This is a genomic window from Herbaspirillum seropedicae, from assembly GCF_001040945.1.
Classification (GTDB): domain Bacteria; phylum Pseudomonadota; class Gammaproteobacteria; order Burkholderiales; family Burkholderiaceae_D; genus Herbaspirillum; species Herbaspirillum seropedicae.
Map to the genome: position 1 here is coordinate 5305462 of NZ_CP011930.1, position 56257 is coordinate 5361718.

53 protein-coding genes (1 of these 53 cut by a window edge) are annotated in these 56257 nt (G+C 64.8%); 36 read left to right on the plus strand and 17 right to left on the minus strand.

Annotated features, from left to right (window positions below; all coding sequences use genetic code 11):
* The 3 genes from ACP92_RS23080 to ACP92_RS23090 form a co-directional block, all read right to left on the minus strand.
* Positions 1-1118 carry the 5' portion of an MFS transporter gene (locus ACP92_RS23080; RefSeq protein ID WP_013236545.1) on the minus strand. It extends 115 nt beyond the left edge of the window, so the window shows 1118 of its 1233 coding nt (coding positions 1-1118); it begins with the start codon at positions 1116-1118; the stop codon falls past the left edge of the window.
* Complete coding sequence (locus ACP92_RS23085; protein WP_006461163.1) at positions 1115-1462, minus strand: DMT family protein; 348 nt, start codon at positions 1460-1462, stop codon at positions 1115-1117. The genes ACP92_RS23080 and ACP92_RS23085 overlap by 4 nt, the downstream gene beginning before the upstream one ends.
* 96 nt (positions 1463-1558) lie before the next feature.
* The gene (locus tag ACP92_RS23090; RefSeq protein WP_013236546.1) at positions 1559-2281 is read right to left on the minus strand and encodes a hypothetical protein; all 723 of its coding nucleotides are present in this window, start codon (positions 2279-2281) and stop codon (positions 1559-1561) included.
* A 256-nt stretch (positions 2282-2537) separates the two neighbouring features.
* Here ACP92_RS23090 and ACP92_RS23095 point away from each other — a divergent pair, with 256 nt between their 5' ends.
* Positions 2538-2870, plus strand: coding sequence for a DMT family transporter (locus ACP92_RS23095; protein WP_013236547.1), 333 nt, complete (start codon positions 2538-2540; stop codon positions 2868-2870).
* Positions 2871-2889: 19 nt separating this feature from the next.
* On the opposite strand, the gene ACP92_RS23100 is transcribed toward ACP92_RS23095, so the two are convergent.
* Positions 2890-3831 carry a GlxA family transcriptional regulator gene (locus ACP92_RS23100; RefSeq protein ID WP_013236548.1) on the minus strand — a complete coding sequence of 314 codons (942 nt, stop codon included), beginning with the start codon at positions 3829-3831 and terminating at the stop codon, positions 2890-2892.
* A gap of 117 nt (positions 3832-3948) precedes the next feature.
* On the opposite strand from ACP92_RS23100, the gene ACP92_RS23105 reads away from it, so the two are divergent.
* The 3 genes from ACP92_RS23105 (at position 3949) to ACP92_RS23115 (ending at position 6859) form a co-directional block, all read left to right on the plus strand.
* On the plus strand, positions 3949-4761 hold the full coding sequence (locus ACP92_RS23105; protein ID WP_013236549.1) for an SDR family NAD(P)-dependent oxidoreductase: 813 nt from the start codon (positions 3949-3951) through the stop codon (positions 4759-4761).
* A 61-nt stretch (positions 4762-4822) separates the two neighbouring features.
* Positions 4823-5581, plus strand: coding sequence for an SDR family oxidoreductase (locus ACP92_RS23110; RefSeq protein ID WP_013236550.1), 759 nt, complete (start codon positions 4823-4825; stop codon positions 5579-5581).
* Between the two features lie 66 nt (positions 5582-5647).
* Positions 5648-6859 (plus strand): MFS transporter, encoded by a 1212-nt coding sequence (locus ACP92_RS23115; RefSeq protein ID WP_048348639.1) that lies wholly within the window; start codon positions 5648-5650, stop codon positions 6857-6859.
* On the opposite strand, the gene ACP92_RS23120 is transcribed toward ACP92_RS23115, so the two are convergent.
* Entirely contained in the window at positions 6856-8202 is a 1347-nt protein-coding gene (locus ACP92_RS23120; RefSeq protein WP_013236552.1) for a sigma-54-dependent transcriptional regulator, read from the minus strand. The two genes, ACP92_RS23115 and ACP92_RS23120, sit on opposite strands and share 4 nt — an antisense overlap.
* A complete protein-coding gene (locus ACP92_RS23125; RefSeq protein ID WP_041312447.1) occupies positions 8187-9545 on the minus strand; it encodes a sensor histidine kinase in 1359 nt (452 codons plus the stop codon). The genes ACP92_RS23120 and ACP92_RS23125 overlap by 16 nt, the downstream gene beginning before the upstream one ends.
* Before the next feature lie 192 nt (positions 9546-9737).
* On the opposite strand from ACP92_RS23125, the gene ACP92_RS23130 reads away from it, so the two are divergent.
* Entirely contained in the window at positions 9738-11285 is a 1548-nt protein-coding gene (locus ACP92_RS23130) for a sensor domain-containing diguanylate cyclase (protein WP_013236554.1), read from the plus strand.
* Positions 11286-11350: 65 nt separating this feature from the next.
* On the opposite strand, the gene ACP92_RS23135 is transcribed toward ACP92_RS23130, so the two are convergent.
* Together ACP92_RS23135 and ACP92_RS23140 are read right to left on the minus strand one after the other, a co-directional pair.
* On the minus strand, positions 11351-12001 hold the full coding sequence (locus tag ACP92_RS23135; RefSeq protein ID WP_013236555.1) for a 3-oxoacid CoA-transferase subunit B: 651 nt from the start codon (positions 11999-12001) through the stop codon (positions 11351-11353).
* Positions 12002-12014: 13 nt separating this feature from the next.
* Complete coding sequence (locus ACP92_RS23140) at positions 12015-12710, minus strand: CoA transferase subunit A (RefSeq protein ID WP_013236556.1); 696 nt, start codon at positions 12708-12710, stop codon at positions 12015-12017.
* 271 nt (positions 12711-12981) lie between these two features.
* Between ACP92_RS23140 and ACP92_RS23145 the strand changes: the two genes are divergently transcribed.
* The gene (locus ACP92_RS23145) at positions 12982-13542 is read left to right on the plus strand and encodes a PAS and helix-turn-helix domain-containing protein (protein WP_041311357.1); all 561 of its coding nucleotides are present in this window, start codon (positions 12982-12984) and stop codon (positions 13540-13542) included.
* 3 nt (positions 13543-13545) lie between these two features.
* Here ACP92_RS23145 and ACP92_RS23150 read toward each other — a convergent pair whose 3' ends face one another.
* The gene (locus ACP92_RS23150) at positions 13546-14472 is read right to left on the minus strand and encodes a LysR family transcriptional regulator (RefSeq protein WP_013236558.1); all 927 of its coding nucleotides are present in this window, start codon (positions 14470-14472) and stop codon (positions 13546-13548) included.
* A 116-nt stretch (positions 14473-14588) separates the two neighbouring features.
* On the opposite strand from ACP92_RS23150, the gene ACP92_RS23155 reads away from it, so the two are divergent.
* The 5 genes from ACP92_RS23155 (at position 14589) to ACP92_RS23175 (ending at position 20472) form a co-directional block, all read left to right on the plus strand.
* Positions 14589-15200, plus strand: a complete 612-nt coding sequence (locus ACP92_RS23155; protein ID WP_013236559.1) for an NAD(P)-dependent oxidoreductase — start codon at positions 14589-14591, stop codon at positions 15198-15200.
* 101 nt (positions 15201-15301) lie between these two features.
* A complete protein-coding gene (locus tag ACP92_RS23160; RefSeq protein WP_013236560.1) occupies positions 15302-16027 on the plus strand; it encodes a DsbA family protein in 726 nt (241 codons plus the stop codon).
* Positions 16028-16668: 641 nt separating this feature from the next.
* On the plus strand, positions 16669-18051 hold the full coding sequence (locus tag ACP92_RS25280) for a methyl-accepting chemotaxis protein (RefSeq protein WP_276323098.1): 1383 nt from the start codon (positions 16669-16671) through the stop codon (positions 18049-18051).
* A gap of 353 nt (positions 18052-18404) precedes the next feature.
* Positions 18405-18602, plus strand: a complete 198-nt coding sequence (locus tag ACP92_RS23170; RefSeq protein WP_049788080.1) for a hypothetical protein — start codon at positions 18405-18407, stop codon at positions 18600-18602.
* Positions 18603-18723: 121 nt separating this feature from the next.
* Positions 18724-20472, plus strand: coding sequence for a methyl-accepting chemotaxis protein (locus ACP92_RS23175; protein WP_013236562.1), 1749 nt, complete (start codon positions 18724-18726; stop codon positions 20470-20472).
* 25 nt (positions 20473-20497) lie between these two features.
* Here ACP92_RS23175 and ACP92_RS23180 read toward each other — a convergent pair whose 3' ends face one another.
* Complete coding sequence (locus ACP92_RS23180; RefSeq protein WP_013236563.1) at positions 20498-21139, minus strand: HAD family hydrolase; 642 nt, start codon at positions 21137-21139, stop codon at positions 20498-20500.
* Positions 21140-21237: 98 nt separating this feature from the next.
* Entirely contained in the window at positions 21238-22656 is a 1419-nt protein-coding gene (locus ACP92_RS23185) for an aminotransferase-like domain-containing protein (protein WP_013236564.1), read from the minus strand.
* A 339-nt stretch (positions 22657-22995) separates the two neighbouring features.
* On the opposite strand from ACP92_RS23185, the gene aptA reads away from it, so the two are divergent.
* The 11 genes from aptA to ACP92_RS23235 all read left to right on the plus strand — a co-directional run bounded on the left by aptA (position 22996) and on the right by ACP92_RS23235 (position 35973).
* Positions 22996-24324 carry an omega-aminotransferase AptA gene (aptA, locus tag ACP92_RS23190; RefSeq protein ID WP_013236565.1) on the plus strand — a complete coding sequence of 443 codons (1329 nt, stop codon included), beginning with the start codon at positions 22996-22998 and terminating at the stop codon, positions 24322-24324.
* Between the two features lie 27 nt (positions 24325-24351).
* Positions 24352-25845 carry a CoA-acylating methylmalonate-semialdehyde dehydrogenase gene (locus ACP92_RS23195; protein WP_013236566.1) on the plus strand — a complete coding sequence of 498 codons (1494 nt, stop codon included), beginning with the start codon at positions 24352-24354 and terminating at the stop codon, positions 25843-25845.
* Positions 25846-25859: 14 nt separating this feature from the next.
* Positions 25860-26312 (plus strand): hypothetical protein, encoded by a 453-nt coding sequence (locus tag ACP92_RS25155; RefSeq protein ID WP_232284884.1) that lies wholly within the window; start codon positions 25860-25862, stop codon positions 26310-26312.
* A 109-nt stretch (positions 26313-26421) separates the two neighbouring features.
* Positions 26422-27615, plus strand: coding sequence for an ABC transporter substrate-binding protein (locus ACP92_RS23200; protein WP_013236567.1), 1194 nt, complete (start codon positions 26422-26424; stop codon positions 27613-27615).
* A gap of 217 nt (positions 27616-27832) precedes the next feature.
* Positions 27833-28699: a branched-chain amino acid ABC transporter permease gene (locus ACP92_RS23205; protein ID WP_013236568.1), complete on the plus strand. Its 867-nt coding sequence runs from the start codon at positions 27833-27835 to the stop codon at positions 28697-28699.
* A gap of 32 nt (positions 28700-28731) precedes the next feature.
* Positions 28732-29736, plus strand: coding sequence for a branched-chain amino acid ABC transporter permease (locus ACP92_RS23210; protein WP_013236569.1), 1005 nt, complete (start codon positions 28732-28734; stop codon positions 29734-29736).
* The gene (locus tag ACP92_RS23215) at positions 29733-30500 is read left to right on the plus strand and encodes an ABC transporter ATP-binding protein (RefSeq protein WP_013236570.1); all 768 of its coding nucleotides are present in this window, start codon (positions 29733-29735) and stop codon (positions 30498-30500) included. Before ACP92_RS23210 ends, ACP92_RS23215 begins: the two co-directional genes overlap by 4 nt.
* The gene (locus ACP92_RS23220; RefSeq protein WP_013236571.1) at positions 30497-31201 is read left to right on the plus strand and encodes an ABC transporter ATP-binding protein; all 705 of its coding nucleotides are present in this window, start codon (positions 30497-30499) and stop codon (positions 31199-31201) included. The genes ACP92_RS23215 and ACP92_RS23220 overlap by 4 nt, the downstream gene beginning before the upstream one ends.
* Positions 31202-31369: 168 nt before the next feature.
* Positions 31370-32629, plus strand: coding sequence for a Zn-dependent hydrolase (locus ACP92_RS23225; RefSeq protein WP_013236572.1), 1260 nt, complete (start codon positions 31370-31372; stop codon positions 32627-32629).
* Between the two features lie 26 nt (positions 32630-32655).
* A complete protein-coding gene (locus ACP92_RS23230) occupies positions 32656-34167 on the plus strand; it encodes a M81 family metallopeptidase (protein WP_013236573.1) in 1512 nt (503 codons plus the stop codon).
* Positions 34168-34371: 204 nt separating this feature from the next.
* Positions 34372-35973, plus strand: a complete 1602-nt coding sequence (locus tag ACP92_RS23235) for a methyl-accepting chemotaxis protein (RefSeq protein ID WP_013236574.1) — start codon at positions 34372-34374, stop codon at positions 35971-35973.
* On the opposite strand, the gene ACP92_RS23240 is transcribed toward ACP92_RS23235, so the two are convergent.
* Positions 35937-36827, minus strand: coding sequence for a TauD/TfdA dioxygenase family protein (locus tag ACP92_RS23240; RefSeq protein ID WP_041311360.1), 891 nt, complete (start codon positions 36825-36827; stop codon positions 35937-35939). The genes ACP92_RS23235 and ACP92_RS23240 overlap by 37 nt on opposite strands.
* 130 nt (positions 36828-36957) lie before the next feature.
* Here ACP92_RS23240 and ACP92_RS23245 point away from each other — a divergent pair, with 130 nt between their 5' ends.
* Entirely contained in the window at positions 36958-37848 is an 891-nt protein-coding gene (locus ACP92_RS23245) for a cupin-like domain-containing protein (protein WP_013236576.1), read from the plus strand.
* 72 nt (positions 37849-37920) lie between these two features.
* On the opposite strand, the gene gatB is transcribed toward ACP92_RS23245, so the two are convergent.
* The 3 genes from gatB to gatC all read right to left on the minus strand — a co-directional run bounded on the left by gatB (position 37921) and on the right by gatC (position 41277).
* Complete coding sequence (gene gatB / locus ACP92_RS23250) at positions 37921-39381, minus strand: Asp-tRNA(Asn)/Glu-tRNA(Gln) amidotransferase subunit GatB (RefSeq protein WP_013236577.1); 1461 nt, start codon at positions 39379-39381, stop codon at positions 37921-37923.
* A gap of 51 nt (positions 39382-39432) precedes the next feature.
* Entirely contained in the window at positions 39433-40899 is a 1467-nt protein-coding gene (gene gatA / locus ACP92_RS23255) for an Asp-tRNA(Asn)/Glu-tRNA(Gln) amidotransferase subunit GatA (RefSeq protein WP_013236578.1), read from the minus strand.
* A gap of 75 nt (positions 40900-40974) precedes the next feature.
* Positions 40975-41277, minus strand: a complete 303-nt coding sequence (gene gatC / locus ACP92_RS23260) for an Asp-tRNA(Asn)/Glu-tRNA(Gln) amidotransferase subunit GatC (RefSeq protein ID WP_013236579.1) — start codon at positions 41275-41277, stop codon at positions 40975-40977.
* 358 nt (positions 41278-41635) lie between these two features.
* Here gatC and ACP92_RS23265 point away from each other — a divergent pair, with 358 nt between their 5' ends.
* From ACP92_RS23265 to ACP92_RS23290, 6 genes are all read left to right on the plus strand, one after another.
* Positions 41636-42679 (plus strand): rod shape-determining protein, encoded by a 1044-nt coding sequence (locus ACP92_RS23265; protein WP_006465688.1) that lies wholly within the window; start codon positions 41636-41638, stop codon positions 42677-42679.
* A 319-nt stretch (positions 42680-42998) separates the two neighbouring features.
* Entirely contained in the window at positions 42999-44066 is a 1068-nt protein-coding gene (mreC, locus tag ACP92_RS23270) for a rod shape-determining protein MreC (RefSeq protein ID WP_171941754.1), read from the plus strand.
* On the plus strand, positions 44063-44572 hold the full coding sequence (mreD, locus tag ACP92_RS23275; RefSeq protein WP_013236581.1) for a rod shape-determining protein MreD: 510 nt from the start codon (positions 44063-44065) through the stop codon (positions 44570-44572). The genes mreC and mreD overlap by 4 nt, the downstream gene beginning before the upstream one ends.
* A gap of 19 nt (positions 44573-44591) precedes the next feature.
* Positions 44592-46562: a penicillin-binding protein 2 gene (gene mrdA / locus ACP92_RS23280; RefSeq protein ID WP_013236582.1), complete on the plus strand. Its 1971-nt coding sequence runs from the start codon at positions 44592-44594 to the stop codon at positions 46560-46562.
* Positions 46563-46652: 90 nt separating this feature from the next.
* The gene (rodA, locus tag ACP92_RS23285; RefSeq protein WP_013236583.1) at positions 46653-47762 is read left to right on the plus strand and encodes a rod shape-determining protein RodA; all 1110 of its coding nucleotides are present in this window, start codon (positions 46653-46655) and stop codon (positions 47760-47762) included.
* A 154-nt stretch (positions 47763-47916) separates the two neighbouring features.
* The gene (locus tag ACP92_RS23290) at positions 47917-49113 is read left to right on the plus strand and encodes a septal ring lytic transglycosylase RlpA family protein (protein WP_013236584.1); all 1197 of its coding nucleotides are present in this window, start codon (positions 47917-47919) and stop codon (positions 49111-49113) included.
* Between the two features lie 24 nt (positions 49114-49137).
* Here ACP92_RS23290 and rsmI read toward each other — a convergent pair whose 3' ends face one another.
* The gene (rsmI, locus tag ACP92_RS23295; RefSeq protein ID WP_013236585.1) at positions 49138-50073 is read right to left on the minus strand and encodes a 16S rRNA (cytidine(1402)-2'-O)-methyltransferase; all 936 of its coding nucleotides are present in this window, start codon (positions 50071-50073) and stop codon (positions 49138-49140) included.
* Between the two features lie 13 nt (positions 50074-50086).
* On the opposite strand from rsmI, the gene ACP92_RS23300 reads away from it, so the two are divergent.
* The 6 genes from ACP92_RS23300 to ACP92_RS23325 all read left to right on the plus strand — a co-directional run bounded on the left by ACP92_RS23300 (position 50087) and on the right by ACP92_RS23325 (position 54499).
* Entirely contained in the window at positions 50087-51370 is a 1284-nt protein-coding gene (locus ACP92_RS23300; protein ID WP_013236586.1) for a penicillin-binding protein activator, read from the plus strand.
* Between the two features lie 15 nt (positions 51371-51385).
* A complete protein-coding gene (locus ACP92_RS23305; RefSeq protein WP_013236587.1) occupies positions 51386-51754 on the plus strand; it encodes a YraN family protein in 369 nt (122 codons plus the stop codon).
* 122 nt (positions 51755-51876) lie between these two features.
* Positions 51877-52473: a phosphoheptose isomerase gene (locus ACP92_RS23310; RefSeq protein WP_013236588.1), complete on the plus strand. Its 597-nt coding sequence runs from the start codon at positions 51877-51879 to the stop codon at positions 52471-52473.
* Positions 52466-53125 (plus strand): BON domain-containing protein, encoded by a 660-nt coding sequence (locus tag ACP92_RS23315; RefSeq protein WP_013236589.1) that lies wholly within the window; start codon positions 52466-52468, stop codon positions 53123-53125. Before ACP92_RS23310 ends, ACP92_RS23315 begins: the two co-directional genes overlap by 8 nt.
* Before the next feature lie 150 nt (positions 53126-53275).
* Entirely contained in the window at positions 53276-53803 is a 528-nt protein-coding gene (locus ACP92_RS23320) for a peroxiredoxin family protein (protein WP_013236590.1), read from the plus strand.
* Positions 53804-54001: 198 nt separating this feature from the next.
* The gene (locus ACP92_RS23325) at positions 54002-54499 is read left to right on the plus strand and encodes a hypothetical protein (protein WP_013236591.1); all 498 of its coding nucleotides are present in this window, start codon (positions 54002-54004) and stop codon (positions 54497-54499) included.
* Between the two features lie 102 nt (positions 54500-54601).
* Here ACP92_RS23325 and pyrE read toward each other — a convergent pair whose 3' ends face one another.
* Positions 54602-55261 carry an orotate phosphoribosyltransferase gene (pyrE, locus tag ACP92_RS23330; protein ID WP_013236592.1) on the minus strand — a complete coding sequence of 220 codons (660 nt, stop codon included), beginning with the start codon at positions 55259-55261 and terminating at the stop codon, positions 54602-54604.
* A 174-nt stretch (positions 55262-55435) separates the two neighbouring features.
* On the opposite strand from pyrE, the gene ACP92_RS23335 reads away from it, so the two are divergent.
* On the plus strand, positions 55436-56212 hold the full coding sequence (locus ACP92_RS23335; RefSeq protein WP_013236593.1) for an exodeoxyribonuclease III: 777 nt from the start codon (positions 55436-55438) through the stop codon (positions 56210-56212).
* Positions 56213-56257: the final 45 nt, after the last annotated feature.

The window sequence follows — 56257 nt, forward strand, 5'->3', positions numbered from 1 at the left end:
GCGCCGTAGCCATAATGCCGCGCCACCACACCGGCCAGCGCCGGGCTCATGGCCGCGCCGATGGACTGGATGGTGGTCACCGCGCCCAGGCCGATGTTGATGTGGCCGCTGCCATGCAGGATGCGCGCCACCGAACCCGGCAAGGCCACGCCCAGCAGGCCTGCGCCCACGCCATCGAGCATCTGCACCGGCAGCAGCGCCCAGGGGGAATCCCATACGCCAGCCACCATGCCGCGCAAGGGCAGCGCCAGCAGCGCAATGGTGATCAGCAGCCAGTAGCCCTTGCGGTCGGCGAAGCGGCCGGCAAACAGCGCCGTGGGAATCATCACCAGCTGCGCCACGATGACGGTAAGCGCAGTGTAGAGCGCCGGATCGGCGCCGCCGCGCGAGACCGCCGATTGGCCCAGCAGCGGCAACATCGCTGCATTGCCGAGGTGGAACAGCATCATCGCCAGCGCCAGCAGCATCAGTGGGCGCGAACTGGCCAGCACGCGCCAGGTGGAGGCCTCGGGCTTGCCGCCGGTGCGCTGCGGATCGAGGCCACGGGCGACATCATGATCGATATCCTCAGGCCGGATGCGCGCCAGGCACAGCAGCGACGCCACCGCCATCACGGCCATGAGCACGAACACTGCCGGCAAGCCCCAGAAATAACCGAGCGCACCGGCCAGCGTGGCCGAGAAGACATTGCCGGCGTGGTTCCAGGCCTCGTTGCGGCCCAACTGCGAAGGCAGGCCCTGCTGGCCGACGATGCCCAGGGTCAGGCCGGCGATGGCCGGGCCGATGATGGCGCCGACAATGCCGGTGCCGACCTGCGAGATCGCGGTGACGGTAAAACTGGGCGAGATCAGCAGCAGCAGCGAACCCGCCACCACCAGCACCGATCCCAATCCGACCACCAGCCGCTTGGCGCGCACGGCGTCGGTCAGCGCGCCCGCCGGGGTGGTGGCCAGCATGCCGGCGATGCCGCCCAGCGTCATCACATAGCCGATGTCGTCAGCGGCCCAGCCATGGCCCATCAGGAACACGCCCAGGAAGGGGCCGAGCCCGTCGCGCACGTCGGCCAGGCAGAAATTGAGCCGCGACAGCCAGGCCAGGGAAGCCGCTTTGGCGTTCATCCTATCGGCCCCTTGAAGATGAAGAAGGCGCCCAGGCAGATGCAGCCGAAGCCGACCAGGTGGTTGATGGTGAATTGCTCGCCCAGGTAGAGCACCGAGAAGATCGAGAACACCACCAGGGTGATCACTTCCTGCATGGTCTTGAGCTCGGCGGCGTTATAGACGCTGTGGCCGATGCGGTTGGCGGGCACGGCGAAGCAGTATTCGGCCAGAGCGATCATCCAGCTGACCAGGATCACCAGATACAGCGGCCGGTTCTCGAACTTGAGGTGGCCGTACCAGGCGAAGGTCATGAAGACGTTGGAGATGATCAGGAAAACGATGGGAAGGACTTTAGGCGACATGGTTCTTATTCTTTATAAAAATATAACAAGGAAGGAAAGATGCGCCCGCTCGACGGTCCGTACGCATCGGCCGGACCGCCGGGCGGATGGGATTTATCAGCGCACCCGGCTGTACAAGGGCTGCAAGTCCTGCGTGCTGGCGCCGACATCGATGGCCTCGATGGCGGTGCCCAGGTTGTTGCGGGTCCCCAGGCCATTGGCAGCAAACGGCGCGCCAGGTTCCAGCGGCGTGCGGATGCTGTCCGGGGCGAAGCGCACGATGCTGCCGTCATCGAGGATGACGCCATTGGCTTCGCCACGCGGACCGGTCAGGACCAGGGCGATCTTGCCGCGCACCGACATCTGGCGCAACTGGGCCGCGCGCAGGTGCGGCGGCAGCGGCGGGTTGGCATCGAAGGCGGGCGGGCGATCAATGACGGTCTGGCCATTGGCCAGGTTGACGATGGCGTCGGCCTTGATCACGCCGGCTGCTTCACCCTGGCCGAACACGCGCACCGACTGGCCGGGCTTGACGGTGTTCTGCAAGGTCTGCGACAGGTGCGGCGGGAACTTGATGATGGTGCGCTCGCCCACCAGCAGGCCATCGGCCTCGCCGTAGGGATTGATCAAGAGGCGCGTGACGCGGCCTTCGATGACCGGGGGCTGGGCCGTCAGTGCAGCCTCATAGGTGGCCGGCGGCGCGGGCGGGGCCAGGCCGGGGCCAGCGGCAGGACCAGGACCGGGGCCGGGGGGCACAGGCTGGGCGTGGGCCGACAGCAGGGTCGCCAGCAACAGGGCGGCCAGGGCCAGGGGGCGGGCGGACAAGGTGGATCGGGTCATGACAACTCCTTTGAGGTGAGGGGGGCTCCCCTTCTTTTGCAAACCCCGTGCCTGCCATGAAATCCTTTAAAATCAACGACTTGAGATTTTCGGCGAGGCCAGTGTGTCCGCTTTCGTGACACACTGGCGTCCGTGGGCGGACAGGGTACGCGGCCGGTACGCGCTCGTTACCCACCTCACCAGCCTGGCGTGCGCCCCTCAGCCACTGACCCTGACACTGACACTGACAATTGACTTATCCACAGGAGTATCCCGCATGTCCGCTTACCTGAGCCTGGCCATCGCCATCGTCGCCGAGGTCATCGCCACCACCGCCCTGAAATCCTCGCAGGGGTTCACGCGCCTGCTACCGGGCCTCATCGTGGTGGCGGGATATGGCGTGTCCTTCTATTGCCTGGCGCTGACCCTGCGCACCATGCCCACCAGCGTGGCCTATGCGATCTGGTCGGGCGTGGGCCTGGTGCTCATCACCCTGGCGGCCTGGCTGATCCACCATCAGCGCCTGGACTGGCCGGCCGTGGCGGGCATCGCGCTGATCGTGGCGGGGGTGATGGTGATCAACCTGTTTTCCAGCAGCGCGGCGCACTAGCCATGCGCCAACGCGCCGCTCAAGCGCGCCCCTCGCGGCGCATCGATTGCGGCGCCACCCCAAAGCCGCGCAGGAACACCTCGCGCATATGGCGGCGATCCCGGAATCCCGTCTCGCGCGCCACCACTTCCAGCGGATGGCGGCTCTGCTCGATCATCAGGCGCGCCGCTTCCAGCCGCAGGCCTTCGATGGCCTTGGCCGGGGATTGCCCCGTCTCCGAGGTGAACACGCGGGTGAACTGGCGCGCGCTCAGGTTGGCCTGCTCCGCCAGTTCTTCCACCGTCAGGGCGCGCTTGAGATTGCGCCGCGCATAGTTCAGCGCATCCTGGATGCGGTCGGTCTTGGGCGCCAGCTCCAGCATCTCGGAATGCTGCGACTGTCCACCGGCGCGGTGCTGGTGCATCACCAGCTTGCGCGCCACGCTGCGTGCGGCTTCCTCGCCCAGGTCCTTGCCCACCATGGCCAGGGCCAGGTCCAGTCCGGCCGTCATCCCGGCCGAGGTCCACAGCGGACCGTCGACGATGTAGATGCGGTCGTCTTCCACCTGGATATCGGGAAAACGCTCCTGCATCGCGCGCGCAAACGCCCAGTGCGTGGTGGCGCGGCGGCGCGCCAGCAAACCCGCCTCGGCCAGCACGAAGCCGCCGGTGCAGATGCCGGCGATGCGCCTGGCCTTCTTGGCGGCGCGCTGCAGGAAAGCGCACTCCTCGGCGCTGGCGGGCGACTCCAGCGGATTGCCGACGCCGCAGACGACCCAGGTATCGATGCTGGCCGTGGCAGCGGCCTTGGCCGTGGTCACCCGCATGCCCAGCGACGAGGCCAGCTCGCCGCCCCCGACCGAATAGTTGTGCAGCCGGTAGAACTCGTGACCGGCCACCTTGTTGGCATATTCAAAGACCGCCTGGGTGGCCAGGCCCATGACCTGGAATCCTTCAGTGAGCAGATAGCCGACGTGGTGCATGTGCTGACTCCATCAGAAATGTGAATGTCTTAAAACACTACCATATACGTCATTCAGGAAGTCCGCAAGCCGCCTAAGATGCACTCCATCGACACCCCAACACCGAAGGAGAACCGCATGAACCAGCCGCACACCCCCGCCCACCGTGGCACTGCCCTCGTCACCGGCGCCTCGTCGGGCATCGGCGCGATCTACGCCGATCGCCTGGCCCGCCTGGGCTATGACCTGATCCTGGTGGCCCGCAACCGGAGCCGCCTCAACACCCTGGCCGAGCGCATCACCAACCAGACCGGCCGCAGCGTCGAAGTGCTGGAAGCCGACCTCGGCCAGGCTGCCTCGCTGGCGCAAGTGGAAGAGAAGCTACGCAGCGACGCCAGCATCACCCTGCTGGTCAACAACGCCGGCATCGGCACCCACACGCCGCTGCTGCAAAGCGATGTGGAGCACATGACCGGCATGATCGCCCTCAACGTCACCGCGCCGACCCGCCTCACCTACGCGGCCGTGCCCGGCTTCGTGGCGCGCGGCCAGGGCGCAGTCATCAATATCTCGTCCATCGTGGGCGTGGCCCCGGAAGTGCTCAACGGCGTCTATGGCGGCAGCAAGGCCTTCGTGCTGGCCTTCTCGCAATCGCTGCACCATGAGCTGGCCGCCCAGGGCGTGCAGGTGCAGGCGGTGCTGCCGGGAGCGACCGCGACCGACTTCTGGGCCATCGGCGGACTGCCGGTGGAACACCTGGACCCGGCCATCGTGATGTCGGCCGAACAGATGGTCGATGCCGCCCTGGTGGGTTTCCAGCGCCGCGAGCTGGTCACCATTCCCTCGCTGCATGAGGAAGACGCCTGGACCGGCTATGAAGCGGCCCGCCAGGCCCTTATCGCCCGGCTCTCGGCCAATACGCCGGCGCCGCGCTACCGCGCCGCGCACTGAAGAACGGCATGCGCCCCGGACATACCCCCCTGCTCTCTCCCTCTTTCACCAAGGAACCATCATGCAACTGACCGACAACACGATCTTCATCACCGGCGGCGCTTCCGGCATCGGACGCGGCCTGGCCGAGGCCTTCCACAAGCTGGGCAACACCGTCATCATCGGCGGTCGCCGCCAGGCGCTGCTCGATGAAGTGGTGGCCGCCAATCCCGGCATGCAGGCCATCGCCTTCGACGTCGCCGATCCGGCCAGCATCGACGCCGCTGCCGCCACCCTGAAGGCGCGCTATCCTGGCCTGAACGTGCTGGTCAACAATGCCGGCATCATGCCCTTCGATGACGCCAGCGGCCACATCGACGACGAGGTCGCCCGGCGCATCCTCGACACCAACCTGCTGGGACCGATCCGCCTCACCTCGGCGCTGATCGACCTGCTCAAGCAGCAGCCGCGCGCCACCATCCTCCACAACACCTCGGTGCTGGCCTATGTGCCGCTGGCGGTGACGGCGGTGTACTCGGCCTCCAAGGCGGCCCTGCACTCCTACGCCATGTCGCAGCGCTTCATGCTGCGCGAGACCTCGGTGCGGGTGCAAGAGATCGCCCCGCCCTGGGTCGATACCGACCTGGTCAAGAAGAGCGGCGACCCGCGCGCCATGCCGCTGGACGCGTTCATCACCGAGACCATGGCCAGGCTGGCCAGCGAAGACGAAGAGATCATCGTCGATGCCGTCAAACCCTTGCGCGACAACCCTGGCGCCAAGGAACACGCGCTGGTCAATGGCTTCAATGCAGCGCTCATGGCCCATCCCATTCCAGTCTGATCACCACGCGGCGAACGCCCCTTGTTGCGAGGGGCGGCGCGCCGCCCTGCCGTTGAGGAATCCTCCATGAATCCCCCTCCCCTCGGGCCTTCCGCGCCCTCTGCTTGCGCCTCTCCCACCCAGGCCGGCTCGCTGCTGACCGCCGGCTTCCTGGCCCTGGGCACCTTCGCCATCGGCACCGAAGGTTTCATGATCGCGCCGCTGCTGCCGCGCATGGCCGCCGACTTCGGCATGAGTGTGCCGATGGTGGCCAGCCTGGTCGTCATCTTCACGCTGGTGCTGGCGCTGAGCTCGCCCATCAGCACGGTGCTCTCGGCGGCCATGAATCGGCGCCGCGTACTGATCGCCGCCATGACCGCCTTCACGGCCGCCAACCTGCTGGCGGCATGCTCCAGCAGTTTTACCGGACTGCTGGTGGCGCGTCTGCTCATGGCGGTGGCGGCGGGCCTCTACACGCCCAACGCCAGCGCGCTGGCCGGAGCCATGGTCGCGCCAGGACAGCGCGGGCGCGCCCTGGCCATCGTCAGCGGCGGCATGACCATCGCCATCGCCCTGGGCCTGCCGCTGGGCGCGGTGGTGGGGCACGCCTTCGGCTGGCGCGCGACCTTCCTGGCCGTGGCCGCCATGGGCGCGGTGGCGGTGGCGGGGATCTGGCTGGGCGTGCCGCGTCAGGCCGGTGCGCATCTGCACGTGGCCGGGCTGCGCGAGCGCATGGCGGTGATCGGACAGCCCCAGGTGCAGCGCCTGCTGGCCGTCACGCTGCTCTGGTCGGTGGGGGCGTATGCCGCCTATCCCTATATCGCGCCCTATCTCAGTCATGTGCTGAGCTTTGGCGAGAGTCGCATCAGCCTGACCGTCAGCCTCTGGGGCGCGGCTGCGGCGGTGGGCGTGAGCGTGGGCGGCACGCTCAACGACCGCTACGGATCGGCGCGGGTGGTGCGGGTATCGCTGCTGTTGCTGATGCTGTCGTTCTGGACGCTGGCCGCCGCCACGGCGCTGCCGCCGCCGCTGGCGCTGGGTCCGGTGCTGCTGGCGGTGGTGGTGTGGGGATTTTCGGTGTGGGCTTTCTTCCCGGCGCAGATGGCGCGCCTGATCGGCGCGGGCGCACCGGCCCAGGCGCCGGTGGCGCTGTCGCTCAACACCTCGACCCTGTATCTCGGTTTTTCGCTGGGCAGTGCGGCTGGTGCAGGCATCCTGGGTAGCGGCGCGATCTGGGGGATTGGCCTGTTCGCCGGTGCTTGCGCCTTGGTAGCTTGGCTGCTGGAACGCCGTCTCTAGTCGTGGGACTTGCCGGCTTCCTCCAGCCGGCGATAGAGCTGCTGGCGCGAGATTCCCAGCCGGCGCGCGGCTTCGGCGCGGTTGCCGGCAGCTCCCTGCAAGGCGCGCTCTATCATCACCCGCTCGACCTCGGCCAGTGCCACCGCCAGCGGCCCATCCCAGTCGATCGCCGGCGCGCTCGCCGCGCTGGCCGCACCGGCCGGAGGGCGGGCGGACAAGCCGATATCCTCGGCCTCGATGCACAGCCCATGGCTCATCACCGCGGCGCGTTCCATGGTGTTGCGCAACTCGCGCACATTGCCCGGCCAGGCGTGCTGCAACAGCAGGCGGGCGGCGGCGGGGCTGATGCGCTTGGGCGCGTCGCCGCCCAACTGGCGCAGGAAGTGCTCGGCGATGGTGAGGATGTCGCCAGGCCGCTCGCGCAGCGCCGGCACCATGATGGTCAAGACCTGCAGGCGATACCAGAGGTCTTCGCGGAAGCGCCCTTGGGTGATCTCGTGCTGCAGGTCGCGATGGGTGGCGGCGATGACGCGCACATCGACCCGCACGGACTGGTTGCCGCCCACTGGCGTCAGTTCGCGCTCCTGCAGCACGCGCAGGATCTTGGCCTGGGTGGCCAGTTCCATGTCGCCGATCTCATCGAGGAAGAGCGTGCCGCCATCGGCTTCCTGGAAGCGCCCCAGGCGCGGCGAGGTCGCGCCGCTGAAGGCGCCCTTGACGTGGCCGAACAGCTCGCTCTCGATCAACTCGGCCGGAATCGCCGCGCAATTGACGGCGACAAAGGGACGTGCGGCGCGCGCGCCATTGCGATGCAGGGCGCGCGCCACCAGTTCCTTGCCGGTGCCGGTCTCGCCCAGCACCAGTACGGTGGCGTCGCTGGTGGCGGCGCGGCCGATCTGCTTGAACACCTGGCGCATGGCTTCGCTCTCGCCCACCAACTGGTTGCGCTCTTCCGTGGCCGGGGAAGCCGCCGCCGGCGTGCTGGCGCCCTGGCGCAAGGCGCGTTCCAGCGTTTCCACCAGGGCCGCGCGCGGCACCGGCTTGGTCAGGTGATCAAACGCACCCAGGCGGATCGCCTCGATAGTGTTGTCGCCGCTGGCATAGGCGGTGAGCATGATGCAGGGGATGGCGGCGATGGCCGGGGCGCGCTGCAGGAAGGCCAGGCCGTCTTCGTCCGGCATGCGCAGGTCGACGATGGCGGCATCCACCGCATGGGCGGCCAGCAACTTCAGGCCGGCGGCCGTGCTGCCGGCTTCCAGCACGTCATGGCCGAGGTCGCTGACGGTCTCGGCCAGGCTGCCGCGAAAGGCGGCGTCGTCATCGACGATCAGGATGCGCGCCATGGCAACTCCATTTCAAAACGTGCGCCCGCAGCAGTGGGCGCGAGGATGATCTCGCCACCATGGGCATGGATGATTTCGCGCACCAGCACCAGGCCCAGGCCGGTGCCGCCGGGTCGCTGGCTGACGAAGGGATCGAACAGGCTCTGGCGCAGGTCTTGCGGCACACCGGGACCATTATCGGCCACCCACAGAAAGAGTCGCCCGGGACTGCGCAGGCGCGCGCCGATCTCGATCTCTCCACCGGCCGGGCAATGCGCCAGCGCATTGAGCAAGAGATTGTCCAGCGCGCGCGCCAGCTGGGCCGGGTCGAGGCTGTGCGTGACCAGATCATCCTGCTCGGGCAGCGTGACCTGGATGCGCACGCCCTGGCGCTCGGCCATCTCCAGATGGGCAAGGCGGCGCTGCGGCAGCCATTGCGCCAAGTCCAGCGGCTGGCGCTGCAACTGGAAGGGTTGCGACAGCGCCAAGAGGCTGCCCACCAGCGCATCCAGGCGCTCGGTCTGGGCCACTACCATCTCGAGCGCGCTGGTGGCGCGCGCTTCGCGCATCTGGGGCGGGGCCGCCAAGGCGTTCTCGGCTTTCATACGCATGGTGCCGATGGGATTGCGGATCTCGTGGGCCATGCCGGCGGCCACCCGGCCCAGCGTGGCTAGCCGTTCGGCGTGGGCCAGTTGCGCGGCCAGGCGTTCGGACTGGCTGCGCCAGCGCGTCAGGGTGGCGCCCAGCCACAGGCCGGTGATCACCACGAAGGCCAGCAGCAGGCCGATGGCCACCAGCAACTGGTCGAGCACGGCGGCGCTCATGACGGGCACGCGCTTGAGCGTCCAGGCCGCCAGCGCTGCATCGGTGGTGACACTGAGGGGGCAGGCGGCGAACACCACGGCCTCGCGCAGGCCGGGACGCACATCGGTGATGGTGGTCTTGCTATCGAGCGCGCGCTGGGCGGTCGAGTCGATGCGCTCCATCTCCGCGCCGGGTGGATCGCGCTTGACGCCGCTGCCGTCATAGGTCGGGAAGGCATAGGCGACCACGCCCTTGCCAGCCTGCCAGAAACCGCCCTCCACCCCGGCCTGGTCGCGCAGCGCCAGGTCGATGACGGCTTGCATGACCGGCGTGGGGGCCGAAGCATCCTGCCCTGGCGTGCTGGCCGCACCCAGCGCATGAGAAAGGCCCGCACTCATGGCGGCGCAACTGATGGTGGCCTGGCCGGTCGCCTGGCCGATCTGCGCAGACGCGCCCTGGCGGCTGAGCTGCCACAACAGGAAAGCCAGCACCAGGGCAATGAGGGCGATGAAGGCCCACAGGATGACGAGGTCGCGTTTGACAGTGGTCTTGCTATTCAGACAGCCTCCTGGCCTTGGGGCATGAGCATAGGATGATGGTGAGCGTGCGGGGCGGGGCCGTGCCCGGCTCCGCCAGCGCAGGCGCGCTCGCATTTAATCATGAAGCCTGCCTGCAGGTAAGCCATCTGACAGGAAGCGCGCAAGCCCGGTTCATCATTTTGTTGCGAGCCATGCACATTGCCGCCGATCAACATGGATCGTCCACCGCTTCTATGCGTTAATTACGCCCCAGGGGAATTTGCGGGGAGCGCAAAAATCAAGCAGTTGAAGAATTACCTGGTCGTGATCCTGGCCATCGCGGTCCTGATGGTCATGGCCATCAGCGCCAGCACGCTGTATCAGAGTTACCAGCAGACGCGCCAGTCTGCCGTGAGCAATGCCAGCAACGTCACCCTCGTCTCCCAGCGCGCCATCTCGCGCAACCTGGAGATGCTGTCGCTCTCGCTCGATACCCTGGCCTACCGCTTCCAGCATCCGCTGTCGGCGCGCCGGCTCAACGACGCGCAACGCTACGCCTACCTGTTCGGCAGCACCACCAACGTCAGTCACATCGCAGTGATGGCCGTGCTCGACGCCGACGGCCGGGTGCAGGTCAGCTCGCGCCTGGGACGGGGCAATGGTGCGCCCCACTATGCCGACCGCGCCTACTTCATCGCCCATCGCGATTCTCCCACCGTGGGACTGTACGTCTCGCGGCCGATGCAGGCCAGCCTGGGCAATGAGCTGCAGGTGGTGGTGCTGTCCAAGCGGCTCTCCAACGAAGACGGCAGCTTCGCCGGGGTGGTGGTGATGGCGCTGGACCTGGCGTATTTCAGGGAACTCTTCGAAGGTCTGGCGCTGGGGGACGAGGGCATCATCTCGCTGTATTCCGATGAGGGGATCGCCTATATGCGCGTGCCCTACCGCGAGACCATCATCGGCCGCGACATCAGCCAGACGGGCAACTTCCAGCGCCTGCGCGCCATGCTCAGCGAGGAGGAAGGCAGCTTCTTCGCGCACGCCACCAATGACGGCGTGCGTCGGCTCTATACCTTCCGCCGCATTCCCGGTTCGCCCCTGATCGTCTTCGTGGGCTATGCCGAAGAGGCCATCTTCAAGACCTGGCGCAAGACCTTCTATGCGGTGCTGGTCTCGCTGGCCATCTTCGGCCTGCTGACGGCCTGGCTGTTGCTGCATGTGCGCCAGGAGCTGCGCCGCCGGGTGACTGCAGAGCGGCAGCTGGAAGCGCTGGCGCGCACCGATGGCCTCACCGACCTGCTCAACCGCCGCGCCCTGGACGAAGCCCTGCAGGCCACCTGGGAGCGCTGCCAGCGCAATCTGGGGGCTTCCTTCTCGGTGCTGTTCATCGACGTGGATTACTTCAAGGCCTACAACGATACCTACGGCCACAAGCTGGGCGATACCGTGCTCAAGGAAGTGGCCGCCACCCTGACCGCCCGGCTGCCCCGCCATACCGACTGCGCCGGTCGCTACGGCGGCGAGGAATTCGTGGTGCTGCTGGAGCAGACAGACCTGCAAGGGGCGCAGATGATGGCGCAGCGCCTGTGCGACGCGGTGCGCGAGCGCCACATCGCGCACACCTCCAGCCCATTGGCAGTGGTGACCATCAGCGTCGGCGTGGCGACGCTGGAGCGCGACCATCACCGGCGCGTGGAGGATGTGCTCAATGCGGCTGATGCGGCCTTGTATCGCGCCAAGCAGGCTGGGCGCGACCGCGTCCATCTCAGCAGCCAGGCCTGAGCGCAAATGACAAGGGCGCCACCGGGGCGCCCTTGTCTATCGCACGACAGCAGGCTCGCGCCGCATCAGAGCTCGCTCACATCCAGCGGCGCCTCGGTCTTCTCGATCACTTCTTCCTTGGTCACGCCGGAAGCCAGTTCGATCAGCTTCAGGCCGCCCGGGGTCACGTCGATCACGCCCAGGTCGGTGATGATGCGGTTGACCACGCCCACGCCGGTCAGCGGCAGGTTGCAGTCGTTCAAGATCTTCTTCGAAGTACTGCCATCCTTGGCCTTGGCCACGTGTTCCATCAGCACCACCACGCGACCGACGCCGGCCACCAGGTCCATCGCGCCGCCCATGCCCTTGACCATCTTGCCGGGGATCATCCAGTTGGCCAGGTCGCCCTTGGCCGAGACCTGCATCGCGCCCAGGATGGCGATGTTGATCTTGCCGCCGCGGATCATGCCGAACGAGTCCGCCGAGCTGAAGAAGGACGAGCCGGGAATGGTCGTCACGGTCTGCTTGCCGGCGTTGATCAGGTCGGGATCGACCTGGTCTTCGGTGGGGAAGGGGCCGATGCCCAGCAGGCCGTTCTCGGATTGCAGCCACACTTCGATATCGCTGGGAACGTGGTTGGCCACCAGCGTGGGCAAGCCGATGCCCAGGTTCACGTAGAAGCCGTCCTGCAGTTCCTTGGCTGCGCGCGCAGCCATTTCATCTCTGGTCCATGCCATTTTCTGTGTCTCCTTAGGCGCGCACGGTGCGTTGTTCGATGCGCTTCTCGGGCGTGGCATTGACCACGATGCGATGCACGAAGATGCCGGGGGTGTGGATCTGGTCCGGGTCGAGCTGGCCCACTTCCACCAGTTCTTCCACTTCCACCACGGTGACCTTGCCGGCCATGGCCACGTTGGGGTTGAAGTTGCGCGCGGTCTTGTTGAAGACCAGGTTGCCGGCCTTGTCGGCCTTGTGCGCCTTCACCAGCGACACGTCGGCCACCAGCGAACGCTCCATCACGTAACGCTCGCCATCGAACTCGCGCACTTCCTTGCCCTCGGCCACCAGGGTGCCCACACCGGTCTTGGTGAAGAACGCCGGAATGCCGGCGCCGCCGGCGCGCAGCTTCTCGGCCAGGGTGCCTTGCGGGGTGAATTCCAGTTCCAGTTCACCGGCCAGGTACTGGCGCTCGAATTCCTTGTTCTCGCCTACGTAGGAGGCGATCATCTTCTTGATCTGGCGGGTAGTGAGCAACTGGCCCAGGCCGAAACCATCGACACCGGCGTTGTTGGAAATGGCGGTCAGGTTCTGCACGCCCGAATCACGCAGGGCGGCGATCAACGCCTCGGGGATGCCACACAGGCCAAAGCCGCCGACCGCAATGGTCTGGCCGTCCTTGACGATGTCTTTCAACGCGGTGGCCGCGTCTGGATACACTTTGTTCACGAGTCTCCTTTCGGCTCTTGTCTTGCGAGCAGGGTTGCAAGCTGGCCGGCGGACATGCCGGCGTCAACAGGGATGGGCGCAGGGGCTTCTCTTGCGCGACGCACAGGGGCGTCGCCGGGCTCCGATACGTTCCAAATAGCGCCAATTATCATAGGGCAGCTGAAATAGGCCATACAATACGGTAAAAATACCTGGCGCAATGCAGCATGGTATCGCCCGTGCGGCGATCCCGCCAGGTGCGAGGGACCAGCCGAACATTTGCCGCAACTCCATGACCCAGCCACTTCCCATCGATTTCGAACAGGTTTTCATGCACGCGCCCATCGGCATGTGCGTCTCGCACAATCGCGTCATCCAGCAGGCCAACCTGGCCATGGCGGCGATGTTCGGCTACGAGGTGGAGGCGCTGCGCCAGACTTCCTTCCAGGAAATCTATCCCACCGCCGACGAATTCGAGCGCACCGGCCTGCGCCTGGTGCCTATCCTCAACGAGAAGGGCTTCTACTCCGACGAGCGCATCATGAAGCGCTCCAACGATGAAATGTTCTGGTGCCACGTCACCGGCCATGCGCTCAATCGCGACAACCCGCACGCGGCCGGTATCTGGACCTTCGAGGATGTCAGCGCCAAGCGCCCCATCGCGCCCGGCCTGACCCCGCGCGAACGCGAGATCGCCGCGCTGCTGGTGGAAGGCAAGACCAGCAAGCTCATTGCGCGCCAGGTCGAACTGAGCCCGCGCACGGTGGAAATGCATCGCGCCCGACTGATGCGCAAGTTCGCCGCCGCCACCTCCTCGGAACTGGTGCACAAGCTGCTGAGCATCACGCCCTGACCCTCAGAACGGCTGGCCGGCAAAACGCTGCGCCAGGAAATCGAGCATCGTGCGCAAGGTCGCCGGCATGTGCTTGCGCGAGGCATAGACGCCATACATGCCCAGCTGCAAGGGCTCGTAGTCCGGCAACAGCTGCACCAGCTGGCCGCTGGCCACCAGCGGCGCCACCGTATAGGCCGGCATATGGCCGATGCCCACCCCCGCCAAGACCGCCTGCAGCAGCACCGTCACCTCGTTGGCGCTGATGCTGCCGCCCACGGCGACGCTCTGGGGCTTGGCCGCTGAAGCGCCCCTCCCGCTCCTGGCTTTTTTCTTCTTGGGATCGAACTGCCACAGGCTGCGCCCCACATAGGAGTGCGTCAGGCAATTGTGCAGGGCCAGGTCCTCCACCTTGCGCGGCAATCCATGACGGGCCAGGTAATCCGGCGTGGCGCAGATGATAGAACGGCACACGCCCAGCGGACGCGCGATCAGATTGGGCTCCAGCCGGTTGGTCATGCGGATGGCCAGGTCGATGCGCTCTTCCACCAGGTTCACGGTGCGATCCAGCGCCAGCAGGTCCACCGCCACGCCCGGATAGCGGCGGCCATACTCCACCACCGCCTGGATCAGCTGGGTCTGGGCAAAGGACGTGCTGGCCGTGATGCGCAAGAGTCCGCGCGGGGTTTCATCGGGTGCATCGAGGGCGTGGCGCATGTCCTCCGAATACTCCAGCATCTGGCGGCAGCGCGGCAGCAGTTCATTGCCGGCGGGCGTGAGCGAGAGCCGCCGCGTGGTCCGATGCAGCAGCCGCGCGCCGACCCAGTCTTCCAGTTCGGCCACGTAGCGCGAGACCACCGGCCGCGACAAATCCAGTTGCTCGGCCGCCGCCGACAGGCTGCCGCTGTCGACCACCGTCACGAACACCTGCATGGCCATCAAGCGATCCATCCCCTCACCTCATGATTTGAACGATTTCAGAAACAAACTGTGTTTGATTATGCTATTTTTCGAAATCAAAAGCGATCCTATGATGGCCGCTCCTGATATCCCAGAAAGGACACACCATGAAAATCGCACTCATCGGCGCCTCCGGCAATGTCGGCAGCCGCATCCTGGACGAAGCCCTGCGCCGCGGCCACAATCTCATCGCCATCGCGCGTGACGCCAGCAAGATCGCCCAGCGCACCGGCGTCACCGTGGTCGCCGCCGACGTCAAGGACGCCGCCGCCCTGAGCGCCGCCATCAAGGGCGCCGATGTGGTCATCTCCAGCGGCCGCTTCACCACCTTCGGCGCGGCCGATCTGCTGCCCGCCGTGAAGGCCGCTGGCGTCAAGCGCCTGGCCGTCGTGGGCGGTGCAGGCAGCCTGGAAATCGCACCGGGCAAAGCCCTGATCGACACGCCCGAATTCCCCGCCGAATACCTGCCCGAAGCCGCCGGCGGCCGTGACTTCCTCAATGCCCTGCGCACTGAGACCGAACTGGAATGGACCTTCCTGTCGCCCTCGGCGATGTTCGTGCCCGGCGAGCGCACGGGCCAGTTCCGCCTGGGCAAGGATGCATTGCTGGTCGGTGACGATGGCAAGAGCTGGATCTCCTACGAGGACTTCGCCGTGGCCCTGCTGGACGAACTGGAACAGCCCAAGCACGTGCGCGCGCGTTTCACGGTAGGCTACTGATCCGCTTTGGCTGAGAAGCAGGATCGCATCATTGCAGCACGGGCCTGACGGTGCAGAAAACGTCAGGCCCTGTGCCGTTTCATTCAAGAGGACATCGCATCATGACCACACCCGCCGCCGCGCACGACACCGTGCTCCACTACATCCATGATCCGCTGTGCGGCTGGTGCTACGGCGCTGCGCCGCTGGTGGCGGCAGCGCGCCAGGTGCTGCCGGTGCAGGCGCATGGCGGCGGCATGATGGCCGGTCGCAATCGCAGGCGCGTGGATGCCCAGTTGCGCGATTACGTGATGCCGCATGACCACCGTATCGCCCAGATGACCGGCCAGGTCTTTGGCGAGCCCTACTTCCATGGATTGCTGAAAGACACCGACGCCGTCTTCGACTCGGCCCCGCCGACCGCTGCTGTGCTGGCCGTGCAAGCGCTCAGGGGCGAAGCGGCGGGACTGGACATGCTGGCAGCGATCCAGCGCGCGCATTACCAACAGGGACGGCGCATTTCCGAGCCCGCCACGCTGATCGAACTGGCCCAGGCGCTAGGCATCGAAGCCGCCGCCTTCAGCGCCGAACTGCAACGCATCGAGCAGGAAGAACTGGCCGACCACATCGAGGCCAGCCGTGAACTGCTGAACTATGTTGGCGGACGTGGCTTCCCCACCTTCGTGCTGCAACGGGGCGATACGCTGGAGGTGCTCGATACCGGACGCTGGCTGGGCCAACCGGAACAGTGGGCGAACTATCTGCGCGATGAAACGAGGGCGTCATCATCCGGATCAGCTGACAAAAGCCTGACACAGTGTGATCTGCAGACCGGCCGCTGCGACTAGACCGCCCTCCTTCCTCAACGAGTCGATCTGCCGCGTTGGCGCAAAGCCACACGGCAGACTTCCCCGCCACCGCAACGCACCTTCCTGACGCGCCACTCCATCTCTTTTGGTGCACGCCGCTCCACCGGGCAGCGTATCCATATTGGGCGGTTTTTCAAAAGACTCCTTTCAGACTTTACGCGCTAATCAAAAACTCGCCTTTGAACTACAGTGGGCGACTTTCCCGATACCAACTTCAGGCCAGGTCGGGAGAAAGAACACAGCGTTGTCCTTGTCCTTCTTTTATGGCGACCGGCATCCGTAGAGGAATCGCCCGGCTCCATTGAATCAACACCCGTGTTACCTGATGCTGTCCGTGGACCCGCCATGCCACGTCGACAGCACTTGGGCCGCTTCAGGTGGAGGCTGAGATTCAACACAATTTCACAACACAAGATCCTCAATGGAGAGTGGTATGGATTTCACGCGTCTGACGGTATCGTCGCGGCTCAAGTTTGGTTTTGGCGTCGTTCTCTTTCTAATCCTCCTGATCGTCGGGATTGCCCTGAAAAAGCTCGCCGAGGTGAATCGGCAATTGGTCTCGATTACCGAGGTCAATAATGTGGAGATCTATCATCTCTCCACCATGCGCGCCGCCGCCTATGAACAATCGCTGGCTTCGCGCGGCATCGGGCCTGGCGCTCACCCCGGAAGACCTGAACCAGAACGCCAACAATCTGCAGCGCCAGATCGGCCTCTACACCCAGTCGGAAGCTGCGCTGGCCAAGCTCTTCGCAGATCTGCAAGAAACCACGGACACCGAGAAACAAGCCCTCGCCGCCATCCAGAAGATGAGCGCGGGACTGTCGCCTGGGCTGTCCAACATGATCGACCTGGCCAAAGCGCAAAAGACGGAAGAACTGAAACCCATCATGACCGGCCCGCTGGGCAAGATGCAGGCCGACCGACGCAAGGCGCTGGCCGAGCTTTCCGCATTCGAAGACAAGCTCAACAACGAGGCCAAAGACGAGGCCCTTGCCGTATCGGCCAGCGCCCGCAAGCTGCTCATTGCACTCGGCGTGATCGCCTTGCTGTGCGGCCTGATGGCGGCCGTGCTCATTACCAGGAGCGTGCTGCGCCAGTTGGGCGGAGAGCCGGCGTACGCCTCCAGGCTGGCGGCGCAGATCGCCAAAGGCGACTTGCGCACCGAGGTCAAGGCCGACACCCGTCATCCAGAGAGCCTGATGATGTCCATGAAGACCATGAACGAGGGACTGCGGGGCATCGTGCGCGAAGTCCGTTCCGGCACCGACGCCATCGCCACGGCCAGCAGCCAGATCGCTTCCGGCAATCTCGATCTGTCCTCACGCACGGAAGAACAAGCCAGCTCGCTGGAAGAAACGGCCTCGGCCATGGAACAACTCACCGCCACCGTGAAGCAGAACGCCGACAGCGCGGGCGAGGCCAACCGCCTCGCGGCCGAGGCCTCGGCGGTGGCCTCGCAAAGCGGGCAACTGGTCAAGGAAGTGGTGACGACCATGGCCGCCATCGAAGATTCATCGAAGAAGATCGTCGACATCATCAGCGTCATCGACGGCATTTCTTTCCAGACCAATATTCTCGCCCTCAACGCCGCCGTCGAAGCTGCGCGCGCAGGCGAGCAAGGCCGTGGCTTCGCCGTGGTCGCCGCGGAAGTGCGCACGCTGGCGCAGCGCAGCTCTGCGGCCGCCAGGGAAATCAAGGCCCTCATCGATGACTCGGTGGACAAGGTCGCCAGCGGCAGCGCACTGGTCAATCGCGCCGGCGACACCATGAGCGATGTCGTCTCCAGCGTGGACCGGGTGGTGTCCGTCATCGGCGCCATCAGCGACTCCAGCGCGGAGCAGAGCAAGGGCATCCAGGAGATCAACCACGCGATCTCGCAGATGGATCAGGTCACGCAACAGAATGCGGCGCTGGTCGAAGAAGCCGCCGCAGCGTCGCAGGCGCTGCAGGCCCAGGCGAGGCGACTGAGCGGCGTGGTCGAAGTCTTTGCGGTGGCCTGAGCGGTCAAAGATGACGCAGAGAAGTAGCCGCAGGCCTTCAACGCCTGCGGCGCTGGCCTTTCTGAACACGTGAGAATGCATTCATCCGCCGCACCTGGAGACGCCTTCAATACTCACAACATCTCGCCACTTCTCACCGTACCTCACAGCACCTTGCATCACTTCGCAACACTTCTCAACGGCAGATTGGTTCTGCGGGAAATCCTTAGGTACAAAACACTATCGAAGACTTATATTGGCTGCTGAGCTCCGTCGCTGCGCAATGGCGGCGCACCTGCATCACACCGGCAGATCAATGATGTTGCGAACGGGAAAATGAGATCCCGTGCGCCCATCCTTTCCGAGGAAATCACATGGATATTGAAGACGCTGGCAGACATCTTGCATCGGATGACCCAAGAGCATTGCTTCATCAACTGAGCAGGCTTCAGGAGATCGTGGAAAGCCTGACGACCACCTTTGAAGAACTGGCGCTTGATGCAGGCACCGAAGAGGATTGCGCTGCAAAGGCGGTCGCCAGAACAGCGCTGTCCAAGGCGATGCAACGGTAGCAAGGCTTGATGTCAATGGTCGCAGCTGGGGAGCTGCCGACCTTCTCTGCGCCATCGGCTTTCGATGGCGCGCAACTTGAACAATGACCGGCGAGGGGCCGGTTCGTATAGGGGTGGAAAAATGTCTGGATCAATGACCGTGGGTCGAAAACTGGGGTTGGCGTTTCTGTGCGTCGTCGTCGTAGCGCTGGTGGGCAGCAGCTTGTCCCTGTTGAATTTCAACAGGCTGGAAGACGCCAGTGCGATGAATATCCATACCTACCAGGTCATGGGCAAGGCCGATGACATGCTGCTCAACATGGTCAATATCGAGACCGGCATCCGTGGCTATGTGGCGTCGGGCAATGAGGCCTTCCTGGATCCGTACAAAGGCGGCCGCAAGGATTTCAAGGTCGCCTTTGACGACGCCAAGTCGCTGACCGCGGACAATCCGGTCCAGCAGAAGCGGCTCGCCGAAATGCAGGAACTGAGCAACAAGATCGAGGAAATCGACCAGAACCTGATCAAGCTGAGAAAGGAAGCCAACGCCAGCGGCTCCCAGCAGGCGCTGCAGACCTATTTCGGCGCAACCCATGACAAGATCTTCATGGATCGCTTCCGGGTCGTGCAGAAGGAATTCGTGGATGCCGAAGAGTCCCTGCTCAAGGAACGTGGCGAGCTGGTGCGCTCCCTGAGCAAATCGACACTGATCGTCATGATCGCAGCCGGCGCGCTGACGGTCCTGCTGGCCATCGGCGCTGGCCTGCTGATCACGCGCAGCATCATCAACGCACTCGGTGGAGAACCGGGTGCAGCCGCCGACGTCGCGCAGCAGATCGCCGCAGGCGACCTGACCGTGGCCGTGCCGCTGAAACCCAATGACAGCCACAGCCTGATGGCCTCGCTGGGCAGCATGCGCGAGCAGCTGACCACCATCGTGCGCGGCATCCAGACCTCGGGTGAATCCATTTCGGTAGCCGCCAACGAAATCGCAACGGGCAACACCGATCTGTCGCAGCGCACCGAAGAGCAGGCAGCGTCCCTGGAAGAAACTGCATCGAGCATGGAAGAACTGACCTCGACGGTGCGCCAGAACTCCGACAATGCCCGGCAGGCCAATACCCTGGCGGAAAACGCCTCCACGCTGGCGGCCAAGGGCGGCGAGGTGGTCAGTCGCGTCATCGATACCATGAACGAGATCTCCGACAGCTCCAGCAAGGTATCCGACATCATCACGGTCATCGAAGGCATTGCGTTCCAGACCAACATCCTGGCCCTGAATGCGGCCGTCGAGGCGGCCCGGGCAGGCGAACAGGGACGCGGCTTTGCCGTGGTCGCCAGCGAAGTGCGCTCCCTGGCGCAGCGCAGCGCCGCTGCCGCCAAGGACGTCAAGGACCTCATCACCTTGTCCGGCGAGCGGGTCGAGCGCGGCACGCATCTGGTGGGTGAAGCCGGTCAGACGATCAATGAAGTGGTGCAGGCCGTGCGCAACGTGACCGACATCATGAATGAGATCACGGCGGCCTCGTCGGAGCAGACCACCGGCATCGAGCAGGTGAACCAGGCGCTGAGCCAGATGGATCAGGTCACCCAGCAGAATGCGGCGCTGGTGGAGCAAGCCGCAGCGGCCGCCCAGGCCATGTCGGAACAGGCCACCGAACTGCGCAGTGCGGTGGGCGTCTTCAAGACCGGCGGCGGGACTGCTGTACAGCCGCGCCCCGTCTCACCCCGTCCCGCCAAGGTCGTCAATCCTGCACCCAAGGTGGGGGCTGCCAAGACCCGCGCACTGCCGCCCAAGGCTGCCGCTACGGCCCATACTGCCAATGCCGTCAAGAAAGAAGCATCGTCGCCCAAGGCTGCCGACGCCTCCGGCGAATGGGAAACCTTCTAAGCGGACCGCTGCGAATCTGGCCGGTTCAGACCGGTAGGCCCAGGGCGCGCAATTGCGCCCGGGTGCCTGCCGCATCGACGTGATGGACGCCCTGCCAGCCCAGTGCGCGGCAGGCGTGGATGTTCTTCTCTGCATCGTCGATGAAGACCAGTTCCTCAGGCTTGAGACCGGGCAGATGCCGGGCATAGCGCTCCAGCGCAATCTGGTAGATGCGCGGCTCGGGCTTGATGCAGCGCTCGTGGCCTGAGACCACGATATCGCGGAAGAGCTGCATGAAGTCGTGATTGTCGCGCGCATGCGGATAGGTTTCGGCCGACCAGTTGGTGAGGCCGAACAGCGGCACCTGCTGCGCATGCAATTCACGCAGCAGCGCCACCCCTTCCGGCAATGGACCGCGCAGCATTTCCACCCATCGGTCATAGAAGGCGCGGATCAGCGTTTCGTGCTGGGGATGTTGCTGGATCAGATGTGCAGTGGCCTCGGCCAGGCTGCGTCCGCCATCTTGCTGCACGTTCCACTCGGGCGAACAGATGTGGGTAAGAAAATGATTGCGCTGCTGCTCGTCGGCGATGAGCTGCCGGTACAGATACTGCGGGTTCCAGTCGAACAGTACCCCGCCGAAGTCGAAGACGACGGCGCGGATGGGGCTTGGTGCGGAAAACGTCATGGTTGGAATCCTCGGGAAAATGCGGAGATGACTCGCCGATGATCGCGGATCAAGGTCAAGGTCAGAGCGTAGCGTGCGCAGCAATGCACTACGCGGCCCTACAAGCCCCGCAAGAAATCAAACAGCTCCGGCACGTCAGCATAACCGACATTGAACCGGAAGCTGGTCTGGTGCGGCGCTGACAGATGGAAGAAATCCCCCGGCGCGAGCCAGATGCCCTTCTGCCGCGCCCGGTCGGCGATCTCGCGCGCTGACAGTTCACAACCCTCGATGGTGGCCCAGCTGAACATGCCGCCGCGCGCCGCCGTGAAAGGCGTCAGACCGACTTCGCTGAGCTTGGCGTTGAGCGTGGCCTGGGCGCTGAGCAGTGTGGCGTTGAGCGTCTGCACGTGACGCCGGTGATGGCCTTCGGTCAGCACGTTATGCACCAGGCGCTCGTTGATCTCCGAATTGGTGAGCGTCAACACCATCTTGGTATGCACGATCTGCCGCGCCAGTTCGCGCTGGCAGGCGATGTAACCCACCCGCAATGACGGCGCGATGGTCTTCGAATAACTGCCCACGTAGATCACCCGCTGCAAGCCATCCAGCGCCGCCAGCATGGGGTCGGTGGCCTGGCCGAGTTCGCGGAAGATGTCGTCCTCCACCACCCAGAAACCATGCCGCTCGGCCGCCTGCAGCACGCGCATGGCACAGGCCGGGGTGTAGGACGTGCCCGTGGGGTTCTGCAAGACGCTGGTGGTGAAGAACATCTTGGGGTGGTGCGTGCGCGCCAGTGTCTCCAGCACATCGGTATCGACCCCGCCCGGGGTGCGCGGCACGCCGATCACGTTCAAGCCCGCCAGGCGCAGCATGGCGATCAGGTTGCAGTAGCCGGGGTCGTCGATGAGCACCGTATCGCCGGGCTGGGTCATGGTGCGGATCACCAGGTCCAGCGCCTGCGTGGCGCCGTGGGTGGTCAGCACCTGTTCGATGCCCAGCTCCAGCGACCAGTGGCCAAGGAACTGCGTGATCAACTGGCGCAGCGGGGCATAGCCGTAGGGGTGGCCATAGCCGACCTGCTGCGCGCCGGGCGAGCGGATGATGCGGCGCTCGGCCTGGTGCAGGCCTTCGTCGTTGAGCCACTTGCCGGGCAGCCAGCCGCAGCCGGCCTTGATGGGCACGCGTTCGTCGGCAAACATTTCCGACAGCAGCCAGGCTGAATCGATCACCGGTTCAGGGGGGACGAAGACGGCGTGCTGGCCCGATTGTCCAGCGCGGGCGGCGACGAAGAAGCCCGCTCCGCGACGGGCTTGCAGCATGCCGCGCGCCACCAGTTGCTCGTAGGCTTCCACCACGGTGGAGGAGCCGATGTCGTGGTGCTGCGCAAACTGGCGTACCGAAGGCAGGCGCTCGCCGGAGCGCAGCTCGCCCGTTTCGATCAGGCCGGCCAGGCCATTGGCGACCTGCTCTACCAGACGGGCGCTGGTCTTGCGCTTGAGGTCCAGTTGCAGGGGGGCGCGGGCGGGCTTGGCCATGTCTTCCTTTCGGACAAAGTGTGATGCTTGCAGGTCACTGCATTGCTGCAAGGGGGCAAGGTGTAAGGAGAAATCGGTAACTGTATTGCTCATCGTCGCCACTGCTTGCGCCGCGCTGAATCGCCACATATTCGCCTCGGCGCAAGGCTCGGAGGGCGTTACACAGCGACTGTCGGCGGCGCCGGCTCCCGCAGGGTGAAGCAATACAGTTTGCCTCTTTGACCAATACAGTTTCCAACGAAAATCAAAAGTGTAGCTAACAATACGGCCACTGTATGGCAATAATCAAGCACTGTCATTTTGATCTCCGGATTCCTCCTCTTTTTCACGGTGCCTGCCATGTCCAGCCAAGACCCAACGCATCCGTCCAGCCTGTCGGCCTACTGGATGCCCTTCACTGCCAACCGCAACTTCAAGGCCGCGCCGCGCATGCTGGTCTCCGCCGAGGGCATGCATTACCGCGATGACGCCGGCAACACCATCCTGGACGGCACCGCCGGCCTCTGGTGCGTGCCGCTGGGCCATGCCCATCCCAAGATCGTGTCGGCCGTGCAGAAGTCGGTGGCCACGCTGGACTATGCGCCGTCCTTCCAGCTCGGCCATCCCAGCGCCTTCGAACTGGCCGAGCGCTTGAAGGCCTATACCGGCAACCGCTTTGGCAATGTGTTCTACACCGGCTCCGGTTCGGAGGCGGTGGATACGGCGCTCAAGATCGCCCTGGCCTATCATCGCGCCAAGGGCAACGCCACCCGCACCCGCCTGATCGGGCGCGAGCGCGGCTATCACGGCGTGGGCTTCGGCGGCATGTCGGTGGGCGGCATCGGCGGCAACCGCAAGACCTTCAGCACGGCGCTGCTGCCGGGCGTGGACCACCTGCCGCATACCCACAACCTGGAAAAGAACGCCTTCACCAAGGGCGAGCCGGAGTACGGCGCACACCTGGCCGATGAACTGGAACGCCTGGTCACCCTGCACGATGCCTCCAACATCGCCGCCGTGATCGTGGAGCCGGTGGCCGGCTCCACCGGCGTACTGATCCCGCCCAAGGGCTATCTGAAGCGCCTGCGCGAGATCTGCACCAAGCATGGCATCCTCCTGATCTTCGATGAAGTCATCACCGGCTTTGGCCGCCTGGGGACGCCCTTTGCATCGGACTACTTCGATGTGGAACCGGACATCTTCACCACCGCCAAGGGCCTCACCAATGGCGTGGTGCCGATGGGTGCGGTCTTCGTGAAGCCGGAAATCCACGATGCCTTCATGAACGGCCCGGACGGCATCGAGCTCTTCCACGGCTATACCTATTCCGGCCACCCGCTGGCCTGCGCGGCGGGCCTGGCCTCGCTGGAGGTGTTCCAGACCGAGGGCGTGCTGGAGAACGCGCAAGCGGTCGCCGACTATTTCCAGGAAGCGGCGCACGCCCTGCGCGGCCTGCCGCACGTGATCGATGTGCGCACCATTGGCCTCATCGCCGGGATCGAGCTGGCCTCGATCCCGGGCCGCGTCGGCGCCCGCGCCTATGACGCCTTCGTGCGCGCCTTCAACGACGGCATCCTGATCCGCGTGACCGGCGACATCATCGCGCTGTCGCCACCGCTGATCATCAACAAGCAGCAGATCGACGAACTGTTCGGCAAGCTGGCGGCCATCCTCAAGACGCTGGCCTGATCCCACATCACAACGCAAGAAAGATTCATGGAAAAGATTGCACACTACATCGGCGGCCAGCGCGTCGATACCAGGAGCGGACGTTACGCCGATGTCTTCAACCCGGCGCAAGGCGTGCCGGTGGCGCAAGTGGCGCTGGGTACGAGCGACGAAGTCGATGCCGCAGTGAAGGCCGGCGTGGCTGCTTTCCCGGCCTGGTCCAACACGCCGCCGCTGACCAGGGCTCGCGTGCTGTTCCGCTTCCTGCACCTGATCCAGCAACGGGCCGATGACTTTGCCCGCATCATCGTGCGCGAGCATGGCAAGACCTTCTCGGATGCGCAGGGCGAAGTGGCGCGTGGCATCGAGATCGTCGAGTTCGCCGCCGGTATTCCGCAGATGCTCAAGGGCGAATACACCGACCAGATCGCCCGCGGCATCGACGCCTGGTCGATGCGCCAGGCGCTGGGCGTGGTGGCCGGCATCACGCCGTTCAACTTCCCGGCCATGGTGCCGATGTGGATGTTCCCCATCGCCATCGCCTGCGGCAATTGCTTCGTCTTGAAACCCTCCGAGCGCGATCCCTCGGCGTCGCTGCTGATCGCCGACCTGCTCAAGGAAGCCGGCCTGCCCGATGGCGTCTTCAACGTCGTGCAAGGTGACAAGGTGACCGTGGATGCGCTGCTGGATCATCCGCAGGTCAAGGCCATCAGCTTCGTCGGCTCGACCCCGATTGCGGAATACATCTATGCCCGTGGCTCGGCCAAGGGCAAGCGCGTGCAAGCGCTGGGCGGCGCCAAGAACCACATGGTGGTGATGCCCGACGCCGACATGCAGCTGGCCGTGGACGCCCTGATGGGCGCGGCTTACGGCTCGGCCGGCGAGCGCTGCATGGCGATCTCGGTGGCATTGGCCGTGGGCAGTGCCGGTGATGAACTGGTGGCCGCATTGGCCGAGCGCGCCCGCAAGCTGAAGATCAACGAAGGCATGGCTGCCGGCGCCGAGATGGGTCCGGTGGTGACTGCAGCTGCCAAGGAACGCATCGAAGGCCTCATCGGCCGTGGCGTGGAGGAAGGCGCGACGCTGGTGGTGGATGGTCGTGGCTACCAGGTGCCGGGTTTCGAGAAGGGTTTCTTCGTCGGCGGCACGCTGCTCGATCACGTCACGCCGGAGATGACGGTGTACAAGGAAGAGATCTTTGGCCCGGTGCTGTGCGTGCTGCGCTGCCCGGACATCGCCAGCGCGGTGGAACTGATCAATGCGCACGAGTATGGCAATGGCGTGGCGGTCTATACCCGCGATGGCGGCGTAGCGCGTGAGTTCGTGCGCCAGATCGAAGTGGGCATGGTCGGGGTCAACGTGCCGCTGCCGGTGCCGATGGCCTTCAGCAGCTTCGGCGGCTGGAAGCGCAGTCTCTTCGGCGACCATCACATGTACGGGCCGGAGGGGGTGCGCTTCTACACCCGGGCCAAGGCGGTGATGCAGCGCTGGCCCAATACGGCCAGCGCCGGGGCGGAATTTGCATTCCCGCAGATGAAATAAACAGGATCAACGGCATGAAATTTTCATGCCGTTTTTCTTTGGCGGGTGCGTATGATGAAGAACCTGCACGACCGATCGGCATCGGTCTTGTTGGTGCAGAAAACGTCAGGCGCGGTGCAGGAAACATCAGGCTTCCCAGCTCGCAGGAAGTGACCGGAGGGCCTGCACCAAAAGCAAGAAAAATTAGAAAACCAGACCGTCGTGGCAGACCGGTGGAAACACTCCGGCAGCACGGGAGAACGGCAAACAAACACTCGGAGACACGCTCGCAAGAGCGGCAGGAGGAGCCCATGATGGCTCACGCCATGCGGCGCAAAGGCGCGCTGCTGCAGCGTTTTTTCATCATCACGTGCTGGCTTGCGGCGCTTGTGCAAGGCAGTGCGGCCCTGTCGATCGATGCTTTTCCGCCCGTTCCTGGCGGAGGATTTCACACGTCCATGCAATCCATCCATGTCCTGCTTTCCTAATTTTTTCAGGAAGCACAGGCATGGAACTTGCGTTGACGGGCAGTAATGCAGTGTTGCGCATTTCCTTGGATGTCATCTTTCAATCATTCGCCTTGAGGGAGAAACAAGCATGATCAGCCGTCGCCATTTCCTGAAACTGTCCGCCCTGGCCGCACCCGGTGCATTGAGCTACCACGATGTCTTCGCCCAGGCCGAGAGCATTGCCTTCGGCTGTCCGGTGCCGATGTCGGGGCCCTTCGCCGCCAATGGCAAGTTCGCCGACCTGGGCATGAAGCTGGCCCTGCAGAAATACGGCAAGGTGCTGGGCAAGAGCACCAGCTACGTCAACCTCGATACCGAAGGCAAGCCGGCCACCGCCGTGCGCAAGATGCAGGAGAGCATCGAGAAGGGCACGCGCTTCTTCGCCGGCGGCATCCTCTCCGGCGAGGCACTGGCCATGGGCAAGGAAGCCGACAAGGCCGGCGCGGTCTTCATCACCACCGCCGGGGCCGATGAGATCACCGGCAGCGACTGCAACCGCGCCACCTTCCGCTGGTCGGTGCCGACCTTCGGCGCCATCGAACAGACCGTGCGTCCGCTGCTGGAAAAGATGCCCAACGCCAAGCGCTGGTACACCATCACGCCGCAATACGTGTTCGGCGAAGGCCTGCTGTCGGCGGCCAAGAACATCTTCAAGGAAAAGGGCATCGAGCACGTGGGCAACAGCTACCACTCGCTGACCGAAAAGGAATTCTCCGGCTATCTCACCAATGCCATTGCGGCCAAGCCGGACGTGCTGCTGCTGCTGAACTTCGGCTCGCAGTCCTCGGACACGCTGCGCCAGGCGGTCAGCTTCGGCATGAAGAACAACTGCACCATCCTCATGGCCTGGGCCTCGGGGCTGGAACAGTTCGAGACCCTGGGGGCTGATATCTGCGATGGCGTCTATTTCGGCGCGCAGTACTGGCACGCCATCGATGCGCCCTTCAACAAGGAATTCGTCAAGCTGGTCAACGACAACCTGAAGATCGATCCCAACTACAGCCTGGCCGGTTCCTACATCTGTACCAAGATCATCCTGGACGCCATCATCAAGGCCAACAGCACCGATCCCAAGGCGGTGATCGCGGCCATGGAAGGCATGAAGTACGAAGGCCTGACCGGCAGCGAGGAAATCCGCAAGGGCGACCACCAGGTCATCAAGAACTACTACCTGCTCAAGGGCAAGGCCAAGGCCAAGATGGCCAACAAGAACGACTATGCGGATATCGTTTCCTCCGGCAAGTCCTTCCTGCCGCTGGAGAAGACGCAGTGCAAGCTGTGATGGAGCGGCAAGGAGGTGGCGCGGCTTTTCGGCGCGCCCCTCCTCCCGTTCGGACTGAGTAGACCCGCAGGGTCGTATCGAAGTGCGGCGTCCTGATCGCGCCGGGAGCCACGCCTTCGATACGCCGCTGGCGCGGCTACTCAGTCCGAACGGTAGTCGAGATCTTCAATGCGTCACCAAGGTATGACTGAGCTTCTTTGTTCCCTCACGAGGTTCCATGAACATCTATCTGTTGCAGATCGCCAATGGCGTGGGCATCGGCATGCTCTACTTCCTGCTGGCGGTGGGCCTGTCGATCGTCTTCGGCCTGCTGCGCTTCGTCAATTTCTCGCATGGCGCCTTCTTCCTGCTGGGCGCCTATCTGTGTTTCCAGGTCACCGATCTGGGCCTGGGCTTCTGGTGGTCGTTGCTGATCGCACCGCTGGTGGTGGGCCTGTTCGCCTGGATCGTGGAGCGCTTCGTGCTGCGCCATGTCTATGCGCTGCCGCATCATTTCCACATCCTCTTCACGGTGGGCATGGCGCTGGTGATCCAGGAAGCGGTGATCTCCACCTGGGGGCCGCTGGGCAACAATGTCGCGCCGCCTGATCTGCTGCAGGGCGTGGTGATGTGGGGCGGCTTCGTCTATCCCAAGTACCGCCTCTTCGTCATCGGCCTGACCGCCGTGATGGCGCTGCTGCTGTGGTGGGTGCTGGAGGGGACGCGGCTGGGCTCGATCGTGCGCGCCGGCTCGGAATCGACCGAGATGGTGTCGCTGCTGGGCCTGAACATCAACCGCATCTTCAGCCTGGTGTTCGCCCTGGGCGCGGCCACGGCGGGACTGGCCGGCGCCCTGGCCGCGCCGATACGCGGCGCCGATCCCTTCATGGGCGTGGAAGCGCTGGGCATTGCCTTCGTGGTGGTGGTCATCGGCGGGCTGGGCAGCTTCTGGGGGGCGCTCATCGGCGGCATCTTGGTCGGCATCGTGCAGAGCGTGATGAGCACGGTCTGGTCCGAGGGCGCGCACCTGATGATCTATGTGGCCATGGCCGCCGTGATGCTGCTGCGCCCGAATGGCCTGCTCGGCCGTCCCGGCGCGGCCTGACGCGCTTTGACCTTTTCTGCACAGAGGTTTCCATGAAACAGATTGCGCATTTCCGTTACACCTTGCTGGCCGCCGCCGTCGCGCTGTTGCTGCCGCTGCTGCTGCCCTCGGGCACGCTGGCCACCGAAGTGCTGGTGTTCGCGCTGGCGGCGCTGGGCTGCAACCTGCTGCTGGGTTATACCGGCTTGATGTCCTTCGGCCAGGGCATCTTCTTTGGGGTGGGCAGCTATACCGCCGGGGTGGTGCTGCTGCAGTTGAAGCTGGCGCTCTTGCCGGCGCTGGCGCTGGCGGCCCTGGGGGGCGCGCTGGTGGCGCTGCTGGTGGGCTGGTTCTCGATACGCCAGCGCGGCACCTACTTCGTCATGCTCACGCTAGCCTTTGCCCAGATGTTTTACTTCCTGGCCTATACGATGAAGGACGTCACCGGCGGCGACAACGGCCTGCTGGATATCCCGCGTCCGCCGCTGGCGCTGTTCGGGCTGACGCTCTTGCCGACCACTTCGTCCTGGCAGTACTACACGGTGGTGGCCATCCTGTTCGTGCTGGTGTTCTGGCTGTTGCAGCGGGTGGTCGATTCGGTGCTGGGCAAGACGCTCTTGGCAGTGCGCGAGAACGAGGCCCGCGCCTCGGCGCTGGGGTATGACGTGCGGCTGCTGAAGCTGGCGGCCTTCGTCATCTCGGGCGCCGTGACGGGCCTGGCCGGTGGGCTGCACGCGATGATGACGGGTGTCGCACCACTGTCCAACATCGAGTACCACACCAGCGAGGCCATCCTGGTGATGACCGTCATCGGCGGTACCGGCAACCTGTTTGCTTCCGTGCTGGGAGCGAGCTTCTATGTGCTGGTGGGCAACTGGCTCTCCACGCTGTGGCCGCGCTGGCTGATGCTGCTGGGGCTGCTGCTCATCGCGGTGAGCCTGTACATGCAGAAGGGCCTGTTCGGCCTGGCCATGAAGATCATCGATGCCGTGCGCGGCAACAAGGGCGCATCGGCACAGGCTGCTACCGCTACCGCAACCAAGGAGAAACACTCATGAGCCGCCCCATCCTGCAAGCGGTGAACGTGACCAAGCGTTACGGCAAGTTCACCGCCGTCAACGGCATCACGCTCGACATCGAGGCGGGCACCGTGCATTCGGTGATCGGTCCCAATGGCGCGGGCAAGACCACGCTGTTCCATACGCTGACCGGCACCACGCCCATCACCGAGGGCAGCATCCTGGTCGAGGGCGAGGAAGTGGCGCACCTGCCGGGCAATCGCCGGGTGCAAAAGGGACTGGCGCGCTCCTTCCAGGTGACCAGTCTGTTTCCCAACCTGAGCGTGCGTGAAAACCTGCGCCTGGCGGCGCAAGGACGCGCGCCGCTGGCCGCGCTCAATCCCTGGAAGCGTGCCGAACAGTTCAGCGCTGCCTGCGCGCTGGCCGATGAGCTGCTGGCGCGGCTGTCGCTGCAGGCCGTGGCGCAGCGCGCCTGCGCCGAACTCTCGCATGGCCAGCAACGCAGGCTGGAAGTGGGCATGGCCATGGCCGGACGACCCAAGGTGATCTTCCTGGACGAGCCGACCTCGGGCATGGGCATCGACGACATCGCCGAGATGAAGCAGCTCATCCACGGATTGCGGCGCGACTATACGGTGGTGCTGATCGAACACAACATGGATATCGTGATGGATATCTCGGACCGCATCACGGTGATGCAGCTGGGCCAGATCCTGGCGCAGGGCAAGCCGGCCGAGATCCGCAGCGATGAACGCGTGCGCCGGGCCTACCTCGGCAGCATGATCACCGGAGGCAAAGCATGATCCTGCAAGTGGAAGACGTTCACGGCTACTATGGCAAGAGCCACATCCTGCAGGGCGTGTCGCTGCAGGTGGATGCGGGCGAGGTGGTGACGCTCTTGGGCCGCAATGGTGCGGGCAAGACCACGACCTTGAAGAGCATCGTCGGCGTGGTGCCGCCGGTCCAGGGCCGGGTGCTCTTCGAGGGCCAGCTCATCAGCGGCCTGCCCTCCTACAAGATCGCCGCACGTGGCGTGTGCCTGGTGCCGGAGCATCGCGGCATCTTCAAGCTGCTGACGGTGGAAGAGAACCTGACCATGGCCGCGCGCAAGGAATCGGCCTGGGGGCTGGAAGAGATCTATGCCATCTTTCCGCGCCTGAAGGAGCGTCGCAAGAATGGCGGCGGCCAGCTGTCGGGCGGCGAGCAGCAGATGCTGGCCATTGCGCGTGCGCTGATGACGCATCCGCGCGTCTTGATGCTGGACGAACCCGTGGAAGGCCTGGCCCCGGTGATCGTGGACGAGATCGTGGCGCAGATCCGGCAGATCAAGGCCACCGGGATGTCCATCATCCTGGTGGAACAGAACCTGGAAGTGTGTACGCAGTTGGCGGACCGGCATTACATCGTCGAACAGGGGCGCATCGTCTATCACGGCAGCAATGCCGAGTTCCTGGCTGATGAAGGTGTGAAGGACCGTTATCTGGGCGTGAATCTGGCGGCATGAGTGACGATGGTGTGTCCTTCGATACGCCGCTGCGCGGCTACTCAGGTCGAACGGGTTGGAGATGGTTCTGCCAACGCAGTGATGGATGCCCATCCTCCCGTTCGTCCTGAGTAGGCGGCAGGCCGTATCGAAGGATCGCCGACGCCAAAACCAAACAAGGAATCAAAGATGGACATGAACACCCAAATCTCTACCCTGCGCATCGACGGCGCACGCCTGTGGGACTCGCTGATGGAACTGGCCCGCATCGGCGCCACTGCCAAGGGTGGCGTGTGCCGCCTGGCCCTGACCGACCTGGACAAGCAGGGACGCGACCTGGTGAGCTCCTGGGCGCGCGCCGAAGGCATGAGCGTGGTGGTAGACCAGATCGGCAACATCTTCATGCGCCGCCCCGGTCGCAACAATGCATTGCCCCCGGTGATGACGGGCTCGCACATCGATACCCAGCCGACCGGCGGCAAGTTCGACGGCAACTACGGCGTGCTCGCCGGCATCGAAGTGGTGCGTACGCTGAACCAGCACAACATCCAGACCGAGGCCCCGATCGAGGTGGCGGTGTGGACCAATGAAGAGGGTTCGCGCTTCGTGCCGGTGATGATGGGCTCCGGTGTCTTCTGCGGCGCCTTCACGCTGGACCATGCCTACAACGCCACCGATGTCGAGGGCAAGAAGGTACGCGATGAACTGGAACGCATCGGCTATATCGGCGAGCAGGTCTGCGGCGACCACCCCATCGGCGCGTATTACGAGGCGCACATCGAGCAGGGGCCGGTGCTGGAAAATGCCGATACCGTCATCGGCGTGGTGCCGGCGGTGCTGGGGCTGTCCTGGTACGACTGCACGGTGACCGGTTTTGAATCGCATGCCGGGCCCACGCCCATGGAAATCCGCAAGGATGCACTGCAGGTCTCGACCTACATCATGCAGGAGGTGGTGGCCATCGCCCACCGCTATGCGCCGTATGGACGCGGCACGGTGGGCCAGGTGCAGGTGATGCCCAACAGCCGCAACGTGATTCCGGGGCAGGTGAAATTCTCCATCGACCTGCGCAATGTCAGCGAGGCATCGCTGACCCGCATGCATGAAGACCTGCTGGCCTATCTGGAGGCCATGCGCAAGAAGACGGGGCTGTCCATCGAACTGGAACGTGTGTCCTACTTCCCGCCCTGCCCCTTCCATCCGGATTGCGTGGACAAGGTGCGCGCCGCCTCGGCGGCACTCGGCTACAAGACCATGGACGTGGTCTCCGGGGCCGGGCATGACGCCATCTATGCGGCGCGCCTGGCGCCGGCGGGGATGATCTTCGTGCCTTGCAAGGATGGGGTGTCCCACAACGAGATCGAAGATGCGCGGCCCGAGCACCTGGAAGCCGGCTGCAACGTGCTGTTGCAGGCCATGCTGGCCAGCGCGGGCGTAGTCAGCGCGTAATTTGTGATTAATGCAGGAAACTGATCATGAAACCGACATTCGTCATTGCACGCATGAATCACGAGACCAATACCTTCTCGCCGATTCCCACGCCCCTTGAAGCCTTCGCCCCGCAATGGGACGACGCCGCCTACCGTGACCAGAAGGGCGCGCGCACCGCCATGGGCGCGTTCCTGGAACTGGCCGAGCAAGCCGGCGCGCAAATCGTCACGCCACTGGCAGCCTGGGCCAATCCCAGCGCGGCAGTCGCAGCCGATGCCTATACGTTGATGTGCGACGCCATCGTGCGCGCCATCGAGCAGGGTTGCGACGCCATCCTGCTGGACCTGCACGGCGCGATGGTGGCCGAGAACGCCGAGGATGGCGAAGGCGCGCTGCTGGAACGCATCCGCCGTGTCGCCCCGCATACGCCCATGGCGGTGGCGCTGGACCTGCATGGCAATGTCACGCAGAAGATGGTGACGCATGCCGATGTCATCGTCAGCTTCAAGACCTATCCGCACATCGACATGTTCGAGACCGGCGAGCACGCTGGCCGCCTGCTGCTGGCGCGGCTGCGCGGGCGCTCGCAGCCGCGCATGGCCTGGCGCCAGGTGCCGATGCTGTCGGCCACGCTGACCAGCAATACCTCGGCCTCGGCCATGCAGCGCGCGGTGGAAGCGGCCAAGGCCGCCGAGCAGGAGCCGGGCGTGCTGGCGGTGTCGGTGCTGGCGGGTTTCCCCTTGTCGGACTTCCGCGATGCCGGCATGTCGGTGGTGGTGGTGACCGAGGACGATGCGGCGCAGGCCGATGCGGTGGCGGCGCGTATCGCGCGGCAGATCTGGGCCGAGCGCGCCGACTTCGTCTATCACAGCCCGCCATTGGCCCAGTCACTGGCGCAGGCCCGGCAATTGCGCCAAGGGCCGGGCCAGGGGCCGATGCTGCTGCTGGACCATAGCGACAACGTCATGTCCGGCGGCACCTGCAATACCATGGACGTGCTGGAGGCGGCGCTGCAGGAAGGGCTGGAAGGCATCGCCGTGGGACCGGTGAGCGACCCCGAGGCGGTGGCGCAACTGGTCGAGGCGGGTCTCGGCGCAACCGTCACGTTGGCCGTGGGCAACAAGGTGGATCTGGCGGCCCAGGGCATCACCAAGACACCGCCGGTCTATACCGGCAAGGTAGTGGCCATCACCGATGGCCGCTTCACGGTGACCGGGCCGATCTATACCGGATCGCACTTGCAGATGGGGCGCAGCGTGCTCTTCGATATCGGCGCGGCGCGCATCGTCATCACCGAGGAACGGGTCGAGCCCTATGACCTGGGCGTCTTCACCAGCCTGGGGCTGGACCCGGCGCAGCAATCCTTCCTGATCCTGAAGTCGCGCATGTATTGCCGTCCGGTCTTCGCGCCCATCAGCCGTGCGCTGGTCGAGTGCGATTCGGATAGCGGCGGGCCGACCAGCGCCAATTTCCGGCTGTTCCCGATCAAGAAGGTACGCCGGCCGATCTATCCGCTCGATGCGGACATGCGCTGGGAGGGCGGCGCGGGCGCTTGAGCCGCTGGTGCCGCTGGTGCCATTGGGCAATTTGCCCGAATACAACAGTCTCCTCAGGGCCTTCCCCAGTTGTGCAGCATCATCCAATGGCTGTGTTAGGCTGACCTGGCTGCAAGGTGATTTCCATCGCAACAGCCACCTGCGCCGGTGCCGCCCACAACAATTCCACACCATGGCCTGGCGCCTCACACAAGGGGAGACAAGATGAAAAACCTCAAGATCGGCGTACGCCTGGCCATCGGCTTCATTGCCTTGCTGATGTTGATGGCGGTCATGGTCGCCCTCGGAGTCTGGCGGCTGGGCAGCATCGGCGACGCCACCGACGACATGACCCGCATCGCGCTGAAGAAGGAGCGCGATGCCGTGCAGTGGCATGCGGCCATCAAGGAAAACGGCGTGCGCACCTTCGCTGTGATGAAGAGCGATGACGACGCCTTCCAGGCCTACTTCCAGAAGCAGATCGATGCGCAGTCGGCCAGGATCAGCCAGTTGCAGAAGGAGGTCGAGGCGGCCATCACGGATGCCGAAGAAAAGCGGCTCTTCGATGAAGTCGGCAAGCTGCGCGCGGCCTATCGGGCCACGCGCCAGAGCATCTTCGACGTCAAGACGGCTGGCGACGACGCCCGCGCGCGCGAGATGACCGATACCACGCTGGTCAAGATGATGGATGACTATGCCGACGGCGTGCTGCGCTACGCCGATTTCCAGAAGCAGGTGATCGACCAGACCGCCGCCGCGATCAACCGCGACTACCGCTCCGGGCGCAGCATGCTGCTGGCGCTGGGCGCCATCGAGATCGTGCTGGGAGCGGCGCTGGCCTGGCTGCTCACGCGCAGCATCACGCGGCCGCTGAACCAGGCGGTGACCATCGCCGAGACGGTGGCCGCCGGCGACCTCACCTCCCGCATCGACAGCAGCAGCCGTGACGAGACCGGCAAATTGCTGGCCGCGCTCAAGACCATGAATGGCAACCTGCTCGACATCGTGGGCCGGGTGCGGATGGGGACCGAGACCATCAACACGGCCTCACGCGAGATCGCCACCGGCAACCTGGACTTGTCAGCACGTACCGAGGCGCAGGCCGGTTCGCTGGAAGAAACCGCCTCGGCCATGGAACAGTTGACCTCTACCGTCAAGCAGAACGCCGATAACGCCCGCCAGGCCAATGAGCTGGCGGCCTCGGCCTCGCAGGTGGCGACCCAGGGCGGCGCGGTGGTGGACCAGGTAGTGGCCACCATGGGCGCCATTCATGCCTCTTCGCAAAAGATCGCCGACATCATCGGGGTCATCGATGGCATCGCTTTCCAGACCAATATCCTGGCGCTCAACGCGGCCGTGGAAGCGGCCCGCGCCGGTGAGCAGGGACGCGGCTTTGCGGTGGTGGCTTCCGAAGTGCGCTCGCTGGCGCAGCGTTCGGCCTCGGCGGCCAAGGAGATCAAGCAGTTGATCGACGACTCGGTGGAAAAGGTGGACGATGGCAGCCGGCTGGTGGCGCGCGCCGGCGACACCATGCAGGAAGTGGTGCAGAGCGTGGCGCGGGTGACCGCGGTGGTGCGCGAGATCACGCTGGCCAGCCAGGAACAGAGTGACGGCATCGAACAGGTGAACCTGGCCATCACCCACATCGACGAAACCACGCAGCAGAACGCCGCCCTGGTGGAGCAGGCGGCCGCCGCCGCGCGCTCCATGCAGGACCAGGCTGCCTCGCTGACCGATGCGGTCAGCGTCTTCCGCCTGGAGGACGATGCGCAGGTGCTGGCCGTGGCCGTTCAGCGCGGCACGTCGCCTTCGACGGTGGTGCGGTAGAGGGTGCGGCGCAGGTGTTGGGGGGTGATCGCGGCGTAGTGCTGGGTGCTGCGGTTGTCCCAGAACACCAGGTCATGCGCTTGCCAGCGGTGGGTGTAGACATTCTCGGGGCGGGTGATGTGGGTGTGCAGTTCCTTGAGCAGCGCATCGCTTTCATCGCGCGGGATGCCGATGATGTGCGAGGTAAACCCTTCGCTGACGAAGAGGATCTTGCGGCCACTCTCCGGGTGGGTGATCACCACCGGGTGTTCCACCGGCGGCACTTCATCGATCTGCTGCTGGGTCAGGGGCGCGCGCCAGGGGGAGAGCTTGCGCAGGCGTTCGTAGCGGTAGACATAGGAGTGCACGGCGCGCTTGCCTTCGAGCAAGGTCTTCAGGGCCGCCGGCAGGCTGTCCCAGGCGGCGGCGGTATTGGCGTACAGGGTGTCGCCGCGCTCGGCGGGCAGTTCCTGTGAGTGCAGCAACGCGCCCAGGCTGGGCTTGGGCATGTAGGACAGGTCCGAGTGCCAGTCGGCGCCGGCATCGACCAGGCCGATGGGCTTGCCGTTCTCGACCACATTGGAGACGATCAGGATTTCAGGATGGCCGGCCAGGTGGAAGCGGTTGAGCACATGCACCTGCAGCGGGCCGAAGCGGCGGCTGAAGTCGACATGCTGTTGCGGCGTGATGCGCTGGTCACGGAAGACCACCACGCCGTGCTCGACCAAGGCCTTGCGGATGCGCGCTAGCTCACTGGCCGAGACCGGCTTGTTCAGATCCAGGCCGACGATTTCGGCACCCAACGGCGCGTCGAAGCGATGGATCTCGAACTCTTGATGGATATCTTGCGGGCGTTCCAGCGTGGCGGCCGACATGGGGGCTCCTGTGTCCTGGTGAGGGTGGCGAAAGCCACCATTACACTCTCCCCAGCGGCAGACGGACAAGGAACAAGAACGCATATCCTTATGCGTTCTGCGTCGGCTCCCCCGGCGCTACAATACCGCGATGACCCAGCCCGACCATCCCGCCCGCCCACTCCCGCCGCGCCCCGACCTTGCCAAGCTGAGCCAGGAGCAGGCCGCCGCGCGCAAGCTGGCGCGCGACCAGCGGGACGCCCGGATACGGGGCGTGGCTTCGGTGGCGGAGATGCGCCAGGCCATCCGTGCGGCCAGCGCGGGCTTGCCGGCCCTGGCCGCCATCCCGCGCACGGGGCCGCTGAAGACGGCGGCCTTCCGCCAGCGTGCTGCTGCCGGGCTGCCCTTCCTGATGTCGGGCATGGCCAGCCGCTGGCCGCTGGCGGCGATGACGCTGCCGGACCTGCGCCAGCACTTCGGCCAGTTGCCGGTGCGGGCCCGCGTGGGCGACTACATCAATACCGCCTTCGCACCGGACCGCGCCATGCAGGACATGACGCTGCTCGATTACCTGGAGCGCGCCGCCGCTGACGAGAGCGGCTTGCCGCCCTATCTCGGTAACCTGGAATTACGTGAACTCAATCGGCTGTGTCACTGGCCCAACTTCTTCGACAAGATGGGACCGCCGCGTTTCTGGATCGGTCCGGCCGGCTGCATCACGCCGCTGCACTGCGACTATGACGACAATGTCTTTGCGCAGGTCTGGGGCAGCAAGCGCGTCTGGCTGGCGCCACCGCATCATGACCAATATCTCTATCCCAAGGAAGCCAACGCCATCCTGTTCGGCTCGCCCTTCGATCCCGATCATCCCGACCTGGAACGCTTTCCGCTGGCCCGCCAGGCGGCGCTGGTGTGCTGTGAAGTGCAGCCTGGGGAAATGCTCTACATCCCGGCGGGCTGGTACCACCAGGTCAGTTCGCTGACGTTTTCGCTCTCCAGCAATCGCTGGGCGCGAGGGCGGCCACTGGTCTTGTCCGCATAGAAGCGCGCACAAGAAAAAACCCCACGCCTGTTGCCATGCGTGGGGCTCATGCGAAACGCTTCAGGCCGGGTGTCAGCTGCTCAGCTTCTTGCGCAGCAATTCGGTCAGTTGCGCGGGGTTGGCCTTGCCGCGGGTAGCCTTCATGGCCTGGCCGATCAGGGCGTTGATGGCTTGCTCCTTGCCGGCGCGGAATTCGGCGACCGACTTTTCATTGGCGGCCAGCACCTGGTCCACGATGGCTTCCAGCGCGCCGCTGTCGGAGATCTGCTTCAAGCCCTTGGCTTCGATGATGTCATCGGCCAGGGAATCCTTGTCGGACCTGGCTTCCCACATGCCGGCGAAGACTTCCTTGGCGATCTTGTTGGAGATGGTGCCATCGGCGATGCGCTTCAACAGCAGGGCCAGTTGCGCGGCCTTCACGGGGGCGTCAGCGATGTCGGTGTCTTCGCGATTGAGCGTGGAGGCGACGTCACCCATCAGCCAGTTGGCGGCCGGCTTGGCTTGTTCCTTGCCGGCTGCCGCGACCACGGCTTCGAAGTAGGACGCCATGCCCTTGGATTGCGTGAGCACCATGGCGTCGTATTCCGGCAGCGCATACTCGGCCACGAAGCGCTCGCGCATGGCGGCGGGCAACTCGGGCATGGTGGCCTTGACGCGCTCGATCCACTCCTGCGAGATGGCCAGCGGCGGCAGGTCGGGGTCGGGGAAGTAACGGTAGTCCTGCGCGTCTTCCTTGCTGCGCATGGAGCGGGTTTCCTTCTTGTCCGGATCGTAGAGGCGGGTCTCCTGCACGACGGTGCCGCCGTCTTCGATCAGTTCGATCTGGCGGCGCACTTCGTAGTTGATGGCTTCTTCGAGGAAGCGGAAGGAGTTCAGGTTCTTGATCTCGCAACGGGTGCCGAATTTTTCCTGGCCGACCGGACGCACGGAAACGTTGGCGTCGCAGCGGAAGGAGCCTTCCTGCATGTTGCCGTCGCAGATGCCCAGCCACATCACCAGCGAGTGCAAGGCCTTGGCGTAGCCGACGGCTTCGGCGGCGCTGCGCATCTCGGGTTCGGTGACGATTTCCAGCAGCGGCGTGCCGGCGCGGTTGAGGTCGATGCCGGTCATGCCCTGGTAGTCTTCGTGCAGCGACTTGCCAGCGTCTTCTTCGAGGTGGGCGCGGGTCAGGTTGATGGTCTTGATCTCGGTCTTGCCATCCTTCTCGACGGCGAAGGACATGGTGCCTCCTTGCACGACCGGAATCTCGAACTGGCTGATCTGGTAGCCCTTGGGCAGGTCAGGATAGAAGTAGTTCTTGCGCGCAAAGATCGAGCGCGGCGCGATGGTGGCGCCGATGGCCAGGCCGAACTGGATGGCGCGTTCCACAGCGCCCTTGTTGAGGACCGGCAGCACGCCCGGCAAGGCCAGGTCCACCGGGCTGGCCTGGGTGTTGGGTTCGGCGCCGAAGCGGGTCGGGCTGCCGCTGAAGATCTTGGATTGGGTCGAAAGCTGCGTGTGCGTTTCGAGGCCGATGACGACTTCCCACTGCATGATGTTGTCCTTGCGAATGCTGTTGTTGGTGACGAGGGCTGGACTGCAGGCTCAGGCCGGTTCGCGCAGGTGCCAGTCGGTGGCCTGCTGGAACTGGTGCGCCACGTTCAAGAGGCGCGCTTCGTCGAAATAATTGCCGATGATCTGCAGGCCGACCGGGCGCTTGCCGTTCTTCTCGCCTTGTCCGAAGCCGCAGGGGATGGACATGCCAGGCAGACCGGCCAGGCTGGTGGAAAGCGTGAAGATGTCGGCCAGGTAGTTGGCCACCGGGTCGTTGGTCTTGTCACCCAGGTCCCAGGCCACGGTGGGCGAGACCGGGCCCATGATGACGTCGCACTGGCGGTTGGCGCCGGCCAGGGCGTTCTGGAAGTCCTGGGCGATCAGGCGGCGGATCTTCTGGGCCTGCAGGTAGTAGGCGTCGTAGTAGCCATGCGAGAGCACGTAGGAACCGACCAGGATGCGGCGCTTGACCTCTTCGCCAAAGCCTTCGGCGCGCGACTTGCGGTACATGTCATCCAGATTGCCGTAGTCGGCGGCACGGTGGCCGTAGCGCACGCCGTCGAAACGCGACAGGTTCGACGAGGCCTCGGCCGGGGCGATCACGTAATACACCGGGATCGACAGCTCGGTCTTTGGCAGGGAGATCTCGACCAGCTGGGCGCCCAGCTTCTCGAACTCGGACAGCGCCGCACGCACGGCCGCTTCCACGTCGGCGGCCAGGCCGGCGCCGAAGAATTCCTTGGGCACGCCGATGCGCAGGCCTTGCAGGCTGTCGTTGAGCGAGCGGGTGAAATCTTCCTTGGGACGTTGCAGGCTGGTGGAGTCGCGCTCATCGAAGCCGGTCATGGCGTTCAACAACAAGCCGCAGTCTTCGGCCGTCTTGGCGATCGGTCCGCCCTGGTCCAGCGAGGAGGCGAAGGCGATCATGCCGTAGCGCGAGACGCTGCCATAGGTGGGCTTGATGCCGGTGACGCCACACAGCGAGGCCGGCTGGCGGATCGAGCCGCCCGTGTCGGTGGCGGTGGCCGCCGGCGCCAGGCGCGCGGCCACGGCGGCGGCCGAACCGCCCGAGGAGCCGCCGGGCACGGCGCGCTTGTCCCAGGGGTTCAAGGTGGGGCCGAAGTAGGAGTTCTCGTTGCCCGATCCCATGGCGAATTCGTCACAGTTGAGCTTGCCCAGCGTGACCATGCCGGCAGCATTGAACTGCTCCACCACGGTCGCGTCGAAGGGGCTCACGTAATTGTCGAGCATGCGCGAACCTGCAGTTGTGCGCCACCCTCGTGTGACGAAAATGTCCTTATGGGCAATAGGCACACCGGTCAATTGACCGGCATTATTGTCTGAAAGACGGCTATCAGCGACCTTGGCCTGTGCCAGGGTCAGCTCACGATCCACATGCAGGAAGGCATTGAGGTCGCTGGCGTCGATGCGATCCAGGAACAGGGTCGCCAGTTCGGTGGCGGAAATCTTGCGCGCTTGCAGTTGCGCGGACAGTTCTTTGAGGGTGAGCTTATGCATGGAATAGGTCAGGCTGCGGTCTTGCTGGTCGGCTGTGCCGGGGAGCGGGCGTAGGCGTGGCGGGCTACGCCGGGCTTATTCGATCACCTTGGGAACCAGGTACAGGCCGTCCTGGGTCGCCGGGGCGGGTTGCTGGTAGTCGTCGCGGCGATTGGTCTCGGTCACGACGTCCTCGCGCAGGCGCAGCGCCAGCGCCGGTTCGATGGCGGCGATGGGGTGCGACAACGGCTCCACGCCGCGGGTGTCGACGGCCTTCATCTGTTCCACCAGGGCGAAGATGCCGTTGAGCTTCTCCAGCGTCTGGTCGGCCTGGGCCTCGGTGAGCTCCAGTCGGGACAGGTTGGCAATGCGTTTAACGTCGGAAAGGCTTAGTGACATGGTCGAAAGGGCGCGCTGGGCACACCGCGTGATGTTGAAATTGGAAGGACCGTGGCCGGCAAGGCGGGAAGAAGTTTTCCGCGACGGCGGCCAGTCGGGCTGGTTCGTTTGCGCGAGCGGCACCGTCAGGACATGGTGCGACTGCGCAAAAACGGCAAACCCGCGCCGGATGGCGGCCGGGAGGTCCCCGAATGCCAGATTTTTTGGCAAACCGGCTTGCTGGTTTCTCGGGAATTATAAGGTAGAATGTCGGATTAATGCCTTGCTGGCGCCGGTTTTTCGCGTCGCCCCGGCATGAACGGACACTCCCCCTTATCAAAAAGCTAGGCGCCCCCACCCGGGCGCATCAGGACAACTCATGTTTGGATTTCTCCGCAGTTATTTCTCGAACGATCTGGCGATCGACCTCGGCACCGCGAATACGCTGATCTACGCGCGCGGCCATGGCATCGTGCTGGACGAGCCGTCGGTGGTGGCGATCCGCCAGCAAGGCGGCCCCAACGGCAAGAAGACCATCCAGGCGGTCGGCAAGGAAGCAAAGCAGATGCTGGGCAAGGTGCCCGGCAACATCGAGGCGATCCGCCCGATGAAGGACGGCGTGATCGCCGATTTCACCGTCACCGAGCAGATGTTGAAGCAATTCATCCGCATGGTGCATGACTCCAAGCTGTTCCGTCCCTCCCCCCGCATCATCATCTGCGTGCCCTGCGGTTCGACCCAGGTGGAACGCCGCGCCATCCGCGAATCCGCCCTGGGCGCGGGCGCATCCCAGGTCTACCTGATCGAGGAACCGATGGCGGCCGCCATCGGCTCAGGCCTGCCGGTCTCCGACGCCACCGGTTCGATGGTGGTGGACATCGGCGGCGGCACCACCGAAGTGGGCATCATCTCGCTGGGCGGCATGGTCTACAAGGGTTCGGTGCGCGTGGGCGGCGACAAGTTCGATGAGGCCATCGTCAACTACATCCGCCGCAACTACGGCATGCTGATCGGCGAACAGACCGCCGAAGCGATCAAGAAGGAAATCGGCTCGGCCTTCCCCGGCTCGGAAGTCAAGGAAATGGAAGTCAAGGGCCGCAACCTGTCCGAAGGCATCCCGCGTTCCTTCACCATCTCCAGCAATGAAATCCTGGAAGCCCTGACCGATCCGCTGAACAACATCGTCTCGGCCGTCAAGAACGCGCTGGAACAGACTCCGCCGGAACTGGGCGCCGACATCGCCGAAAAGGGCATGATGCTGACCGGCGGCGGCGCGCTGCTGCGCGACCTGGACCGCCTGCTGATGGAAGAGACCGGCCTGCCGGTGATCGTGGCCGAAGATCCGCTAACCTGCGTGGTGCGCGGCTCGGGCATGGCGCTGGACCGTATGGACAAGCTGGGTTCGATCTTCTCGGCCGAATAAGCCGAGCGTCGCTCAGGCCGGCCTTGCGCCGGCCTTTGCGCCTCTGGCGCACCGTTTTACGCTGGTTGAGCTTTTACGCTGTTATAACCGACGGCCATGTACCGCCGGGTTCACCGGGGAACCGATACGTTCGATATGACGCAGTTCACGCCGACTTGCCCACCGCTGCGGGAGCCTCTCCCGCCCTTGGCGCAGGCACGGCTGGAGCTGGGTCTGGCTGACGTGACGGCTCCCTTTTTTGTTATCGTAGTCGACGCAGGAAGTGAGTATCCCGCCTGCCGGCAGCCGCCTCGCGCGGCCCTGCGGGTGGCCTGACGCCATGGAAATCCCACCACTCTTCAAGCAGGGCGCCTCGGCCCGGGTCCGCGTGACCGTCTTTGCGCTGCTGTCGATCGTGATGCTGGTGGTCGACGCCCGCATGCACGTACTGGGCACGATACGCCAGGCCCTGGCCACGGCCCTCTACCCGTTCCAGACGGTCGCCATGATGCCGCGCGACGCGGCCACCAGCATCACCGATTCACTGGTGGCGCTGAACACGCTGCAAAAGGAAAACCGCGAGCTGCGCCAGCAGCAGATCGTCAACGCCCAGCTGCTGCAGCAGGAACGCCTGCTGGCGGCCGAGAACGCCCAGCTGCGCAAGCTGCTGGAAATGCAGCAGAAGGTGCCGGTCAAGTCCATCGTCGGTGAGATCCTCTACGACGCGCGCGATCCCTTCACCCGCAAGATCATCCTCAACCGCGGCTCCCAGCAAGGCGTGGAAGCCGGCCAACCGGTCATCGACGAGGTCGGCATCGTGGGCCAGGTGACGCGGGTCTTCCCGTTTACCTCGGAAGTGACGCTGCTGACCGACAAGGACCAGGCCATTCCCGTGCAGGTGCTGCGCAACGGCCTGCGCAGCGTGGCCTATGGCCGTGGCCAGACCGGCGCGCTGGACCTGCGCTTCATGCCGGCCAACGCCGACATCCAGAAGGGCGACATGCTGGTGACCTCGGGCATCGACGGCATCTACCCGCCCGGCCTGGCGGTGGCCAGCGTGGCGCTGGTGGAGACGCGCTCGGCGGACTCCTTCGCGCGCATCGTCTGCCGTCCCCTGGCCGGCATCGACCGCCATCGCCAGTTGCTGATCCTGCTGGTGGAACAGAACCTGCCGCCGCGTCCGCAACCGGACGTGGTGGACGAAAAGTCGGCCAAGCTCTTCAAGCGCCGGCTGCGTGACAGCACCCGCGACACCAGCGCCGACGACGCCAACGCCACTCCCAAGGACAAGCCGGCTGAGGAACGCAAGGGCGCTGCCGGCGCCGCTGCGGCAGCCGCGCCTGCTGCCGCTGCCGCCACGACCGCCCCCGCCCCTGCCAAGCCGGCCGCCAAGGAAACCACCCGATGAACAATCACTACATCCTGCTGCCGGCCAATCCGCTGTTCATCGCGTTCAGCCTGGTGGTGGCCTTCCTGCTGAACCTGATGCCCTGGGGCCAGATGGCCGGGGTGCCCGACTTCGTGGCGCTGGCGCTGGTGTTCTGGAACATCCACCAGCCGCGCAAGGTGGGCATCAGCGTGGCCTTCCTGATGGGCCTGCTGATGGACGTCAACGAGGCCACGCTGCTGGGCGAGAACGCCCTGGCCTATACCCTGCTGTCGTATTTCGCCATCATGATCCACCGTCGCGTGCTGTGGTTCCCGCTGCGCACCCAGGCCCTGCATGTGCTGCCGCTGTTGCTGCTGGCGCAGGCGGTGCAGTTGGTGATCCAGCTGCTGGTCACGGGCAAGTCGCCGGACTGGTTCTATTTCAGCGAGAGCGTGGTGTCGGCCCTGCTGTGGCCGGTGGTGAGCCTGTTGCTGCTGGCGCCGCAACGCCGCGCCGTCGACCGCGACGAAAACCGTCCCATCTGAGGGACCAGGTGCAAGCAGCATGACCGAATTCAAGAATACCGCGCATGAGCTGAGGCTGTTCCGCATACGCCTGCTGGCGGTGAGCGTGCTGGTGCTGGTCTGCTTCAGCCTGCTGCTGGCGCGCTTTCTGTGGCTGCAGGTGGTGCGCCACGACGCCTACGCCGCCCAGGCCGAGGAAAACCGCATCTCGGTGGTGCCCATCGTGCCCAACCGGGGCCTGATCCTGGACCGCAACGGCGTGGTGCTGGCGCGCAATTACTCGGCCTACACGCTGGAAATCACCCCTTCCAAGATCCGCACCAACATCGATGACCTCATCGATGAGCTGGGCACGCTGGTGGAAATCCAGCCGCGCGACCGCCGCCGCTTCCGCCGCCTGCAGGAAGAATCCAAGAACTTCGAAAGCGTCCCCATCCGCACCCGCCTGACCGATGAGGAAGTGGCCAAGTTCACCGCCCAGCGCTATCGCTTCCCGGGCGTGGAAGTGCAGGCCCGCCTGTTCCGCCAGTATCCCTATGGCAAGACGGCGGCGCACGTGATCGGCTACATCGGCCGCATCAGCCAGCGCGATGCCGAACGCATTGCCGATTCCGACGACGAGGCCAACTACAACGGTACCGACTACATCGGCAAGGAAGGCCTGGAAAAGAGCTACGAAAGCCAGCTGCACGGCACCACCGGCTACGAGGAAGTGGAAATCTCGGCCAGCGGGCGCGCGGTGCGTTCGCTCTCGCGCACGCCGGCCACGCCCGGCAAGAACCTGATCCTGTCCATCGACATCGAGCTGCAGAAGGTGGTGGAAGAAGCCTTCGGCGACCAGAAGGGCGCGCTGGTCGCGATCAACCCGGCCACCGGCGACATCCTGGCCTATGTCTCGCAGCCCTCCTATGACCCCAACCTGTTCGTCGAAGGCATCGACCAGCAGAGCTGGGATGAGTTGAACAAGTCCCCCGACCGGCCGCTGCTGAACCGCCCCCTGTCGGGCCTGTATTCGCCCGGTTCGACCTATAAGCCCTTCATGGCGCTGGCCGCGCTGGAGCTGGGCAAGCGCCGCCCGCAAGACGCCATCCGCGACCCCGGCTACTTCATCCTGGGCAACCACCGTTTCCGCGATGACAAGGAAGGTGGCCACGGGGTGGTGGACATGTACCGCTCGGTGGTGGTCTCCTGCGACACCTACTACTACATGCTGGCCAATGACATGGGGGTCAACGCCATCCATGACTTCATGAAGCCGTTCGGCTTCGGCCAGATCACCGGCATCGACCTGGAGCACGAGAAGCGCGGCATCCTGCCCTCCACCGAGTGGAAGCGCACCGCCTTCCGCAAACCCGAGCAGAAGCGCTGGATCGCCGGCGACACCGTCTCGCTGGGCATCGGCCAGGGTTACAACAGCTTTACGCCGCTGCAACTGGCGCAGGCCACGGCCATCCTGGCCAACAACGGCGTGGTGATGAAGCCGCACCTGGTCAAGATCGTCGAGGATGGCGTGACCCACGAGCGCACCGAGACCGTGCCCAAGGAAAGCTACCGCATCCCGATGAAGCAGGAAAACATCGACTTCATCAAGCGCGCCATGGTGGGCGTGGTCAAGGAAGGCACGGGCGCCGCCGCCTTCCGGGGTGCGCCCTATGAATCGGGCGGCAAGACCGGTACGGCGCAGGTGGTCAACATCGCCAAGAACCAGAAGTACGACTCCAAGAAGCTCTCGCGCATCTACCACGACAACGGCCTGTATATCGGCTTTGCCCCGGCCGATGCGCCGCGCATTGCCATTGCGGCGGTGGTCGAGAACGGTGGCTGGGGCGCTGGCGTAGCCGCGCCGCTGGTGCGCAAGGCCATGGACTACTTCATGCTGGGCAAGCGTCCCAACGAACCGATCAAGTCGATCGCGCCCGCCGAGGCCGTGACCGCCGATACGCCGGTCGAAGGCCCGACCTCCGAGGACAACGGCGCCACGCCGACGGTCCAGCCGGATGTGCAGGAATGAGACCGCCCCGGATTTGAACGCGGACGCGGCCGGTCGACCCGGTCGCGTCCGCCCTGACATCGCAACAAGCAGTACGCACGAGGAGCCGGCATGAGCCTGCAACGTCCGCCCCTGTGGCAAATCATCAAGCCGCACCTGACGGTGTTCGACGGCGCGCTGTCGCTGATCGTATTCCTGATCCTGTCGGTGGGCATCGTGACGCTCTATTCGGCCGGCATGAACTTCCCCGGCCGGGTGGAAGACCAGCTGCGCAACATCCTGGTGGCCTTCGTGGTCATGTGGATCGCCGCCAACGTCTCCCCCCAGCTGCTGCTGCGGCTGGCGGTGCCGGTCTATACGGTGGGGGTGACGCTGCTCATTGCGGTGGCGCTGTTCGGCATCATCAAGAAGGGGTCGCGGCGCTGGCTCAACATCGGCATGGTGGTGCAGCCCTCCGAGATCATGAAGATCGCCATGCCGCTGATGCTGGCCTGGTATTTCCAGAAGCGCGAAGGCATGCTGCGCTGGGATGCCTTCGTGGTGGCGGCGATCCTGCTGCTGATCCCGGGTTTCCTGATCATCCGCCAGCCTGACCTGGGCACGGGCCTGCTGGTGCTGGCCGCCGGTTTCTATGTGATCTTCTTCGCCGGACTGCCCTGGAAGATCCTGGCGGGCCTGTTCGTGGCCGGGGCGGCCAGCCTGCCGGTGGTGTGGTCATTCATGCATGATTACCAGCGCCAGCGCGTCATGATGCTGATCGACCCGACCTCCGATCCGCTGGGCAAGGGCTTCCACATCATCCAGTCGACCATTGCCATCGGCTCGGGCGGGGTGACCGGCAAGGGCTGGCTGATGGGGACGCAGACCCACCTGGAATTCATCCCCGAGCGGACCACCGACTTCATCTTCTCGGTCTATTCCGAAGAATTCGGGCTGATCGGCAACATCGTGCTGCTGGTGCTGTACCTGCTGCTGATTGGACGGGGCCTCATGATCACGGCCAATGCGCCGACACTTTTCACGCGCCTCCTGGGCGGTGCCATCACCATGATCTTCTTCACCTATGCCTTCGTGAACATGGGCATGGTCAGCGGCATCCTGCCAGTGGTGGGCGTGCCGCTGCCCTTCATGAGCTATGGCGGCACGGCCCTGGTCACGCTGGGGCTGGGCGCGGGCATCCTGATGAGCATCCAGCGCCATCGCAAGCTGGTGCAGAGCTGATCGGCCCGGCAGAGGGCCAAGCGCGTCACCGGTTGAACTTGCCCCACTGACGGGTTGTCAGCCTGGGGAGGTTGCACTCTGGTATCGTTGCAGACAATCCCGGCCCCACTCCGGTGGGCGATCCGGCACATCGACTGTTGAACAAGGACAGCCAATGGGAACACCATCACTCCAACATCCGGGCCGCGCGGCGGTCCCTCCGACCGGAGCGGCGCTGCGTGCAGCGGCGCTGCTGCTGCCCTTGCTGCTGGCGGCCTGCGGCACCACGCCCCCGGCCAGCCGCCAAGGCGGCGTCCAGGCCCCGACGCCGGTAAAGGCCGGCTCCTCGCGTCCCTCCAACGTACCGGCGCTACCGGCGGCGGGCTCCGGGCGCGGCGGCTACTACAAGGACGACGGCCCGGGCGACCATATCCCCGACGGCCTGCTGGACGTGGCCGATGCCGAGCCGCAGGTGGAGCCGGTCTCCAAGGCCGCCAGCCGTCCCTATGCGGTGTTCGGCAAGACCTACGTTCCCATCACGGACAACCAGCCCTTCGTCCAGCGCGGCATCGGCAGCTGGTATGGCAAGAAATTCCATGGCCAGAAGACGTCTTCCGGCGAACTCTACGACATGTACAAGATGACGGCGGCGCACCCCACGCTGCCCATCCCCTCCTATGCCCGGGTGACCAACCTGAAGACGGGCAAGCAGGTGATCGTGCGCATCAATGACCGTGGTCCCTTCCATTCCAGCCGCATCATCGACCTGTCCTATACCGCCGCCCTGAAACTGGGCTACCTGGGTAGCGGCAGCAGCGAGCTGGAAGTCGAGCGCATCCTGCCCGAAGAAGCCCAGCGCATGGCCGATGCCCGCCGCAATGGCACCGCCGTGGCGGCGGCCGATCCGATCAACAAGGCTGCCGACAATGGCGCTGGGGTGTCCACCGGCGCGGTCGAGATCAACTCCGTGAGCACCCAGAACCTGCCGCCGCAACCCACCGTGGCGGCGGTGCAGCCGATCAACGCGTCCACCACCAGCGCAGCCAATGGTGCTGGTCTCAACGGCGGCGGCGGCATCATCAATGCCGTGGCGAGCGGCTCGGCGCCCTCCCCGGCGATGCCGCAGGCGGTGCCGCTGACAGCGGGCTACTACCTGCAATTCGGCGCCTATTCCCAGGAAACCAACGCCCTGCAGGCGAAAGAGAAACTGCTGCCCAGCCTCTCGGGCATCGTCGACAGCATGCAGGCGGTGCAGGTCAACGGCCTCTATCGCCTCTACGCCGGCCCCTACCCCACCCGTCCGGCGGCGCAGAATGCCGCCATGCTGGTGCGCCAGCGCAGCGCGGGTACGCCCTTCATCGTCGAGCGCTGATCGTCGACGCCCGATCCCGCGGGATCAGGCGTCGTCCTCGTCCTCACCCGCCTCTTCGTCCTCCTGCGCGCCCTGGCGGATCGCCAGGGCGCGGTCATAGAGCGCGTTCTTCTTCACCCCCGTGATCTGCGCGGCCAGCGCCGCCGCCTGCCGCACCGGCAGTTCGGCCAACAGGATGCGCAGCACGCGCTCGGCCTCGGCGCCATCGCCCTCGGTCACCGGCGCACCTTCTACCAGGATCACGAATTCACCGCGCTGGCGGTTGGCGTCCTGCGCCAGCCAGTCGGGCGCTTCACCCAGCGAGCAGCGGTGGATGTCTTCGAACAGCTTGGTCAGCTCGCGCGCCAGCACCACCTGGCGCTGCGGACCGAACACCTGCAACAGCGACTGCACGGTCTCGACGATGCGATGCGGCGCTTCATAGAACACCAGGGCCGCCGGCAACTCGACCAATTCCTGCAAGGCGGTCTCGCGCTGGCGCGTCTTGGCCGGCAGGAAGCCGACAAAATGGAAGCGCTCATCGGTCAGGCCCGACGCCGACAAGGCCGTGATCGCCGCCGAGGCGCCCGGCAAGGGGATCACCCGCAAACCCGCCGCGCGCACCGCATCGACCACCCGCGCGCCCGGATCGGACACCGCAGGAGTGCCCGCATCGGACACCAGCGCCACCCGCTGCCCGGCGTGCAGGCGCTCGATGATCTTGGCGGCGGCTTCGCGTTCGTTGTGTTCGTGGGTGGCCAGCAGCGGGCGCGAGAGACCGTAGCGCTGCAACAACTGGCTGGTGTTGCGCGTGTCCTCGCAGGCCACGGCGTCGGCGATGCTCAACAGGTGCAGGCCGCGCAGGCTGATGTCGCAGACATTCCCGATGGGCGTAGCCAGCACATATAATGCCGACACCGGATAGTTTTGCTGGGCGGCATCTTGCAGGATGGTGGCGGCAACGCTGGAATTCTGATTCATTGGAGGAGGCGGGATGTTCACTGGATTGATGAAAATGAGCGCGCGAGCGGCCCTGGTGGCTGGCTTGCTGGCGTCCTGGGCGGCGCTCGCACCGAACACCGCCACAGCAGCCGACAGTGTACCCCTGCTGGCGCAGACTGCCACCCCCGCGCTGCCCGCTGCGGGCGTGGGCGCAGGCAATGGCGGCGCAGTGATCCTGCCGCCGGGCAGCTCCTCCGAAGCCCAGGCAGAAGCCGCGGGCCTGCCGGCCACGCCGGCTGCCGCAGCGCCGGTACGCATGGCGGTGCTGCTGCCCAACCGCAGCGGTGCCTTCGGGGCCGCCGCCGATGCGGTACGCACCGGCCTGCTGACGGCCTATTCGCGCCAGAAGGACAACATCCAGCTCTCCATCATCGAAACGGGCGACTCGGCGGCCGACATGCAGCGCGCCTATGACGAGGCCTCGGCGCGCTTTGACATCCTCATCGGCCCGCTCTCGCGCAGCGCCGTCACGGCGGTGGCGCAGAGTGGACGCGTGAGCAAGCCCACCATCGCCCTGGCCCAGCCGGACATGGCCGGCGAAGGCGAGATGCAGCTGCCAGCGCAGATGCTGGCGGTGGGACTGTCCATCGATGAAGAAGCCCGCCAGGTCGCCAACTGGGTCGAGAAGGAAAAAGCGCCCGGCAAGATCTTCGCCATCTCCACCGGCGTGGCCTGGCAAAAGCGGGCCGCCCGCTCGTTCCAGCTGCGCGCGCGCCAGTTGGGCATGCAGGTGGAGACGCTGGAACTGAGCACGCCCTCCAACGCCCTCTCCGCCCCCGGCCTGGCGCAACTGGCCAAGCGCGTGGAACAGGAAAAGCCGGCGCTGCTGTTCCTGGCGCTGGACGCGTCCCAGGCCGTGCAGTTGCGCAGCGCTGTGGGCACCGAGCTGCCGCTGTATGGCACTTCGCAGATCAACCCCTTTACGCTCAAGCGTGACAATCCCAACGACAAGCTGCCTGAACTGGATGGCGTGCGCCTCATCGACATTCCCTGGCAATTGCAGGCCGACAACGTGGCCGTGGCCCGCTACCCGCGTCCGACCATCAACGACAACGAGCGCCCCAACCCGGATCTGGCGCGCCTGTATGCACTGGGCATCGATGCCTACCGTATCGCCTACGGCATCGCGCAGCAGCGCTCGGGCTTTGACGTGGACGGTGTCACGGGACGCCTGAACGTGAACATGGTCAGCGGCGGCGCCACCTATTTCCAGCGCCAGGAAACCCAGGCCATCTACCAGGATGGCTGGCCGGTGCCCACGGCCGACCAGTATTGAGGCCGCGACTGCGTCATGGCGCTCAATGCTTCGGGGTCGCGCACCTCGCGCCAGCGTACCGGCGAGGCGGCCGAGCAACAGGCGCTGACGCATCTGCGCCAGCAGGGCCTGCAACTGCTGGAGCGCAATTACCGCTGCCAGGGCGGTGAAATCGATCTCATCATGCGCGAGGGTGACACCGTGGTCTTCGTCGAAGTGCGCGCCCGCGCCGGCGCTTCCTATGGCGGCGCGGCCGCCAGCGTCACGCCGGCCAAGCAGCGTCGCCTGATCCTGGCGGCGCAGCGCTGGCTGCAGGCGCAGGCCGGCACGCCGCCCTGCCGCTTCGATGTCGTCACCCTGGAGGGCCAACAGCTGCAGTGGCTGCGCAACGCCATCGAGGCCTGAATACGCCATGGCGGGCGCAATCGCGCGCTGCTGGCGTATCATGTGCGACCGGTCCACGGACATTTTTCTTCACCAGAGGCGCGGGCCCGGCCCCGAGCGTCTCAACTATAATCGCAGGCATCATGACAAATCCTCGCATCCTCGCCCATTTCCAGGAAAGCGCCGACCTGAAGATGAAGGCCGCCAGCGTGCTGGCGCAACCGATCGAACAGGCCATTGAACTTATGTTCACCGCGCTGTCGAATGGCAACAAGATCCTTGCCTGCGGCAATGGCGGTTCGGCTGCTGACAGCCAGCACTTCGCCGCCGAACTGGTGGGTCGTTTCGAACGTGAGCGCCTGCCCCTGCCGGCGCTGGCGCTGACCACCGATACCTCCATCCTCACAGCGGTAGGCAACGACTACAGCTACCAGGAAATCTTCTCGAAGCAGGTCCAGGCCTTCGGCCAGTCCGGCGACATCCTGCTGGCCTTCTCCACCTCGGGCAACTCGGGCAACATCCTGGCGGCCATCGAAGTGGCCCACGAGCGTGACATGCGCGTGGTGGCGCTGACCGGCAAGGGCGGCGGCAAGATTGGCAAGGTCTTGAACGACGCCGATGTGCATATCTGCGTGCCGCATGACCGTACCGCGCGCATCCAGGAAGTGCATCTGGTCACCCTGCATTGCATCTGCGACGGCATCGACGTCGCACTTTTTGGAGATGACGCACATGAATGAAGCACCTTCGCTGTTGACGACCCTGCGCCGCCCGTTGGCCGCAGTGGCCCTGGGCGGCATGCTGGCGCTGAGCCTGCAAGGCTGTTTCGCGGTATTCGCCGGCGGCGCGCTGGCCACCACCTTCGCCGCGACCGACCGTCGCACGCTGGGCGCCCAGACCGAAGACAAGGCCATCGTGGTCAAGGGCGAATCGCGCCTGCCGGAAGTCCTCCCCGCCGGCTCCCACGTGAACGTGACCGCCTTCAACCGCAAGGTGCTGCTCTCCGGTGAAGTACCGGACGAAGCCGCCAAGGCGACCGCCGAGCGCGAGACCCGCGCCATCCAGAACGTCGAGACGGTCTACAACGAACTGGCAGTGATGCCGGCCTCCAGCTTCGGTTCGCGTTCCAACGATGCGCTCATCACCAGCAAGGTCCTGGCCAGCCTGGTGGACGACAAGACGCTCTACTCCAGCGCCTTCAAGATCACCACCGAGCGCGGCATCGTCTACATGATGGGTCGCGTGACCCAGCGCGAAGGCCAGCGCGCGGCCCAGATCGCCAGCGGCGTGTCCGATGTGACCAAGGTCGTGACCTTGTTCGAATACATCAGCGAAGACGAACTGAAGGATTACCAGCGCAAGCCCGCCAGCGAGAACAAGGCCACCAGCTGATCGTTTCCTGGCAACAGCCCCTGATGCAAGTCAAACCGCCGGCCCGTCCGGCGGTTTTCATATGGGCCGGCACCGCGCAGGAAGCCGCCACGGGGTCTATAATGTGGCGGTCCGAGGGGCTTGCGCCCATCGCTTTTCCGGAGTTTCCCCATGCAAGCACAGCCGAACGCTTCCAAGAGCGGTCTCATGATCAAGCTGGCCGCCCTGGCGGTGGTGGCCGCCATCGCCGCCTTCACCTACTTCAAGGTCAATGCCGGCAACGCCGCGCCTGACGTCACCTTCACCAAGCTCGATGGCCAGCAGGTCAACCTGAAGGACTTGCGCGGCAAGGTGGTCATGGTCAATTTCTGGGCCACCAGCTGCACTACCTGCGTCGGCGAAATGCCGCAGATGATAGACACGTACAACAAGTTCAAGGACCGCGGCCTGGACTTCGTCGCAGTGGCCATGAGCTATGATCCGCCCAACTATGTGCTGAACTACACCGAAACCCGCAAACTGCCCTTCAAGGTCGCCCTCGATCCGCAGGACACGCTGGCCAAGGCCTTCGGCGACGTCAAGCTGACCCCGACCACCTTCGTCATCGACAAGCAGGGCAACATCATCAAGCGCTATGTCGGCGAACCGCAATTCGCCGAACTGCACCAGCTGCTGGAAAAGGCCCTGAGCGCGGCCTGAGTCCTCCTGCCCCTATCCGAAAGCCGGCTGCATGCCGGCTTTTTTTCTGTCCGGACGACATCAAAGATATCGTTTTAGCAACTAGAAGGAACATCTTTCCCTCGCTGGCGGTCCAAATTGCCACACACAGCAATTCCCCCGCCGTCAACCGAAGCGATGACGCCTGCCACTTCCCATACAAGAAAACAGGAGGCTGCAATGAGATTCCGAACCATCTTGCTGATCGTATTGCTGGCGCTGGTCGCCATTTTCGCCGCCGTCAACTGGACGGCGTTCACGACGCCTTCCACGCTGTCGCTGATCTACACCGATTTCCAGGCTCCGGTGGGGCTGGTGATGCTGGGCGTGGTGGTGGTGCTGACGGCGTTCTTCCTGCTCTATATCCTGGCGCTGCAGACCTCGGTGATGCTGGAAAGCCGCCGCCTGACCAAGCAGCTGGAAGCCCAGCGCACCCTGGCCGACCAGGCCGAGCATTCGCGTTTCAATGACCTGCGCGGCTATCTCAAGACCGAGCTGGCGCAACTGCAGCAGCGCCAGAGCGAGCAGCAAACCCTGCTGGCGCAGCGCCTGGACGCCTTGCAGCGCGATATCCACCTGCGCGTGGAACAGACCGAGAATGCCGTGGCCGCCCAGGTGGGAGAACTGGATGACCGCCTGCAACGCCACAACGTGGCCGGCGCGATCAGGCCGCTGTAAGCAATCCCGCATCGATCCAACAAAGCGTCACAAACCGCAAAAACAAAGGCTGCATCGCGAAGATGCAGCCTTTTGTCTTTCATTGACCTGCTTTACCGCAGTTTAGACGCCATAACGGGTACGATAGGCCGCCACCGCATCCTTGTATTGCGCCAGCCGGGCATCGCCGCCGTTGGAGATGTACTCGAAGAGATCGTTGAGGTTGCCGATGGAAATGACCGGCATATCGTATTCGCGCGCCACTTCCTGCACCGCCGACAGCGCGGAGAGCGCGCCATCCTTGCCGGAGCGCTCCATGCGGTCCAGCGCGATCAGCACCGCGCAGGGGGTGGCGCCGGCGGCGCGGATCATGTCCACCGACTCGCGCACCGAGGTGCCAGCCGAGATCACGTCGTCGATGATGACGACCTTGCCCTGCAGCTTGGCGCCGACGATGGTGCCGCCTTCGCCATGGTCCTTGGCTTCCTTGCGATTGAAGGCGAAGGGGACGTTGCGGCCCATGCCGGCCAGCGCCACGGCGGTGGCCGAGGCCAGGGTGATGCCCTTGTAGGCGGGGCCGAACAGCATGTCATATTCGACGCCCGAATCCTGCAGGGTCTGGGCGTAGAAGCGGGCCACCTGGGCCAGCGTTGCGCCTTCGCTGAAGAGGCCGGCGTTGAAGAAGTAAGGCGAGGTACGGCCTGCCTTGGTGACGAATTCGCCAAAGCGCAGCACGCCGGCCGATACCGCGAATTCGATGAATTCCTGTCTCAAGTTGCTCACAATGCATTTCCCGGGAAGAGTCAAAACGGAAGGCGCGGACCACAGCTGCTTGCCGGAGGGCAAGGCAGCGCGGCGGCAAAGCCTTCATCAGGCCGCCATTTTAAATGATTCACCCTATCGGTTATGCTACCGGCCTTATTGAACAATCTTCCGCAGCAAGCAAACAGGACCGCCATGCCCAAAATCGTCTCCGCCAACCTCAACGGAATCCGCTCGGCCGCCAAGAAGGGCTTCTTCGAATGGCTGCAAAAGGAAGCGCCGGACTTCGTCTGCGTGCAGGAACTGAAGGCCCAGGCGGCCGACATGACCGAGCAATTCCTGGCCCCGGCCGGCTATGTCGGCCATTTCCACTATGCCCAGAAGAAGGGTTACTCAGGCGTGGGCGTCTACAGCCGCCGCCAGCCGGATTCGGTGCGCATCGGCTTTGGCAATACCGAATTCGATGACGAAGGTCGCTATGTCGAATGCGACTACGGCGACCTGACCGTGATCTCGCTCTATGCGCCCTCGGGTTCCTCCAGCGAGGAACGCCAGGAAGCCAAGTTCCGCTTCATGGAAGCCTTCCTGCCGCACCTGATGGAACTGGAAAAGAGCGGCCGCGAAGTGGTCATCTGCGGCGACTGGAATATCGCCCACAAGGAAATCGACCTGAAGAACTGGAAGAGCAACCAGAAGAATTCGGGCTTCTTGCCGGAAGAACGCGCCTGGATGACGCGCATCTTCGACCAGCTGGGCCTGGTGGACGTGTACCGCCGCCTGCATCCCGAGACCACCGGCGAGGCCTACACCTGGTGGAGCAATCGCGGCCAGGCCTGGGCCAACAACGTGGGGTGGCGTATCGATTACCACGTCTCCACGCCGGGCATTGCGGCCAAGGCGGTGAGTGCGGCGATCTACAAAGAGCAGCGCTTCTCGGATCATGCGCCGTTGACGGTGGTGTACAGCGACTGACCAAGCACTGACAAAGCGCCTACCATCCGTTAGGACTGACCTACC

Bases quoted from the DNA above. Each gene is read 5' to 3' on its own strand.
- ACP92_RS23085 (WP_006461163.1), bottom strand. From the start codon at position 1,462: ATGTCGCCTAAAGTCCTTCCCATCGTTTTCCTGATCATCTCCAACGTC.
- ACP92_RS23090 (WP_013236546.1), bottom strand. From the start codon at position 2,281: ATGACCCGATCCACCTTGTCCGCCCGCCCCCTGGCCCTGGCCGCCCTG.
- ACP92_RS23095 (WP_013236547.1), top strand. From the start codon at position 2,538: ATGTCCGCTTACCTGAGCCTGGCCATCGCCATCGTCGCCGAGGTCATC.
- ACP92_RS23100 (WP_013236548.1), bottom strand. From the start codon at position 3,831: ATGCACCACGTCGGCTATCTGCTCACTGAAGGATTCCAGGTCATGGGC.
- ACP92_RS23105 (WP_013236549.1), top strand. From the start codon at position 3,949: ATGAACCAGCCGCACACCCCCGCCCACCGTGGCACTGCCCTCGTCACC.
- ACP92_RS23110 (WP_013236550.1), top strand. From the start codon at position 4,823: ATGCAACTGACCGACAACACGATCTTCATCACCGGCGGCGCTTCCGGC.
- ACP92_RS23115 (WP_048348639.1), top strand. From the start codon at position 5,648: ATGAATCCCCCTCCCCTCGGGCCTTCCGCGCCCTCTGCTTGCGCCTCT.
- ACP92_RS23120 (WP_013236552.1), bottom strand. From the start codon at position 8,202: ATGGCGCGCATCCTGATCGTCGATGACGACGCCGCCTTTCGCGGCAGC.
- ACP92_RS23130 (WP_013236554.1), top strand. From the start codon at position 9,738: ATGGATCGTCCACCGCTTCTATGCGTTAATTACGCCCCAGGGGAATTT.
- ACP92_RS23135 (WP_013236555.1), bottom strand. From the start codon at position 12,001: ATGGCATGGACCAGAGATGAAATGGCTGCGCGCGCAGCCAAGGAACTG.
- ACP92_RS23145 (WP_041311357.1), top strand. From the start codon at position 12,982: ATGACCCAGCCACTTCCCATCGATTTCGAACAGGTTTTCATGCACGCG.
- ACP92_RS23150 (WP_013236558.1), bottom strand. From the start codon at position 14,472: ATGGATCGCTTGATGGCCATGCAGGTGTTCGTGACGGTGGTCGACAGC.
- ACP92_RS23155 (WP_013236559.1), top strand. From the start codon at position 14,589: ATGAAAATCGCACTCATCGGCGCCTCCGGCAATGTCGGCAGCCGCATC.
- ACP92_RS23160 (WP_013236560.1), top strand. From the start codon at position 15,302: ATGACCACACCCGCCGCCGCGCACGACACCGTGCTCCACTACATCCAT.
- ACP92_RS25280 (WP_276323098.1), top strand. From the start codon at position 16,669: ATGAACAATCGCTGGCTTCGCGCGGCATCGGGCCTGGCGCTCACCCCG.
- ACP92_RS23170 (WP_049788080.1), top strand. From the start codon at position 18,405: ATGGATATTGAAGACGCTGGCAGACATCTTGCATCGGATGACCCAAGA.
- ACP92_RS23175 (WP_013236562.1), top strand. From the start codon at position 18,724: ATGTCTGGATCAATGACCGTGGGTCGAAAACTGGGGTTGGCGTTTCTG.
- ACP92_RS23180 (WP_013236563.1), bottom strand. From the start codon at position 21,139: ATGACGTTTTCCGCACCAAGCCCCATCCGCGCCGTCGTCTTCGACTTC.
- ACP92_RS23185 (WP_013236564.1), bottom strand. From the start codon at position 22,656: ATGGCCAAGCCCGCCCGCGCCCCCCTGCAACTGGACCTCAAGCGCAAG.
- aptA (WP_013236565.1), top strand. From the start codon at position 22,996: ATGTCCAGCCAAGACCCAACGCATCCGTCCAGCCTGTCGGCCTACTGG.
- ACP92_RS23195 (WP_013236566.1), top strand. From the start codon at position 24,352: ATGGAAAAGATTGCACACTACATCGGCGGCCAGCGCGTCGATACCAGG.
- ACP92_RS25155 (WP_232284884.1), top strand. From the start codon at position 25,860: ATGAAATTTTCATGCCGTTTTTCTTTGGCGGGTGCGTATGATGAAGAA.
- ACP92_RS23200 (WP_013236567.1), top strand. From the start codon at position 26,422: ATGATCAGCCGTCGCCATTTCCTGAAACTGTCCGCCCTGGCCGCACCC.
- ACP92_RS23205 (WP_013236568.1), top strand. From the start codon at position 27,833: ATGAACATCTATCTGTTGCAGATCGCCAATGGCGTGGGCATCGGCATG.
- ACP92_RS23210 (WP_013236569.1), top strand. From the start codon at position 28,732: ATGAAACAGATTGCGCATTTCCGTTACACCTTGCTGGCCGCCGCCGTC.
- ACP92_RS23215 (WP_013236570.1), top strand. From the start codon at position 29,733: ATGAGCCGCCCCATCCTGCAAGCGGTGAACGTGACCAAGCGTTACGGC.
- ACP92_RS23220 (WP_013236571.1), top strand. From the start codon at position 30,497: ATGATCCTGCAAGTGGAAGACGTTCACGGCTACTATGGCAAGAGCCAC.
- ACP92_RS23225 (WP_013236572.1), top strand. From the start codon at position 31,370: ATGGACATGAACACCCAAATCTCTACCCTGCGCATCGACGGCGCACGC.
- ACP92_RS23230 (WP_013236573.1), top strand. From the start codon at position 32,656: ATGAAACCGACATTCGTCATTGCACGCATGAATCACGAGACCAATACC.
- ACP92_RS23235 (WP_013236574.1), top strand. From the start codon at position 34,372: ATGAAAAACCTCAAGATCGGCGTACGCCTGGCCATCGGCTTCATTGCC.
- ACP92_RS23240 (WP_041311360.1), bottom strand. From the start codon at position 36,827: ATGTCGGCCGCCACGCTGGAACGCCCGCAAGATATCCATCAAGAGTTC.
- ACP92_RS23245 (WP_013236576.1), top strand. From the start codon at position 36,958: ATGACCCAGCCCGACCATCCCGCCCGCCCACTCCCGCCGCGCCCCGAC.
- gatB (WP_013236577.1), bottom strand. From the start codon at position 39,381: ATGCAGTGGGAAGTCGTCATCGGCCTCGAAACGCACACGCAGCTTTCG.
- gatA (WP_013236578.1), bottom strand. From the start codon at position 40,899: ATGCATAAGCTCACCCTCAAAGAACTGTCCGCGCAACTGCAAGCGCGC.
- gatC (WP_013236579.1), bottom strand. From the start codon at position 41,277: ATGTCACTAAGCCTTTCCGACGTTAAACGCATTGCCAACCTGTCCCGA.
- ACP92_RS23265 (WP_006465688.1), top strand. From the start codon at position 41,636: ATGTTTGGATTTCTCCGCAGTTATTTCTCGAACGATCTGGCGATCGAC.
- mreC (WP_171941754.1), top strand. From the start codon at position 42,999: ATGGAAATCCCACCACTCTTCAAGCAGGGCGCCTCGGCCCGGGTCCGC.
- mreD (WP_013236581.1), top strand. From the start codon at position 44,063: ATGAACAATCACTACATCCTGCTGCCGGCCAATCCGCTGTTCATCGCG.
- mrdA (WP_013236582.1), top strand. From the start codon at position 44,592: ATGACCGAATTCAAGAATACCGCGCATGAGCTGAGGCTGTTCCGCATA.
- rodA (WP_013236583.1), top strand. From the start codon at position 46,653: ATGAGCCTGCAACGTCCGCCCCTGTGGCAAATCATCAAGCCGCACCTG.
- ACP92_RS23290 (WP_013236584.1), top strand. From the start codon at position 47,917: ATGGGAACACCATCACTCCAACATCCGGGCCGCGCGGCGGTCCCTCCG.
- rsmI (WP_013236585.1), bottom strand. From the start codon at position 50,073: ATGAATCAGAATTCCAGCGTTGCCGCCACCATCCTGCAAGATGCCGCC.
- ACP92_RS23300 (WP_013236586.1), top strand. From the start codon at position 50,087: ATGTTCACTGGATTGATGAAAATGAGCGCGCGAGCGGCCCTGGTGGCT.
- ACP92_RS23305 (WP_013236587.1), top strand. From the start codon at position 51,386: ATGGCGCTCAATGCTTCGGGGTCGCGCACCTCGCGCCAGCGTACCGGC.
- ACP92_RS23310 (WP_013236588.1), top strand. From the start codon at position 51,877: ATGACAAATCCTCGCATCCTCGCCCATTTCCAGGAAAGCGCCGACCTG.
- ACP92_RS23315 (WP_013236589.1), top strand. From the start codon at position 52,466: ATGAATGAAGCACCTTCGCTGTTGACGACCCTGCGCCGCCCGTTGGCC.
- ACP92_RS23320 (WP_013236590.1), top strand. From the start codon at position 53,276: ATGCAAGCACAGCCGAACGCTTCCAAGAGCGGTCTCATGATCAAGCTG.
- ACP92_RS23325 (WP_013236591.1), top strand. From the start codon at position 54,002: ATGAGATTCCGAACCATCTTGCTGATCGTATTGCTGGCGCTGGTCGCC.
- ACP92_RS23335 (WP_013236593.1), top strand. From the start codon at position 55,436: ATGCCCAAAATCGTCTCCGCCAACCTCAACGGAATCCGCTCGGCCGCC.